The organism is Rathayibacter sp. SW19 (genome assembly GCF_030866825.1).
Taxonomy (GTDB): domain Bacteria; phylum Actinomycetota; class Actinomycetes; order Actinomycetales; family Microbacteriaceae; genus Rathayibacter_A; species Rathayibacter_A soli.
This window is the reverse complement of the sequence record NZ_CP133020.1, coordinates 4,529,922-4,587,592: the sequence shown is the minus strand read 5'-3', so window position 1 is coordinate 4,587,592 and position 57,671 is coordinate 4,529,922. Positions and strand designations below refer to the sequence as shown.

Below are 57,671 nucleotides of genomic sequence, written 5' to 3'. Positions count from 1 at the left end.
ACGGAGAGGCCGTCTGCGCTGGTGACGCCGAACATGCCAACGTCGGGGTGGATGAACCCGAAGTAGACGATCAGCAGTAGAACGATGCCGCCGATGTAACCCATGCCCCAGCCGAACCCGCTGACCTTGCCGATCGTGCGCGGCGTGGAGACCTGCGCGAGCATGGCGTTGTAGTTGACGCTGGCGAACTCGAAGAAGATCGTTCCCGCCGCGATCAGGATCAGGCCGAACAGGAGGAAGCTCGGCTTGGCCTCGACGAAGAACATGAGCGCAAGCGCGATGACCACGAGGTAGGTGTTCACAGCCAGCCAGAGTTTGCGGCGACCGCCACGATCCGAGCGCTGCCCTGTGATCGGGGCGAGCAAGGCGACGGCAACACCCGCGATTGCCAGCGCCCAGCCGAGCTGTGCGGACACAACGGCATCGCCGCCGAACGCCTTTCCGGTCAGATACACGGTGAAGACGAACGTGGTCGCGACGGCGTTGAACGATGCCGAACCCCAGTCCCACAGCCCCCAGGCGACGATGCGGCCGGTGGGGATGCGCTGCGCTGGCACGGTTGCGACGCCCGTGATGCAGGCCGCGCCGTTGTCGTCGGTCATGCACTCAGGCTAGTGCGCGTAGAGCCGGTTATCGTGGGATGGTGACGGATGAACCGGCAGGTCAGGATGCGGATGCGGACGCGGGCGTGCGTGCGGATGCTGACGCGGGCGAGCCTGCGGGCGAGGCCACCCGAGCACCGATGTCGGTGGCGCCCGGCATCCTGATTATGCTCGGCGGTCTGCTGGTGGCCGCATGGATCGGTGTGGGCCGCTTTCCGTTCGGCGTCGCAGGCAGCCTGACGCCGCTGTATGTCTTCATCGGGCTGATCATCGCCGGGTTGCAAGTGGCTACGGGCCGCGCACTGATCCGCGGTGCCCGCGCCGGCTATCAAGCGCATGGCTGGACAATCGCGATCGTTCTCTCGTCGTGGGCATTCGGCATCCTCTGCGGCCTGACGTTGCCGGATGCGACGCCAGCCGGCATGCAGACCATCCTTACCGGGGCGCAGGAGCCAGGCCTTGGCATCGCCATCGGCGTGACCAACCCGGCGGGTATGATCTGCGTCATCCTGTCGGTGGCTGCGGTCATTCTCGCCTACCGGGATGCCCGCGGCGGCCGCCCGATCTACGACCAGGACGGTGCCAACGACGCCTGGGAGCGGATGCACCGGTACTAGTGCACGGTGGGAGGGGTCCGGCTAATAGGGTGAGGAGTTCAGAACGATCGAGGTAAGCGGAAGGGCTGATGGTTATTCCGGAGCAGCGAAGCGGACAACCTGATTTCTCATCGGGACTCCTGGCATCCGACGAGGTGCACGCCTCCGATGGGACCGTGTCCACCGGTACTCTGCCTCCCGCGGAACGTGTCGAGGCGCTGCTTCGGGAGGCGTATCGCCGGTACCTCCCACTGGGGGAGGGCGTCGTTGCCGACCACATTCCTTCGTTGAGCCAGGCGGACCCGGCTCTGTTCGGCCTGAGCATCTGCGGTGTCGACGGGACGCTGACCAGCTCCGGAGACAGTGACTACCGGTTCTCCATCCAATCGATCTCGAAGGTGTTCGTGTTCGCTCTGGTCTGTCAGGAGCTGGGGCACGACGAGATCTCGCGGATCGTCGGGGTGAACAGCACGGGCCTGCCCTTCAACTCGGTGATGGCGATGGAACTCCACGATGGCGAACCGCGGAATCCGATGGTGAATGCCGGAGCGCTGGCCACGACAAGCCTGGTGCCGGGTGACACGTCGGCCGCGAAATGGGAATTCATCCAGGCCGGGCTGTCCCGGTTCGCCGGGCATCCGCTGGAGCTCGATATCGACGTGTACGAGTCTGAATCGGCAACGAACCAACGCAATCTGGCGATCGCCCGATTGCTGGAGAGCTACGGGCGACTGCGCTTCGACCCGAACCAGACGACGGATGTCTACACCAAGCAGTGTTCGCTTCTCGCGTCCGCGAAAGATTTGGCGGTGATGGCCGCAACACTCGCCGACGGCGGCGTCAACCCGATCACACACGAAAAGGTCGTCGATGCTGCCGTGTGTCGGGACGCCCTCGCCGTGATGGCGACCTCGGGACTCTACGAGTTCTCCGGAGATTGGCTCTTCGAGATCGGGGTGCCCGCGAAAAGCGGGATCTCCGGCGGAATTCTCACCGTCGCGCCCGGAAAAGGAGGCCTCGGCACCTTCTCGCCGCCGCTGGACCCCGCTGGCAACAGCGTTCGTGGTCAGCGAGCCGCACGATATCTTTCTGGCGCGCTGGGGCTTGACATCTTCGCGTCCAGGCCCTGGAGCGCGGCACCCTGAAGGCCAAACCGCAGGCGTAGGATCGGCTGACAATGGGCCATTCGAAAGCCCGAAAGGACTCCTATGTCGCACGACCTCCCCTTTGCTCTTCCGCCGACCTTCCTCTGGGGCGTGTCGACGGCCGCCTATCAGATCGAGGGTGCTGTGATGGAGGGCCGGCGGGGGCCATCCAGCTGGGATGCGTTCGTGCGCGAACCGGGCCGCGTGCACGGGGGAGACACAGGCGATGTCGCCTGTGATCACTATCATCGCTACCCGGAAGACGTGGCGCTGATGAAAGAGCTCGGCGTCGACGCCTACCGGTTCTCGTTCTCATGGACGCGCATCCAGCCATCGGGTCGCGGGCAGGTCAATCAGGAAGGTCTCGCTTTCTACGACCGGTTGGTCGATGCCCTGCTGACCGCGGGCATCCAGCCGACGCCGACGCTGTTCCACTGGGACACGCCGCTCGAACTGGAAGAAAAGGGCGGCTGGCTGAACCGGGACATCACCGAACGTTTCGCCGACTACGCACACCTGATGGGCGAGCACTTCGCCGACCGCATTCCGCGCTGGATCACCATCAACGAGCCGGTCGTGCTGACCATGCTCGGCTACGGGGCCGGCATTCAGGCGCCGGGTCTCACGCTTGGGCTCGACGCGCTTCCCGCCGCGCACAACCAACTGCTTGCACACGGTCGCGCGGTCACCGCACTGCGCGCGGCCGGTGTCGGCAACATCGGCATCGCCAACAACCATGCGCCGACCTGGCCGGCAAGTGATCACGAAGATGACCTGATCGCCGCAGGCCTCTACGACAACCTCGCCAACTGGCTGTTCGCTGACCCGATTCTGCTCGGGCGTTATCCGGCCGAGCTCGAGTCAGTGCTGCCGGATGGGGTCAGCGACGATCTGCGTGAGATTTCTGCACCCATCGACTGGTACGGAGTCAATTACTACAACCCGACGCGCGTTGGGGCGCCGAGCGCGGCATCCGCAGGTTTGGTCGACGGGCACGCACTGGATTCCGACCTGCCGTTCAGTCTGCGCGAGATCAAGGGCTACCCGCTCACCGACTTCGGCTGGCCGGTCGTGCCGAGCGCGTTCACCGAACTGCTCACCGGCTTCAAAGAGCGCTACGGTGACGCGCTGCCGCCGATCTACATCACCGAGAACGGCTGCGCGATCAACCTCGAACCGGGGCCGGATGGCGCGGTGCACGACAACCGGCGGATCTCCTACACCGAGTCGCACCTCGGTGCTGTTGCGGATGCGGTCGCCGCGCGAGTGGACGTGCGCGGCTATTTCCACTGGTCGCTGATCGACAACTTCGAATGGGCCGCGGGCTATTCGCAGCGGTTCGGGCTCGTGCACGTGGACTTCGACACGCAGAAGCGCACGCCGAAGGATTCGTTTGGCTGGTATCGCGACGTGATTCAGGCCTACAAGTAGGCGCGGCACTTCATGGCACCCCGACCGCCGAAAGGCGAGCCCGGCGATCGCGTCGCGATCCTGTCCCCGGCCTTCGCCGCGCCCGGTTCATAGTGCGCGAAGTGCTGGATTGCCCAGGCATTCCGACGTTTTGCGCACTATGAATACCGAGGCGGATGCGCCGACCGGGCGGACTGATTGCACGAGCGTGCGCAGAATCTGCAACGCTGGATGCGTGCACAGCGAATACAAGGTCCCCGGCGGCAAACTCGTGGTCGTCGACTTCGACGTGGCCGGCGACGTTATGGCGAACGTCCACGTGTCCGGGGACTTCTTTCTCGAACCGGACGACGCGCTCGACGCCATCAACGAGGCGCTGACCGGTCTGCCGACCGACACTGCGGCATCCGCTCTCGCTCAGGCGATCGACCGAGCACTGCCGAACGACGTGACGATGCTGGGCCTCACATCGGAGGGTGTCGCCGTCGCCGTTCGGCGGGCGCTGTCGCAGGCGAGTACCTGGGCCGATTACGACTGGCAGCTGATCCACGGCCCTGCCTACCCCGAGCAACTGCAGATGGCGCTCGATCAGGTGCTGACCGAAGAAGTCGCGGCCGGCCGGCGGCGGCCGACACTGCGATTCTGGGAGCGCACCGAGCCCGCGGTGATCATCGGCAGCTTCCAATCGGTGCGGAACGAAGTAGACCTGGATGCTGCCGCGCGCTACGGCGTGCAGGTCGCCCGGCGCATCACTGGCGGCGGCGCGATGTTCGTGGAGCCCGGTTCGTTCATCACCTATTCGCTGTATGTGCCGATCGCGTTAGTGGACGGAATGTCGTTTGCAGATTCATACGCGTTTCTCGACGACTGGGTTCTGACCGCGCTGCGATCGGTCGGCATCGACGCGTCGTACAAGCCGATCAACGACATCACGTCGCCGCTGGGCAAGATCGGCGGTGCCGCGCAGAAACGGCTTAGCAGCGGCGCGGTGCTGCACCACGTGACGATGAGCTATGACATGGATGCCGACAAGATGACGCACGTGCTGCGGATCGGTCGCGAGAAGCTGAGCGACAAGGGTACGACCAGCGCGAAAAAGCGGGTGGACCCGCTGCGCAGCCAGACCGGCATGTCGCGTGAGGCGATCATGACGCGGATGGAAGACACGTTCCGCGGACTGTACGGTTTGACGGCGAGTGAGGTGTCGAACGAAGAGTTGGCTCGCGCCGAGTGGTTGGTGACGGAGAAATTCGCGACCGACGAGTGGTTGTATCGCGTGCCGTAGGCCGGGGCGCCTTTGCGCAACTGGTGCGCAAAGCGCTGTGACGCCGAGGGGGAAGCAGCGTTTGGCGCACCGCGGAGTTGGTCGGGGTCTCGATACGCTCGTTGCGCTCGCGGGCTACTCGACGGAACGATGCAATTCGATTACTGGACGGCCCCGGCGAGAAGGCTGACAATCGCAACAGAGTTGACACAGCTAGACTCAAGTTTCCAAGGATCAACTTGACACAGCATCCGCGGTTGATAAACTTGAGCCTGTGAGACTCAACTCTCACTCTTAGTCTTCAATTTCGTCAGCGTAGAACAGGTCAGGGCGCAAGCCCGCAGAAAGGTAATAACTATGTCACGAGCAGTAGGAATCGACCTGGGAACCACCAACTCGGTGGTCTCGGTCCTCGAAGGTGGCGAGCCCACCGTCATCGCAAACGCTGAGGGCTTCCGCACGACCCCGTCGGTCGTCGCCTTCACGAAAGACGGTGAGGTGCTGGTCGGTGAAACCGCCAAACGCCAAGCCGTCACCAACGTCGACCACACGATCGCATCCGTCAAGCGCCACATGGGCACGGACTGGAAAGCAGACATCGACGGCAAGAAGTACACCGCGCAGGAGATCTCCGCACGCATCCTGAGCAAGCTCAAGCGCGACGCAGAGCAGTACCTCGGCGACACCGTGACGGATGCCGTCATCACCGTTCCCGCGTACTTCAACGATGCTGAGCGCCAAGCCACGAAGGAAGCCGGCGAGATCGCAGGCCTTAACGTGCTGCGCATCATCAACGAGCCGACTGCGGCCGCGCTCGCCTACGGCCTGGACAAGGGCAAGGAAGACGAGCTCATCCTGGTCTTCGACCTCGGTGGCGGAACGTTCGACGTCTCACTGCTCGAGGTGGGCAAGGACGACGACTTCTCGACCATTCAGGTGCGTTCGACCGCGGGCGACAACCGGCTCGGCGGCGACGACTGGGATCAGCGCATCGTCGAGTGGTTGATCAAGAAGTTCAAGGACACCACGGGTGTCGACGTCTCCAAGGACAAGATCGCCCTGCAGCGACTGAAGGAAGCCTCAGAGCAGGCGAAGAAGGAGCTCTCGTCGAGCATGTCGACGAGCATCCAGCTGCCGTATCTGTCGCTGACCGAGAATGGCCCCGCCAACCTCGACGAGACGCTCTCGCGTGCGCAGTTCGAGCAGATGACCAGCGACCTGATCGACCGCACCAAGAAGCCGTTCCAAGACGTGATCAAGCAGGCCGGCATCAAGGTCGGCGACATCGCCCACGTCGTGCTCGTCGGCGGTTCGACCCGTATGCCCGCCGTCTCGGAGCTCGTCAAGCAGGAGACCGGCGGCAAGGAGCCGAACAAGGGCGTGAACCCGGATGAGGTCGTCGCCGTCGGCGCCGCGCTGCAGGCCGGCGTTCTGCGTGGTGAGCGCAAGGACGTTCTGCTCATCGACGTGACCCCGCTGTCGCTCGGCATCGAGACCAAGGGCGGCATCATGACCCGCCTGATCGACCGCAACACGGCGATTCCGACCAAGCGAAGTGAGACCTTCACCACGGCGGATGACAACCAGCCGTCCGTCGCGATCCAGGTCTTCCAGGGCGAACGCGAGTTCACCCGCGACAACAAGCCGCTCGGCACGTTCGAGCTGACCGGCATCGCACCGGCTCCCCGCGGCATCCCGCAGGTCGAGGTTACCTTCGACATCGACGCGAACGGCATCGTGCACGTGTCTGCCAAGGACAAGGGAACCGGCAAGGAGCAGTCGATGACGATCACCGGTGGCTCTTCGCTGCCGAAGGAAGACATCGAGCGCATGGTGCGCGAGGCCGAAGAGAATGCCGCTGAGGACAAGAAGCGCCGCGAGTCCGCTGAGACACGCAACAGCGCCGAGCAGCTGGCCTACTCGATTGACAAGCTCATCAAGGACAACGCCGACAAGCTGCCCGAGGACGTCAAGAACGAGGTCCAGGGCGATGTCGACGGTCTGAAGAGCGCGCTCGCGGGCGATGACGACGACGCGGTCAAGACCGCGTTCGACAAGTTGACCGCCAGCCAGGGCAAGCTCGGCGAAGCGATCTATGCTTCTGCTCAAGCGGATGCCGCTGCCTCAGCCGGTGCTGAGGGCGCTGCACCCGAGGGCGAGGCATCCGGTGACGCGGCATCCGATGAGGATGTCGTCGACGCTGAGGTCGTGGACGATGAAGAGGGCGCGAAGTAACAATGGCAAAGCGAGACGAATCTCCTGAACACGAGGAACCGGTCGTGCACGACAAGCGACGCATCGACCCCGAAACGGGGAAGGTTCGTCCGACACCGGATGCGGTAGCTGCGGATAGTGCATCTGCGGATGCCGCATCCGGGGGCGCCGCGTCGGACCTCGAGCACGAGCAGGTCATTGACACTGGCGAGGGCGGCAGCCCAGATCTCGAGAGTTCGCTCTCGGATGCCGACCTCGACTTTCTCTCCGGCCAGGCGACCGCTGAGGAACTCGCCGCAGAACGGCTTGCCGATCTGCAGCGGGTAACCGCGGAATATGCGAACTATCGCAAGCGCACTGAGACCGGCCGGGAGGTCGAGCGGGAGCGCTCGGTTGCCGAGACTGCGAAGGCTTTGCTGCCGGTGCTCGACGACTTGGACCGCGCTGAAAAACACGGTGATCTCGAGGGTGAAAGCGCGTTCGCGACCATTGCGGCGAAGCTGCGCGGCGTAGCTGAGAAGTTGGGGCTCGCCTCTTTCGGCACCGTCGGTGAGCCGTTCGATCACAACGTGCACGAGGCGATCTTCCAGCAGCCGACTGCCGGTGTCGAGACCGACACGGTTGCCGATGTCGTCGAGACCGGGTACACACTGGGATCAACGCTGGTGCGTGCGGCGAAGGTCGTCGTGGCGGTTCCGGAGTAGGCAAGAACCTACGCTGGTCGAGGAGGCCGCGAGCGAAGCGAGCAGCCGTCTCGAGACCCCGCACCGATTCCGGGGTTTCGAGACGGGGTCTCGATACGGCCGCGGGCGGCCTACTCGACCACCATCTTTTCCTTGCTCCTCGACCACCAAAGACATCAGAAAGGAGGCGCCGTGGCCAGTCAAGACTGGTTCGACAAAGACTTCTACAAGGTGCTCGGCGTCTCCAAAGACGTGACGCCGGCAGAGCTGAAGAAGACTTATCGCAAGCTGGCGCGCAAATATCACCCCGATTCCAATCCGGGCGACGCGGCAGCCGAGAATAAGTTCAAGGAGATCAGCGAGGCGCACTCCGTGCTCTCCGATCCCGAGCAACGTAAAGAGTACGACCAGATTCGCGCGATGGGTTCCGGCGCCCGCTTCACAGCACCTGGTGCAGGCGGCGCCAATGGCGGATTCGAGGATGTCTTCGGTGGCATGTTCGGTGGCTCACGCGGTCAGAACTACACCTTCCAGCAGGGCGGTGGCGAGTATGACGATCTGCTCGGCGGGTTGTTCGGCAGTGGCCGCTTCGGGCAGACCTCCGGCGGCTTCCGCGGCTACGGCGGCCCGACCCGCGGGCAGGATGTCACCGCGACGACCACCATCGACTTCATCACCGCGACCAAGGGCGAGACCATCACCCTGCAAGCGCCGGACGGCAAACCGATCAAGGTGAAGATCCCCGCCGGTGTGGCGGACAAGCAGAAGATCAAGCTGCGCGGCAAAGGCCACCGCTCACTCGATGGCGGAACTCCCGGCGACATGGTGTTGACTGTCACGGTGCGCAAACATCCGGTGTTCGAGCGGGACGGGTTGAACCTGCGCGTCACCGTACCCGTGACCTTCGCAGAGGCAGCCCTCGGCGCGACAATCGAGGTGCCCACTCTCGGCGGCAACCCGGTCAAGCTGAAGGTCTCCGCGGGCACGCCGAGCGGCCGGATCCTGCGAGTCAAAGGTCGCGGAGTTGTCACAGACAAGGGCACAGGCGATCTACTCGCCATTGTTCAAGTGGCTGTTCCGTCGCATTTGTCAAAAGACGCGGAAGAGGCGCTCAAAGCGTTCGAAGCACAGGTTCCGGCCGAAAACCCGCGTGAGGAACTGCTCGCGAAAGCACGCGGTTAACAATGGACAGCGGGGTTAACGATGGATGAGTCGAGTCCATTGTTCGCGATCGCGATCGCTGCAGAGCTCGCGGCGATGCATCCGCAGACCCTTCGGCAGTACGACAGGCTCGGGCTCGTCGTGCCGCAACGCACCGCAGGCAAATCCCGCCGCTATTCGATGCGGGACGTGGTGCAGCTGCGGGAGATCGCACGGCTGAGTGCCGAAGGGGTGAGCTTGGAAGGCATCCATCGCATCATCAAGCTCGAAAATCAGGTGTCGCAATTGGCTGCCCGCGTGCGCGAACTCGAGGCGGCGCTCGCCGATGAGTTGCTGCATCGGCCCGGCGGCCGCGTATTCGCCTCCGACTCGGAGGGCGAGGTCATCTCGCTGAAGGCCGGCACCCGGATGCGCCGCAGCAATCAGATCGTCGTCTGGCGGCCGCTCGACCGCCGCTAGCCGCGCCGCGCGCGTCGTGTGTGGCGTGTCAGCGGGCGGGGGCGGGCACACGACCCGTCACGATTGGCTGCTGCCGGGGCGATCAGGCGACCAATTGTGACGGGTCGCGGCCGCCTACGCGAGAAGGAAGGCGGATGCCTGCGCGGGGCAGCGCTCGGCCACTGACGCTGTGTGACGCTGTGTTGCGACGCGAGTCGCGGCATCCGCAGGTCGGCTTCACCATAGTCGTATGCCTGAAACAACCCAGACGCGCCAGCAAGAACCCCGCCAGCAAGAACCCCGACAGATTCGCTTCAATGCGTTCGACATGAACTGTGTTGCGCACCAGTCCTCCGGACTGTGGCGGCACCCCGACGACCGTTCCGCGAGCTACACCGACCTGGAGTACTGGACCGAACTGGCCAAACTGCTGGAACGCGGCAAGTTCGACGGCATCTTCATCGCAGATGTGCTCGGCACCTACGACGTGTACGGCGGCAACAACGAGGCTGCGATCAAGCACGGAGCACAGGTGCCGGTCGGCGATCCGCTCATGCTGATCTCGGCGATGGCGCTCGTGACCAAGAATCTCGGGTTCGGGGTGACGGCGGGAACCGCGTACGAGCATCCGTACCCGTTCGCCCGGCGGATGTCCACGCTCGACCACCTGACGAAGGGTCGGATTGGCTGGAACGTCGTCACCGGCTACCTTCCGTCGGCGGCGCGCAACATGGGTCACGACGACCAGATGGAACACGACGACCGCTACGACTACGCGGATGAGTACCTCGAGGTGCTCTACAAGCTGTGGGAGGGCTCCTGGGAGGACGACGCGGTCGTGCGCGACCGCGAGACCGGCGTGTTCACCGACCCGAGCAAGGTGCACGAGATCGGGCACTATGGCAAGAACTTCACGGTGCCGGGCATCCACATTTCGGAGCCGAGCCCGCAGCGCTCGCCAGTGATCTATCAGGCGGGCGCATCCTCTCGTGGCATCGCGTTCGCCGCCGGCAACGCCGAGGCGATCTTCGTGGCGGCCTCGACGAAGGAGGGGCTGAAGGCGACGGTGACGAAGATTCGGGATGCCTTGGAGGCGGCCGGTCGCGGACGTTACTCGGCGCGTATCTACACTCTGCTCACGATCATCACCGATGCTACGCCCGAGAAAGCGCAGGCGAAGTACCGGGACTACCTGTCATACGCATCCGCGGAGGGCGCGCTGACCTTCATGTCGGGTTGGATGGGCGTCGACCTCTCCGGCTACGGCTTGGATGAGCCGATCGGCAACGTGAAGAGCAACGCGATCCAGTCTGTGGTGGCGAACTATCAGCGCGCGAACGAAGACGGCGGCGAGTGGACGGTCGGCGACATCGGCAGGCAGGGCGCGATCGGCGGCCTCGGCCCGTTCATCGTCGGCTCCGGCGCCGAGATCGCGGACCAACTGCAGGAGTGGGTGGCCGAGACGGATGTCGACGGCTTCAACCTCGCCTATGCAATCACGCCTGGGACGTTCGAAGACGTCGTGGAGTTCGTCATCCCCGAGCTGCAGAAGCGCGGCGCATACCCGACGGAGTATGTAGAGGGCACACTGCGGCAGAAGCTGCACGGCCGCGGCGACCGTCTGCCCGCAGAGCACAAGGGTGCGAGCTTCCGCTACGCGCCGTCGTTGGTCGAGTAGTCGGCGAGCGCCCCGCGCCTTGAACCCCTCCCGCGAGGTGCGGACTTTTGTCGCTTGCGAGTGGGACGAAGCGACAAAAGCCCGCACCTCACCTGGCGGGTTGGGGAACGGGCAGGACGCGTCGGGCGCATGGCGAACTGGGCGAGTAGCGTGGGCGAGTGACAAACCCGCAGACACCGGTACCGTTCGCGTTCGAGGCGTTGCGACGGCATCCGGATGTTGAAGCAGCGAATCTGTTCGCAACGGATGCCGCCGACCGGCTGATACTCGATGTCGCATCGGATTCGCTCACGACATCGCAACCGCGCGAGGTCGTTGTGATCGGCGACCAATACGGCGCACTGACCCTCGGCGCGGCCGCGTTGCATGGAGTGCGCGGTCTCCGCGTGCATCAAGATGCACTGACCGGGGAGCGCGCGCTGGCTGAGAACGCCCGACGCTTCGGGCTCCATGATGAATACGCGTCGCACGAGCTTGGCGCTGAACTCCTGGCCGGAGCGCGGATAGTGCTGCTTCGACTGCCGAAGAGCCTGACTGCGCTTGAGGAGATCACGCAGACCATCGCGAATGATGCCCGTGAGGATGTAACCGTCTATGCCGGTGGCATGCTCAAACACATGACGCGGTCGATGAACGATGTGTTCGCCGTGTGTTTCGCTGACGTGCAAGCGGGGCTCGCTCGCCAAAAAGCCCGAGTGCTCACGGCCTCGACTGGTCGAGTAGTACCCGCCGGTCGAGTGCTAGCCGCTGGTCGAGTAGCGAGCGCCAGCGAGCGTATCGAGACCCGGGACGCCGACCTCGATGCCGACCTCGATTCGGGTCTCGATACGCTCGTTCCTCGCTACTCGACCGCCGGAGCGGCTCGCTACTCGACCGCCGGAGCGGCTCGCTACTCGACCGCCGGAGCGGCTCGCTACTCGCCGAACGAAGTGTGGCCGCGGCGCGAGTACCACGCCGACCTCCAGCTCTGGGTGTGCGCCCACGGCGGGGCGTTCGCGGGCACGAGCATCGATATCGGCACACGCTTTCTGCTCGAATATCTGGATCAGGCGAAGCCGGCCGCGGCATCCGCCATCGATCTCGGCTGCGGCACCGGGGTGCTCGCAACTGCACTGGCGAAGGCGCGAAGCGACATCCGCGTGCTGGCGGTGGATCAGTCGACGGCGGCCGTCGCATCCGCTCGGGCGACCGCTGGGGCGAACGGCGTAGCCGACCGGGTTGAGGTGCTGCGCGACGACGCCTTGGCAAGCCGAGCGGATGCCCCTGCGGAGTTGATCCTGCTGAACCCGCCGTTTCATCTCGGCAGCTCCGTGCACGCCGGCGCTGGATTGAGGCTGATCGAAGACGCGGGGCGAGTGCTCGCGCCAGGTGGCGAACTGTGGACCGTCTTCAACTCGCACCTGGCATACCAACAGACCCTGCGTCGGCGGATCGGCCTGACCCGCGAGGTCGGCCGCAACGCGAAATTCACGGTGACGGTGTCGACTAAACGGTAAGACATCGTAGGCTCAACGCATGGAGGGTCTACCGTGAACGCGGCTGAAATCGCCGCGAGCGTGCTCGCAGGCGTGGTCGTGTCGATCGTGCTCATCGTGATTCTCGCGGCGGTGTCTCGCCGACTGCTCGGTGTGCAGATCGGGCTCGGCAGGGTGATTTTGGCCGGCATCATCGCGCTCGGTGCCGAGGTCGGCTTCGAGGCGCAGTTCGTCTGGAGGCAGCCGCACGACACGCTCGCGCTGATTCCGATTCAGGTCGGGATCATCGTGCTGGTCGCCATGGTCGTGCTGGTTGCTGCGGAATTGATCGTGCCGACCGGCAGCATCCCGCGCCCGAGCAAGTGGCTCGGCGCTCTGCGTGCCCAGCTGCAGCGCGCCCGACGTTACTCGCAGATCACCCGGATCCTCTTGAAGCACGGTCTGCTCCCGCCGCGTAGACCGAGCTCGGATCAGAGTGCTGAAGGCAGTCGGGCCCGGTCCGCGCAGGCGCGTTCGCTCCGGCTTGCGCTCGAAGAGGCTGGTGTGACATTCATCAAGCTCGGCCAAGTGCTCTCAACTCGCGCAGACATTCTCCCAGCGGAATATCTCAGGGAGCTGTCCGTCTTGCAACAGAACGTGCCACCGGCATCGTGGACCGACGTGAAAGCGCTACTCGAAAACGAACTGGGCGGTTCTCTTGATCAGGTCTTCGCCGCATTCGATCCTGTGCCGATCGCCGCAGCGTCCATCGGTCAGGTGCACAGGGCCACACTGCATTCAGGACAGGCGGTTGCGGTGAAAGTGCAGCGGCCCGGCATCCGCCCGGTTGTGGAGCGTGATCTGGACATCATGCGGCGCCTGGCGCGAACGCTCGAGCGCGCAACGGATGCGGGTGGTTCGATTGGCGCGGAGAAGCTTGCCGCTGGATTCATCGACGCGCTACGGGAAGAGCTCGATTATCGCATCGAGGCGCGGAACATGAGCGCGATGCAGGCGACTCAGGCGCAGCATCCCGAACCCGAGCGAGTGCGAATCCCGCATCACTACGAAGCACTCTGCACCGATCGGGTACTTGTCATGGAGCTCATCGACGGCGACACGCTGAGCGGTACGGATGCGCTTGCGAACCATTCTGCTGCGGAACGCGAAGCCCAAGCGCAACGTCTGTTCCGCTCACTGCTGCGTCAGATCATGTTCGACGGTGTCTTCCATGGTGATCTGCACCCGGGAAACGTCATGTTGATGGCCGGTGACGATCTCGCGCTCATCGACTTCGGGTCGGTCGGGCGGCTCGATTCGGAGCTGCGGCAGCAGATCGGTGAGATTCTGCTGGCGTTCTATCGTGGGGATGCTCGCGCCATGAGCGACAGCCTGCTCGGCCTGGTCGAACTGCCGGAGGACGTTGACGAAGCAGGGCTCCGTCGCGCAATCGGCGCGTTCATGGCCCGCTACCTAGGCCCAGGGGCCAGCGTATCGGTCACCATGTTCACGGAGCTGGTCGCGCTCCTCGCCGAGTTCCATCTGGAGATTCCGAGCGAGCTGGCATCCGCGTTTCGCGCGGTCGCGGTGGTTGAGGGAACACTGCGTGTTCTATCCCCCGGCTTCGACGTGCTCGCTGAGTCGAAGGAGTTCGCCCAGGCGCAGTTGTCCGCTGCCTTCACACCGTCATCGCTGAAGAAGTCGTTGACGGATGAGGCCGCCGAGCTGTTACCGCTGCTACGGCGCCTGCCCCGCCGCGTCGATCAGCTCATGACGTCGCTGGAGGCCGGTCGAATGAGCGTGAACGTGCGGCTGTTCGCGGACCGCCGCGACCGGGGCATGATCCGTAGCCTCGTGCATGAGGTCGTGCTGGCGTTCCTGGCCGGCGTCGCAGGCATCATGGCAACGTTGCTGCTGGTCAGCGCCGGCGGGCCGCAGGTGACGCCGACGCTGAGTCTGTACCAGATCTTCGGGTACACGCTGATCGTGCTCGCAGCGCTGCTCGTGCTGCGTGTTCTGTTCGACGTCTTCCGACTGCGCCAACGAGAATGACCCGCTTGTTGGTCGAGTAGCGCGCGAGCGCAGCGAGCACGCGTATCGAGACCCCGGTGGTGCGACTCATCGGGTCTCGACACGCTCGCCCTTCGGCATGCTCAGGGACAGGCGCTCGTCACTCGACCACCGAGCGCTCAGACAATCACGATTCGACCGAGTGTGTTGCCGGTCTTGTTCGTGAACCACAGAGTGCCGTCGGAGGCATCCGCGCTCGGCTTGATATCGAAGGGGCCGTCGATCGTCGGCGGCCTTCCGAAGAATCGCCACGCGTCTGCACCCTTGTCAATTGCCCGCGTACCGTCCGGTCGGTACGAGCCGACGGTGTTACCGGCGGTGTCAACGAACCAGACGGAACCGTCGATGCCGAACCATACGCCGTCCGGCTGTTCCAAGCCCGGATGCGTTACCCAGCGCACCGTGCTCGCCGGGTCATGCGCACCCGGGTCGAAGGTGAGCAGACCCGGTGCGTCCTGTGTCGTGAGCCACAGCCATCCGGAAGCGTCCATTGCCCACGCGCGTGGAATTCCGAACATCGGCCAAGGGCCGAGCGAGCTGATCGACGTCTGCGGCTCGGCGGCGCTCGGGTCCAGCGATCCGATCGTCGCGTCCCGCGCGTTGACCCACCAGATGCGCCCGTTGTCGTCGACGAACAGAGCCGAGGGGTCGCCGATCACGGCCGATCGGAACGTGCGAAGCGTCGCCAGCGGATCCGACGCGCGCGAGTCGATCGTGCCGATCGCGTTCGAACCGCGCAGGGAGAACCACAGCCAACCATCTGCGGCCAGCTTCAACGCGACAGGTGCGTTCAACTCCGGATGCGAAAACGTCATGATCGTCGATGCTGGGTCGCCCGCCCGCGGGTCGATGGTGCCGAGCCGGTTGCTGCCCAGACACGTGAACCAGACGAGCCCATCTGCTCCGGGATGGATGTTGGCCGGCAGTTGGACGTTTCCGGCTGGATCGGCGAAGGTCTCCACCAGCCCGGTCGCGGGGTGCACCCGCCCGACGCGCGAGTTGCCGATGCTCGTGAACCAGATGTCGTCTCCGACACCGATCAGACCGGTCGGCGCCTCGACGAGCCCGTTCGGATCGGCGAAGTCGTCGATGTCGCCGACCGGACGTTGGCAAGGATGACGTTGGCCGACCGGACGTTGGCCGGGCTGACGTTCGCGGGCCTGGGGCAATTCGCGGGCCGATTCGTCGGTCATTGCCGCGGTTCCGCTTGCGGTTGCGGCTCCTTGAGCGCGGTCAGCGACATCCGCACCAGCCAGTCCTCCGTTTCGGCGAGTGACCAGTGCCGCCCCTCGGTCAGATAGGTGAAAGTCTCAGGGCTGATCAGAGCCCAGATCGCGTCGATCACGGCATCCGGCGGCTCGGCTGCGAGAATCAACGCGAGGCCGGCGGCGGTTACGCGCCGACGATCCTCGTCGTATTGAGCCAGTCTGGCTCGAGCAGCGTCGTCGCTTGCCGCTGCTTCCCGCAAAGCGTTCAGCATCGGCACGGATCGCCGATAGACCGCCAGTGTGAATCGCACGCCGGCGCGCACGCGCTCCAGCGTTCGGCCCTTGCCGAGTAACGCGAAGTCGGGCCGGTCGACCATTGCGGCTTCCTCGTCGTCTCCGACGATGGCGACGTCGACGACGGCCATCAACAATCCCGACTTCGTTGCGAATCGGCTGTAGATCGCGTCGACGGATGTCCCGGCCGCCTCGGCGATCATCGGAATCGTCGTCGCCGCCCAGCCTCGATCACGGAACAGGGATGTCGCGGCGTCGAGAATCGCTCGCCGCGTCTGGGCGGCCTGCCTGGCTCGTAGCGGGGAGTGGTAGCGCCCGTTTCCAGACGGGCGATCTGCGGTCGCCATTGCAGAAGTCTACCCGTCGGACCAGATTGAACAAAGGACAACACGATTCAACCTTGTGAGCGCTCGACGCGAGTATTATGCTCACGCCATGACACAAGAACGCACCCTGAATCATCCGATCGGCGTGGTCGGCGCGGGGTACATCGGGCACCTGTTCGTGCAGCAATTCGCACTCGCCGGCACCGAAGTGCGGGTCTGGTCGCGCGGGGCATCCGCTCGAACGCTTCACGATCGCCTACGAGTGAGCTTGCATGCGCTGTCGGAAGCAGGGCAGGTTGAATCGTCTTCGATAGAGAGTGTGATGGCACGGGTGAGTGTGCACGACGACCTCGACGAAGCACTCACGCCGTGCGCGGCTGTGATGGAGTGCGTCGTGGAAGATGTTGCGATAAAGACGGCGTGCTATCACGACATTGAAGCAGCGATCGACCCAGGCGCACTCCTGTGGAGTTCGACGTCGAACTTTCCGATGACTCGTCTGGCCGCGGGGATGAGCCACCCGGAACGGGCACTGGTCGTGCATCCGGTGCAGACGCAACTGATCCTGTTCGCCGAGGTCGTCGCCGGTCAGAAGACCGGTGAAGAGGCGGTCGAGGCGACTCTGCGATTCTGCGCAGACATCGGTCTCAACACGATCCGGCTGCGCAAAGAAATCCCCGGCTTCCTGTGGAACCGGGTCTGGTTCGCCCTCTTGCGAGAGATGCTTCACCTGGTCGATGTGGGAGCGGTCGACGCGCTCGAGCTGGATGCGATGGTGCAGCAGACGTTGCAGGCCTTCATTCCCGCTTTCGGACCGCTGCAGATGACTGATCTGATCGGCCACGACACCTTGCGGGATATCTCCGATGCGCTGTACCCGGAACTTGCAACGGATACGGTCGCATCGCGCACCATCGAGCAGCACATCATCGATGGCCGCCTCGGCGCCAAGAGCGGGCGCGGTTTCTACGATGACAACAAGGCGAGGCTGGCCGAGCTCAGCGCGCAGCTCTATGGGCTCGCGGCCCGCACCGCACCGGTCGGGATGCCCGGCCAGCGCCAGATGTTCGCAGAGCAAGGGGAAGACGCGTGAAAAACAAGACGGTGAAATACAAGGCCGCGAAATACAAGACCCCGAAATACAAGACCGCGATCGCAGCGGTTGCGCTCAGTGCCGTTCTGGCCGTGTCCGGTTGCACGGCGGCAAGCGGCGGCACGCCGACGCGAACGCCCGCTACACCCCCGACATACGCGGCGAGCTTGCAGAAGCAGATTCCCGCGATCATGAAGGCGAACGCCATCCCGGGAGTCGTTGTGCTGATCACGTCGCCCAAGCAGGGCGACTGGTCGCAAACGTTCGGCACCGCAGTGCTCGGCAAGACGGTGCCGATGTCGCTGAACGACTACTTCCGCATCGGCAGCAACACCAAGACGATGACTTCGACGATCATCTTGCAGTTGGTGCAAGAGGGCAAGCTCGCCCTCGACGACCCGATCTCGAAGTTCCGACCCGACGTGCCGAACGGCCAGAACATCACCATTGCCCAGCTGTCGGAGATGCGCAGCGGGCTCTACAGTTACTCGTTCGACCCGGCGTTCAACGCGACGCTGGACAACGACCCCGGTAAGGCGTGGACACCGGATGAGCTGTTGTCCATCGCCTTCTCGCACCCGGCAGATTTCGCGCCGGGTGCGAAGTACGAGTACAGCAACACGAACATCGTGCTGCTCGGCACTGTCATCGAAAAACTCACCGGCATGTCGGCGGCCGAAGCGTTTCAGAAGCGCATCTTCGGCCCGCTCGGGCTGACCCACAGCTCATTGCCTGCGAACACGGATGCCTCGCTGCCGTCACCGCACGCGCAGGGATACCAGTTCGGAACGAACGTTGAGACGATCAACTCGTACGCCGTTCCCGCTGCCCAGTTGCCGAAGGCACTTGACGGCACCCTCAAGCCGATCAACAACACGGATGCGAATCCCTCCTGGGCGTGGACGGCCGGCGGGGCCATTTCCACACCCCACGATCTCGCCGTCTATGTCAAGGCGCTCGTCGGCGGCGGCCTGCTCGATGCGAAGATGCAGAAGATCAGGCTCGACAGTATCCAACCCGTCGTCGCAGGGCAGAAGAACGGCGTCGGTTACGGACTGGGGATCGCTCAGTTCGCCCCCGACATCCTCGGTCATGACGGGCAGATCCCCGGGTACTCGACGTTCATGGTCTACGACCTCAAGACCGGAGACACCATCATCGTCGGCTCCAACCTGGCAGCCTCGCCGGTCGACGGCCAGCCCGCCGCCGTGGATGTCGCCAAGGGGATCATCGCGACGCTATACGGCTCGGCTGCTGTACCCCAGGGGAACCCGGCCGGAGTGCCGACCACGCCACCAACCGCCGGCTAGGTCTGCCACGGAGCCCCCAAGAACTATTGGGCCAAATAACGCAGCACCGCGAGCACTCTGCGATGGTCGCTTGCGTCGGCCGGCATGCCCAGCGCGCTGTAGATGCGAGAGATGTGCTGCACGACTGCGCGTTCCGTCACCACGAGCTGTGCCGCTATCGAGGCGTTGCTGCGGCCTTCAGCCACCAGTGCGAGAACCTCCTGTTGTCTCGGCGTCAATCGTGCAACGTCGCCGTTGCCCAGTTTCGCACGGTTCATCATCACGGCGATGACATCTGGATCGATCGCGGTGCCGCCCGCCGTGACCTTCCGCAGATCGCCGAGAAATGTCTCGACGTCGGAAATGCGCTGTTTGAGCTGGTAACCGACCTTCGCCGAGCCGTCGGCCAACAGTTCTGCGACGTAACGACGTTGCACGTACTGTGAGAGCACGACCACTGCGATCTCCGGATGCTGGGAGCGAATCCGGAGCGCAGCGACCATTCCATCGTCTGTTCGGTTCGGCGGCATCTGAATATCGGTTACAACAAGGTCTGGATGATGCGCCTCGACTGCCTCCATCAGCTGGTCGGCATCCGGCGCGGCGGCGACCACGTCGAAGCCGCCGCGCTCCAGCAGGAGCTCGAGCCCTTGGCGTAAGAGCACCTCGTCTTCGCCGATGATTACGCGCATGGCAACTCTGCTGTCAATCGGGTTCCGTGACCGGGTTCACTGTGAAGCCTCAGCCGTCCGCCGGCGACATCCACGCGGTCGGCCAGACCCCTCAGCCCGCGCCCCGCGTCGAAAGAAGCGCCGCCGATCCCATCGTCGTGCACCTCGACCAGAAGGCGGTTGCCGTCGCGTTCGAGAAGCACGGCGAGTGAGCGTGCCTTGGAATGCTTCAGTGCGTTCACGAGTCCCTCTGCGATCAAGAAATAGGCCGTGCTTTCAATCGTCTCGGGCAGCGCGCCGTCGCTCAAGCGCAGGTGCAGTTTGGTGGGCACCGGCATCCGGTCGACCAGATCTTCAGTGGCGGCGGAGAGTCCTCGCTGGATCAGCGTGGCCGGCATCACATCGTGCACGAGGCGGCGTAACTCGCCGGCCGCGGCGTCAATGCCCTTGCGCAGTGTCGTCGCCCGCTGGGCGGTGTCAGCCGGCGATCCGGCCTCGGCGGCAATCTGCTGCGCCTCGATCGCGAGCAGCACAAGCTGAACCTGGAGGCCGTCATGCAGGTCTCGGGCGATTCGCCGCCGCTCTCGATCCGCCGCCGCGACCAGTCGTGCACGCGAGCTGAGCAGGGCAGCCTGACTGGCCAGGAGTTCTGCGAGAAGACGTTCCCGTTCGACAGCGATGGCGATCACCCGGCCCGCTGTGCGCACCAGCTCCGGGTCGGCGATGAGACCTGCGTCGTACACGATCGCACCGACCCGCTGGCCGGCGAGCAGCACCTCCACCGCCGAGCGCTCGCCAGGTCGATCGGGCACCTCGGCCAGTGCACCGGTGGCATCCACCCAGACAGAGCGTTCCGGCACCCAGAAGACGATTTCGATGGAGTTGTCACCGAGAGCGCGGGCCACTGCCTGCGCCAGTGCCGGTCGCGCTGTGTCCGTCTCGCCGAGCCAGGCGCTGAGCTCCTGCAGTTCGCCCGTGCGTGCGAATCCGCCGCGGAGCACCCCGAGTGTGAAGGCAATCGGAATACCGGCGAAAATGATGAATTGCAGCGTGGCGCCGGCGAGCGGAGAGAGGCCGAACAGTGGTTCCAGCACGCTGGAACGCAGTGGCAAGACCAGCACAGCCAGCATCCCGTAAGCGAAAAGCGGTGCAAGCACGCGGCGACGTGATGCGTCGACATGCGCGAGACGCCATCCGAGGATGATCATCGTGGAGGCGACGATTGCGATTCCGGCCGCACGCTGCACCCATCCCCCGATCAACACCAAGTCCGGCCGATCGGCGATGACGAGGATCGGAGGAGCGGTGCTGTCGAACAGGTAAAGGGGCGCCTGCAGCACCAGCGCCGTGACATACGCCGCTATCACTGTTGCGCGCGACAGGCGACCATGCACGCGTCCGGATGGAAACGCGTGGAGAAGATGAATGGTGACAGCGAGCACTATCGTGGCGCACACGGTGCCGACTGCCATCAGAGCGCCGATTCCTGTGTTCGCCAGGCTGCCCGCGAACACCGCGAGCCCGCCGATGACGATGAGCCTGCCCATGTTATTGCTCGGGCGCCTGTGCCAGGCGAGCGTGCCCGCTCCGACATACACCCAGAACACGATCATGAACAGGACATACACCCACCAGATCTGCCCGGAGGTCGGTAGTACGAGCGCCAGCTCGATCGCACCCAGCCCGAGCGAGCAGAGAAGCAGCAACATCAGCGCTTGGTCGAGTGATCGGAAGCGTGTCGATCGCCCGGCCGTCGGGGTAACCATGTCACCAGGGTACGGCCCTGCCGGATGCGGGCGTTGGCGAGGGCGCCGGTGTTCTGGCTACCTAGGTCTATCGCCGTGCGTCCAAGCTCGGCAGAAAATTGGGGGCGAGCGAGTCGGCGACACCCAGCCGGCAACGTCGAGACGGGAGAACTCATGGGGGCGACTGTCGTGCAGTCCGCCGCGACGAACGTGCCGGAGAGCCAAAACACCTACTGGAGCGTGTCCGGAAATGGTGCGGACAATCCCGAGCAGAACGTGACCTTCGTCGACCGGGGCAACTGGGAGGTCACTTTCACGATCGCAAAGCGCCCCATCCAGATGGTCACCGGGGTCTTCGAGCAGGTCACCCTGCTCACCGCCGAATCGGAGTCGCTCACGGGCGGCCCGGGATACGCTGACCGAGTTGTGAGAACCGAAGAATTGGAGGCACACCCGTGAGTCAGCTGTCCGAGCCGCGCGGCAGGCGTGAAGCACCGTCCGATCGACGAGACCCTGGAGTGAAGATGAGAATGTTCCGAAACCGTGCCCTGTCGACGCTCGCAGTGGCATCCGCAGTTCTTCTCCTGGCGTCCGGATGCGCAGCAACCGCACCTGCCAAGCCGCATGCTGCGACCACATCGGCTCCCACTCCGACACTCGACTCGTCGACGGCGGCAGCGTTGCAAAAGGCGCTGGATGGCACACGGACGCAGGCCGGTAGCCCGGGAGCTATCGCCGAGGTGACCTCCCCCGCCGGCACCTGGATCGGCAGCAGCGGCACTGCGGCGCAAGGCACAGACACGCCGGTGACGCCGGACGATCGCACGAGGATCGGCAGCCTGACCAAGACCATGACGGCGACGATTCTGCTTCAGCTGGTCGAAGAGCACAAGCTTTCGCTCGACGACACCATCGGCAAGTACGTGCCCGGGATGCCCAATGGCGACACGGCGACGCTGCGCCAACTCGCGGACATGACCAGCGGCATCCCCTCGTATACGGCCAGCACCGCGTGGCAGAACGCCGTGTTCGCCGACCCGCAGAAGCAGTGGACGCCGCAATCGCTCGTCGATTTCGAGAAGGGCCAGCCTGCGGACTTCGCGCCCGGTGCCGGCTGGGCGTACTCGAACACCAACTATGTACTCCTGGGCATGGTGATCGAGAAGGTCACGGGTGAGCCGATTGCCACCGTGTTCAACAAGCGGATCTTCGAGCCGTTGAAGATGACGCACTCAAGCTTTCCCGTTGGGACGAACACCATCGCGTCACCGTACCTGAGCGGCATCACCGAGCAGGGACAACCGGACGGCAAGACGGCGGATGCGACCGAGTTCAGTCCATCGATCGCATTCACGGCCGGTCAGGTGATTTCCACACTCAGCGATCTGGAGAAGTGGAGTGACGCTCTGTTCACCGGACACGGCATCCTGACTCCGGCCATGCAGAAGCTGCGCCGCGACTCGATCATCCGCAACATTCCGCCGAACACGGCGCAGGCCGGGTACGGACTGGGCATCGGCGACCGCAACGGCTGGTGGGGCCATGACGGCGAGATTCCCGGATACAACACGGTGCTTTTCCACAACTACGCGCTTGACACGACGATCATCGTGATCGTGAACAGCGACGTGCCGTTCGGGCCTGCTGATGCGCAGCAAAGCCCTGCACAGGCCGTCTTCGCAGCGTTGGTCAAAGTATTGAGCAAACCGTGACCGCGCCGATGCGGCGCGGGCGGTCGAAGGTCGGTGACCAGCGGCGTCTGATCGCCTTGGACGCTCTCGCGGGCCGATTCAAAACACGGGCACGCTGGATCCGGTCAGGTGACGGTGATTCTGGTCTTGAAGACCCCGGCCCATTCGTAGCCGTTCGGATTCCAGTCCACATTTCCGTCAAGTGGTTGAGTGCGGCCGAGGTCGTCGATGGCGCGGGACCAGATTTCGTACTCGCCCGGCTCGAACCGGGCTTGCATCGACCACGCGTACCAGGCGTACGGGCTTTCGGGCACGGTGAAGTCTGCGGACTGCCAGCTGAGCCCACGATCGACAGACACGAGTATTGATTCGAGCCGAGCTGCGCCATCGTTGTAGGCGACGCCGGAGACGGTCACTTCTCCGGTTGGAAGTGCGGCATCCGGTTGCGGGTCGAGAATGTAACTCATCAGCCGAATCGACCAGGTCGGTCGGCTGTTCTCAAGGGTGAACTGAAAGTCTTCCTCTGGATCGATGCGTTCCAACGGCACCCGGTATTCGGTGGCGTGGTAGAAAGACGTCGATTCGGCGACCTCGAACCGCAATCGGGCGAGCCACTTCAGTTGCATCGTTCCGAAAAACCCTGGCGTGACGAGGCGCAGCGGGCCGCCATGGATTGCAGGGAGCGGTTCTCCATTGAGTTGAAGCGCCAGGATGCTCGTGGACAGCACATCCGCAACCGGCAGGCTGTGCTCGAGGTCCGGGAACTCACCCCCGAGCGGACCGCGTCGACCCTCGGCCGTCACGAATCGCACTTGCGAGTCGACGGTCACACCGTGCTTCGCCAGCACAGCAGCCAGCGGCACGCCGGTGAAGCGAACGTTGCCGATGCCGCCCTGGGTCCAGGGCGTTCCGGGGATCCCCGGATAGAGTGCGCGGCCATTGCCGGAGCATTGGAGCACCATTTCATATTCGACCTGCTCCATGTCGAGTAGTTCTTCTGCGCTGATGACGACGCGAGACGGCGTGATGAGACCAGTGAGTTCCAGCCGCCAACCGTCGATCGGCAGAGGGTCGAGAGTCATCGCCTCATCGAGATCTTGGATATTGCGGACAAACAGCACTGACTTGTCCGTGACCGGGCCGTGTCCGAGCAGGTTGATCGGTGTCGCAAGCACGAGAGGCGCTTCGGACAGCACCTCCAGCCGTGAGTCGATTCCCTCGATCCCCATTGGGGCGTTGTGTTCCGCGTTCAGACTGCTCATCATCTCATCATCATCCTCCGAGCTCAGCCTCAGAGCGAGCGGCCGCAGTACGGAAGGTCGCGATTCAAACCTTTGAACGATGCGTATGCTGGTGCGCGCTGTCTAGTCTCTACAGTGGAGGCAATCGGGCGATGACAGACGGGCGCACGGACAAGACGATGCGGGAGCGCACCGCAATGGAACAGACTGCAGTCGCAGCTGCATCCTCAGCCGCGTCCGCAGCGCCGCAGGCACCGCCATCCGGTCGACGCCGCTGGATCGGCCTGGGTGTGCTGGCGGCCGCCCTCTCGATGATCGTTCTCGACGGCACCATCGTGGGTGTCGCGCTGCCGGTGCTGATCGATGACCTGAAACTCGATCTGAGCCAGGCACAGTGGGTCAACGGCATTTATTCAGTCGTCTTCGCAGCACTGTTGTTGACGGCCGGGCGGCTCGGCGACCGGCTCGGCCGGCGTCGGATGCTCGTGGTCGGCGTTCTCGTCTTCATGCTCGGCAGTCTCCTGGCCGCGCTTTCCGCCGGGGCGGGCGCGCTGATCCTTGCGCGAGTCGTGCAAGGCGTCGGTGGTGCGCTGATCCTGCCCACCACGCTGTCGACGGTGAACGCGACCTTCCGCGGCCGCGATCGCGCCGTGGCGTTCGGCGTCTGGGGCGCCGTGATCTCGGGTATGGCTGCGTTCGGCCCGCTTCTCGGCGGATGGCTGACCACCGCGTTCAGTTGGCAGTGGATCTTCATCGTCAACATTCCGTTCGGCATTCTCGTGCTGGTCGGCACCTACCTGACGGTCGCAGAAACGAAGACAGTCATCCGCGCACGCGGGCTGGACGTCGACGGCCTGTTGCTCAGCGCGATCGGCTTCGGGGCACTCGTCTTCGCCATGATCGAAGGGCGCACGCTCGGCTGGTGGGCACCGGTCGCCGACTTCCACATCTTCGGCTGGGTTTGGCCGCAAACCGCACCGATCTCACCGATCCCTGTGATCGGCGCGATCGGAATCGTCGCGATCGGGCTCTTCGTGCTGTGGGAGCGACACCGCGGACACAACGGGCGCTCCGCGATCCTCGACCTGGGGCTGTTCTCCGTGCCCACCTTCACCTGGGGCAATCTGACCGCGCTGTGCGTGGCAATCGGAGAGTTCGGCCTGCTGTTCGTCCTCCCGCTCTTCATCGTCAACGCGATGGGGCTCACGACGCTCGGCGCCGGCCTCGTTCTGGCGGCGATGGGCGTCGGCGCGTTCTTCTCCGGCTCGATGGCACGCCATCTTTCCGAGCGGATGGGGGCACCGAACGTCGTGCTTCTCGGCCTCGGCATTGAGGTGATCGGCATCATCGCGACCGCGCTCACCCTCGGCGCGCACGGCTCGCCCTGGCTGCTAGCCGCTCTCCTCGTGTTCTACGGGCTCGGCCTCGGCCTCGCCTCCGCCCAATTGACCGGAACGGTGTTGCGAGATATCCCGCCCGAGCAGTCCGGCCAGGGCTCCGCAACGCAGAGCACTGTGCGGCAGGTCGGCGCAGCGCTCGGAACCGCACTGATCGGGGCCGTTCTCGCGATCGGTTTGGCTCAGGCCGTGCCCGCACAACTGCACACGGTGCCGGGCCTGCCACCGGCAGTCTCGCAGCAGCTGTCCGACTCGACGCAACTTTCGGCCGGAGGAACGATCGCCCCGATCCGGGCGCAAGGCGAGACCGGCAAGCTAGGCGCATCTGGACCCGCCGTCGCGAGCGCCCTCTCGAACGGTATGGCGGATGCGTCGCGCGCGTCGCTCTTGGCGGCATCCGGATTCCTTGCACTCGGCTTCGTGTTTGCGCTTCGGCTGCGGGCGCGTTCACGGCGAGCACTAGTTCCGGTGGTCGAGTAGCGAGCGCCAGCACCCCCGGTGGTCGAGTAGCGAGCGTCCGCACCCCGGTGGTCGAGTAGCGAGCGCCCGCACCCCGGTGGTCGAGTAGCGAGCGCCAGCGAGCGTATCGAGACCTCGAGACCTAGAGACCAATGGACCAAGAGACCTCGTGCGCGGCCTAGATGCGGGCCTCGATGCGGGTCTCGATACGCCTGCTCGCTTCGCTCGCGGGCTACTCGACCAACGGATGCGCGGCGCCGTGCACTTTCCTTCGGGTCTGCTGAATTCGTCTTGACATGCAAAAGTCAACGATATATCTTTGACACATCGCAGAATTGCTGCGATAGCTCCCATGTGGGGAGCAATGAAAGGATACTGCGACCATGAAAGACGCACACAATTCAGAACACGGATCGCCGTTCGGGCGATTCAACCACGACCCTTCCGAGGGTCACCGCGGGCGCGGCTACGGGATGGGTGCCGGCGGTTTCGCCGGTTTCGGCCCAGGTTTCGCCGGTTTCGGCCCAGGCGGGTTCGGCCCTCGTGGCTTCGGCCCACGCGGCGGACGCCGCGCGAATCGCGGCGACATCCGTTCCGCCATCCTGTCACTCCTGGCAGAAGGACCTTCCAATGGTTATGGCCTGATCAAGGCCATCGCCGAGAAGACCGGCGGATCGTGGCGGCCCAGCCCCGGATCGGTCTACCCGACCCTGCAACAGCTCGTCGATGAGGAGCTGATCGTTGCCAACGGCGACAGCAAGCGCACCGAGTACGAGCTGTCCGACGCCGGCCGCGAGTATGTCGAGGAGAACTCGGACGAACTCGCGCGCGCCTGGCAGGCCAATCCCGGTCCGAGCGCAGCGGACGCTGCGTTCATCGAGAGCGTCGGCAAGCTGATGGGAGTGGTGCACCAAATGCGGCACTCCGCGACAGACGCACAACGCGCCGCCGCAATCGAGAAGCTCGATGAGGCACGCCGCGCCCTGTACCTGATCCTCGCCGACTAGTTCGCCGGATCTCTCGTGAGCCCGGAGCCCTTGTCGGCCCCGGGCTCATTCCGGCTTGAACGGTTCGGCGCGCTCGACCCAGTCGACTGCAGCGGCCAACTCGATCTCCCAACCTTCCGTGTTGCCGTCGATCGTCTTTCGCCGCTGCTCGTCGCTGACTGGCAGCAGGCCGAATCCGCTCTCCACAACACGGAGCGTGACACCGTCCGATCGTTCGTCGATCCAGAATTCGACGAGGGTGGATGTGCCGCCCTCCGGAGACAGCTCGTCGTCGCCCTCGCCGGCAAGCCAGCGAAACGCTGCGTGCCGTGGTTCATCGAGCGTGACGGTCTGCACGCGGAAACCACCGTACTGCGGATGCCAAATCACGTTGACGTCGCTCGTCGCGTCGTACACGACCTCGACGATCGAGCCTTCGTTGATCCACCAACCGGGCGTGCGAATCAGTTCCCACACTCGCTGGGCACTCGCTGCAATTGTGACGTCGCGTTCGATCCGATCGGCATCCGCTGTCATGGTCAGTCCCTTCGAGGTTTTTGCTCCACCGGGTGGTGTTCGCGGAATATCGTTCAGAGATTGCCACGCAGCCGCACCAGCCGCGCGTTGACCGCGTCGAGATCGAACGGGGCTGCGATAGCCCCACCGCGCACGTGCAGCGCCCATCCGCTCGGCCCGCCGGATTCCTCGTGAGGGGCAGCGCCGCGGCCATCGATGCAGGACGGGGCCCTCGCAAAGCCTGCAGGGTGGATCGCCTCGAGCCGGATCAGGTGTCGCCATTCATTGCCGGGGTTGTAGGTGTAAAACAGGTCATCGGCCGGCTCGCGCAGCAGTGCTCCAAGCTCCATCAGGTTCTCATCGTACAGACCGCGGTCGGTGCCGCCCAGAACCTCGTCCGGCACCGGCCCGAAGGCCGGACCGCCCGAGTAGTCGTTGTCCAATGTGAAGCGGTGCAGGTGGCGGTCATCCCAGAGAAACGATTGCTGAATGACATCATGCAGCTCGCCGAGCGTGGCATCCGCTTCGACGAGGATGCGGCGCCAGACGGCCGGTCGCGCGTCGACCAGTGCGATCTTCAGTTGGAGGAGCGTGCCGGCAGGGTGCGGATTGGCCAGCATGTCTTCGGCCAGCATGTCTTCGTCGATCAGATCGTCGTCGAGCAGATCGTCATCATCCGGCTTGAGCAGCGTCTCCCGCACCTCGCGCAGTGATTCGGCGACCACCGGACGCAGCGCGGCGGGCACGATGTAGCGAGCTGAGCCATCCGCCGTAGTGCTTTCCTCAAGGATTCCCACGCGCGCGAGGTGGCCCAGAGTGATCGAACTGCGTATTCCGGCGATGCCGCCGAAGTCTCTGAAGCCTTCGAAGGCGAATCCGGCGACGTTGGCGGATTCATCCAGGATCGCTGCCAACGCCGTGGCACTGAGCTCCCCGAGCGCGTCTGGGCTGACCGCTGCAGCAAGTTGTGCGATCAGGTGAACGAACACGAATGGACCGAGGATGCCAGCGCCGTCCGGCTCGGTGTGCGGCCAGAAGCTCACATAGAGTCGAACGAGCGTGCTCCGCAGGGCGAAGTGCTCGCGTGCGGCGCTGGAGCGCCATGCTGCGGCGGTTGGTCCGGGGCGCACCGTCGTGGGCGTGAGCTCGAGCACGCCGAGGCCGACGAGCCCCTGCCACCATGCGGTGAGCCCCGGAAGCTCCCACATGGTGCTGACCTCGACCGTCCGGTCAGCGGTGTTGTCAGACTCCGTGGCACCAGATTCCGTGGTGTCCGTGCGCTTGCGACCGACGGCGTTGATTCCGAGCAAAGCGGCAACAGGCTGGATGTCTCGAAGCCGGAGCGCGCCGGTTGACGTGATCGGATGGCTGCGCCCGATCCAGGTGAGCAGGCCGTCGACACCGGTGATCAGCGGCAGCGCGTTGATGGCGCGCAACTGATCGGGTACTGCAACATCGGGCACCTCGTCAAGCGCATCCATCAGAGTGCGCAGGATGCCGGGCTGCCCTGAATCGATCTCGTCGAGCACGTCGTCGAGCACCTCGTAGCTTGCATCGAACTCTTCGTCGGAGATGTTCCACGAATTGGTGTCGTCAAGGAACTCGAGGTAGTGGCCCAGGATGTCGACGGCGTCGCGTGCCAGCGTGAGCGCATCCTCGTCGGCATCGATGGCGTCCAGAAGCGCGGCGAGGGTAGCGTGGCGTGGGTCGGCGAGGGTGCGGCCGGGGCCGAGTTCGCGGGTCATCGCGAACAGGCGGGCGACCAGGGCGGAAGTCGCGGCGGTCGACAGATGCTCCTCGTCCATGCCGGAATGGTGCTCATACCAGCTGGTGAATCGTCGCTGCAGCGCGGTTTCAGCGGCAAGGGAAACCCCGGCAGAACGCCCAGGGCTGGCGTGCTTCGAACTGCCGCCGCCGCTGGCTCGTTTCTTCTTCTTCTTCGGCATCTCGCTCACAAAGGTCGGTCAGGTCGGCGCGTGTCCAGCGTGCAGGGTGCGCCGGATCAATTAACCGTAGTCGAGTGCGCGATGGAGTGCTCAGTTGCGTGCGCGGATGCGCGCGCGGATCTGCGCGCGGATCTGCGCAGTGTCTTCCGGCCGGACTGGAACTCACGGCGCGTCCCTAACCGCGCCGCGTTACGGTGGGCACACCGAATGGATTCGACAGCAAGGCAGCACATGAGCGAAAACGACCCGATTGCATACACGGCACTGACGAAAGGCACACGTGTTGACAGCGCGTCGGGTAGCAAGCTGGGCACCGTCGAGCACGTGCTTGCGGACGCAGAGCTCGACCTCTTCGATGGCATCGTGCTCAGGACCGGTTCTGGCCTGCGTTTCGTGGACGCCAGGCAGATCGAAACGATCACCACGGCGGTCGTGCACACCACGATCACGGATGACCGCGCCGCCGACTTGCCAAAACCCGACGGCGATGCCGTGTTCGAGGCCGATCCCGAAGAATTCACTGGTTCCCGGTTGACAGAACGCTTCGGCAGAATGTTCCTGCGCGAACACTGGATGCGCGACCGCGACTGACCGCGGTACGGCCGCGACTGTGCCGCGCGACCGGGCGACGAGTCTGTGCCGGGTTCGAGGCCGCTCAGACTGCGCAGAATTCAGGTTGGACAGGGGGTCCATCACGTGGACCGCGGCGTGTCGCGCCGTCAGACCTGAATGCTGACCCGCGGCGATCCCGACTCCCGCGCAGGCGTCGTCGCAACAACGTCTGCGACGTCGGCGGCTAGCCTGAGACCGTGACGATCGACACGCGCTCGAGAACTCAGGCCTTCGTGGATGCTCTGACCGAGTGGATGCCCGCGGCAGCCGAGCAGCGCGAGTTGCGGCTCGAGTATCTCGACTTTCTCGACGCGCGCGGCGCATCCGCTCTGGATCGCGACGGCGGACCCGAACATCTGACCGCGAGTTGCTTCGTTTTCACTCCGGATTTCACGCACACCCTGCTGTGCTTTCACAAGAAGGGGCAGTTCTGGGTGCAGCTGGGCGGGCACATCGAGGCAAGCGACGCATCGGTCGCGTCCGCCGCTGTGCGCGAAGCGCACGAGGAAAGCGGGCTGAGTGCGTTGGAACTCGTCGATGCCGCGCCGTACGACCTGAACCGGCACGCGCTCGCCGCCGCGTTCGGCCGCTGCACAACCCACTGGGATATCGGCTTCGTCGCCTTTGCCGAACCCGACGCGGCGCCCGTCGTCAGCGCGGAGAGCGAGGCGGTCGCGTGGTGGCCGGTCGATGCGCTGCCGCCGCAGGTTCCCGACTGTTTCGATGCTCGCCTGCGCACTGTGCTGCGCGAATTGCGGTCACGTGACTAGTCGAGGCTCCGCTGGGCGAGTTTTTTCCCGCGACGTGCGGCAACCCGTGGCATCTCGCCCTTGCGTCCGGTGGTGGCCGGCGCGAGAGTGCCTGAATTGGACGAGCGATGCTGCCTAGGCAGCATCGCTCGTCCAATTCAGCAACGCTCGTCCGTTAGACCATCGCTCGCGCCGCGAGCCAGCAGGCCACCGCTGGCAACTTTCCACCGGCCTGCGGTTCAGCGTCGGCCTGCGACTCAGCCGGCGACCGCGGCGGACTCGCCGAGTCGTTGCTCGCCCAGTACCGCAACGTCCCCGTAGCCGTCGGGCAGCACGGATGACGGCACGTCGTACACGCGCACGTCCCGGTCGGGGGTGGCGTATGCGGGCCAGCCTGGATTGCTGGTCGTGATGAAGCGCACGGCTGCACCATGGACATCCGCTGCGAGCGATGTCGGTGGCGTCGGCCCGGCGATCACGTCGACCCGTTCGGCGCCGAGGCAGTCGAAGAAGAACGGCACGTCAGTGCAATGCACCGCGCCGCCCATCGAGGGTGACGGCCACGAGAAGCGGTAGAGCCAGGCAGGCGCGCCAGCCGCGGCACGTGCTTCAGCAAGAGCGCGGTTGAAGCGCCGGAACATCAGGTCCGTCACCGCTTGGCCAAGGATACCGGCGGTGCCGATACCCGAATGCGCCTCGACGTAGGCGGTCGCGACCTCGGGCGGCAACCGAAACGCGCCGAGCGCTGCAACTGGGTCGACCTCGGCCAAGGCGTCGGCCCCGCCCATCATCATCATGTTGAATTCGTTGTCGACCGTGCCGAGCATGAGCGCCTTGTCCGCACCGACTCCATGTTCCAACGCAGAGGCCGCTGATTCGGGCAGCAGCTCGCCGTCGACCACCGGCGCCAGGGTCAGGCCCCCGGAGATGAAATCGGCGATGCCGGCGAGCGGGTTCGCATCCGCAGCAGTGTCGCCAGCGTTGTCGTCAGCATCGGCGCCGGTGCCGGCATCGTCATCGGATGCCGCGGCGCCGATCGACGAGACCTGCCCCTGCAACTCGAGAATCCGCGCCTCATCGAGCGTCGCTAGTCCGGCACGCGTCGGTGCGACGCCGCCGAGCTGTGCCAAGCGACGGCCGAGCGTTTCTGCGGACTCGAGGGGGACATCCGATGCCGGCCCGGAAAGGGAGATCGCACCGTGGAATAGGCCGGCCGCGCGCGGCACGGCCAGCAGGGTGAGCACGGCACCGCCGCCGGCAGACTGACCGGCGATCGTGACGCGTGAGGGGTCGCCGCCGAACGCACCGATGTTGTCGCGCACCCACTCCAGCGCCAAGATCCAGTCGAGGATGCCGCGGTTGTGCGGGGCATCCTCGATCCAGCCGAAGCCGTCGAAGCCGAGCCGGTACGACACGGACACGGTGACGACACCGTCACGGTTGAATGCGGCGCCGTCGTACCACGGGCTGGCGGGCGAGCCGGCGACGAAGCCGCCACCGTGGATGTAGACCAAGACCGGCAGCTTCGCATCCGTTTCGCCGGGCCGTGGCGTGAATACGTTGACGTTCAACGTGGAATCACCCGGGATCGACGGCTCGGGAATGAGCGTCACCTCAGAAAGCGCCTTGCGCTGAGGCGTCGCCCCGTACTCGGTCGCGTCGCGCACACCTTCCCACGCATGGTGCGGCACCGGAGCGGCAAAACGCAGCTCGCCCACCGGCGGCTCGGCGAACGGAATGCCGAGGAACGCGGCCGATGCATCCCGCTGGATGCCGCGGACCGTGCCGGCCGTCGTGGTGACTTCGGGCGCTTGACTGTTGCTCATGATGCTTCTTTCTGATGGTTCAACGCGCTACCGCACGCTCTTGATCGGGATGATGACGAATGCCGCGACCGCGACGCACACCATCGCGAAGATGAACAGCGCCGGGTAACCGCCGAGCGCGCCGATCAGCACGGCGGCAAGCGCGGGGCTGAGGGCCTGCGGAATGTTGGTGGCGACGTTCAGGATGCCGAGATCCTTGCCCGCTGCCGTGCCCCCACCGGGCAGCACCTCGGTCATCAGCGCCGAATCCGATGCCATGTAGAGGCCGAATCCGAAGCCGTTGATCGCCGACATGGCGATCATGCCTGTCATCGTCGGCATCAGCAGCGGCATCAGCAGGCCGACTACCATCAGAGCGGATGCGATATAGATGAAGACCTTGCGTCGGCCGAGCTTGTCACTGAGCCAGCCTGCGAACGAAACGGACACAAGCGTGGTGATCAGTGATGCAATGCTGAGGACCGCGATCTGGCCGTTCGCGGCCTTCAGGCTCAGGTGGATGTAATCAGTGAGGATGAACAGCTGGTAGGTGAACGCGACGAAATAGCCCAGGATGAACAGGAATCGCGCGGTGAACGCCCAGAAGAAATCGGGGTGTTTGCGCGGGTTGATCCAGAAACCGGATGCCAGCGCTTTCCAGCTGAACGCGGGGCGCTCCATCGTTTTCGACGAGAAGTCGCGGTTGAAGATGACGAACAGCAGTGTAATGACCAGCACGACGATGCCGAATCCGGTGTATGCAATACCGAACTGCGCTGCCAACTGACTGGCGACGATCACACCGACCGTGCCGCCGGCCATGGTTCCGATGCCGATCATCGCGGATGCGATGCCGCGCTTGCTGCGCGGGAAGCGGTCGGGCAGGATCGCCGAAAGCGGGCCCTGCATTGCATTCAGCGCCACCTGGATGACGACCCAGAAGATCGTGATCCAGATGATCGACTGGAGGGTGCCGAGCCCGATCAGGAAGACGGCGGCAACGGCCGTGCCGATCACCATCCACGGAGCACGCCGGCCCATCCTGGAGCGCGTGCGGTCGCTGAAAGCCCCGACGATCGGCTGGGCGAAGAGCGTGAAAATGAACGAGGTGGTCGAAACGATCGCGAGGTTCTGCACCTTGTGCACCGGATCGATCCCATAGACCTGGTTCGGCAGCAGCACGGAGATCAGCCCGGAGTACGTCGCGAACAGCACCATCGAGGTGATCAGCAGTGACGGTGCGAGTCGGCGGTTTGCCGGTGGGCTCAGTGTGCCGCTGACGTCAGCGGCATCGGCCGATGTGTCGGGTGTGGGGTTGTCTGAGGCGGTGTCGGGCGCGGGGGTGGACATGGCTCTCCTCTTCATCGAGTGGGATGCGTTCGGCCTTGTGGTCTTGCTCGCGTCACCCGAAACCCGAACAACGCTTGGGAATGATTATGCACGGCGGGCATCAATAATTCAAGGGTTGAATGTATTGGGCTTACGGTCGCTGAGCGAAGCCGAAGTGCGGTACAAGGCGGCCCTTCGGCTGCGCTCAGGGACCGAGAGGCTGCGCTCAGGGACCGGGAGGCTGCGCTCAGGGACCGGGAGGCTGCGCTCAGGGACCGAGAGGCTGCGCTCAGGGACCGAGAGACTGTGCTCAGGGACCGAGCGGCTGCGCTCAGGGAACGGCGAGCGTAAGGAGATCGTCGAGCAGGCGATCGCGCGCACTCCACACCGCGCCGAGCAGGGCTGCGTCCGAGCCAAGCCGACCGGGCACGATCGCGGGACCGGCCCACGGGTCGGCATCCGCGATCGACGGGTGGTTACCGGCGAATTCGCGCGCAACCGGCTCGACAAGCTCAGCCCAGTAACCGCCGAGCACGATCGCCTGCGGGTCGAGTGACATGGTCAGAACCTGCAGCACACGCCCGATCCAGACCGCTGCTGCATCCCACGCCGCGACAGCTGCGCGATCCCCGGCGTGGATGCGCCGGATCAGTTCAGCCAGTGCCGAGCTCAGCCCATCCCGCTGCAGCATCGCGCCGAGTCCGGCAGCCTCGAGAACGGCATCGGGGCCCGCGACAGTGACGAGGCATCCGCGTTGGCCGCACTCACAGCGAACCCCGTCGAAAACGATCGGAAGGTGGCCGAGGGCACCCGCAAGACGGTGCACGCCCTGCACCAGCCGGCCGTCTACGATCAGTGCACCACCGATGCCGGAGTTGCTCTTCAGATAGATCATGTCATTGATGTCGGCGAGCAAACTGTGCTCGGCGCGGGCCGCGACGGTCGAATCGGCGACCAAGCGTGCGCCGTTGAGCGCATTGCGGGCTGCGTCGGCGGAGACTCGGGCACGTAACCCGCCGAGCACGTCGACGGCGCCCCAGCCGAGATCGGTGTCGGCCAGCACCCGAGCCGGCGCACCGCCGACCGGTGCGAACACGACGACGGTGAGCTCGGCAACGCGCCGCCCCAGCTTCGCCGCGGCATCCAGTGCCCGCTCGGCGACCCGTGCCAGCACGTCGAGCACGGCGCCCGGGTCGCCCATCGGTCGACCGTGCTGTTCCGCGGTGCGGTACAGGGTCTCGCCCGCCAGATTCGCGACGACGGCGGTCGCCTCGTCGGCATCCAGTTGCACCGCCACCAGCGCGATGTCGTCCGCTGCGAGAGTCAGCAGCGTGACAGGACGACCCTTACCGGTGCGTGAAACGGGCGCGGATTCGTGAAGTATTGCGGCGTTCGTCAGCACGTTCGTCAGAGCGGTGACGGCTCCGCGGGTCAGTCCGGTACCCGCGGCGATCCGGCTGCGCGAACTCGGGCCGTTGTCGACGAGATAGCGCGCGACGACCGACAGATTGTGTCGTCGCACGTCTGCGCTGACAAGGGTACTGGCGACGGAGTTGCCGGGAGTGCCGCCGAGAGTACTTTCTGGCGCGCTCATCGGGTGCTCACCTCACTCGCGCGTTCGGTCGGTCGGTCGCCGGCCGGAGCGCCGATGCCCGACAGCAATGACAACAGGTATTCCAGGTGCTCCGACATGTTCTGGTCAGGGTCGAGCATCCACTGCACCTGCATCCCGTCGGCAGCGGCGATCAGGAGCGTGGCGATCATCTCGGCATCCAGCTGTGCACTGAACTGTCCAGCAGCTTGTTGTGTGCGGATGCTGTCTGCGAGCATCCGTCGCAGCTCGTCATAACGACGCACGAAATAGTCGTGTGCTGGATGGTCCTCTTCCGCCGCAGCGGCGGAGACATTCGCGTAAAGCTGCACCAGGCCCGGCACTTCGGCGTTATGCCGCATGACTGCGATCATCGCATGCGCGCCGTCGTCGGTGCCTGCGTATTCTGTGCCGTCGAACTCATCGCGCTTACGAAGAATTTCCGCGAACAACTGCTCTTTCGAGTCGAAGTAGTGCAGGATGCCGGCCTGGCTGAGGTTTACCGCCTCGGCGAGTTCCCGCAGCGACGTACCGCGGTAGCCCTCACGGGAGAACACCTCGAGGGCGCTGCGCAGAATCTCTTCGCGCTTGGCGAGACCCTTCGCGTAGCTTCCCCGGCGTGCCATGGCTTCGATGTTAGGCCATCGGGTGCGGTCAGAACGGCATACGCGAAGGAAAACCTAGCACTGGTCGGTATCGTGTGAGCATCGCCAGGGCCACCAAGGCAGGTGGCCGCGCCGTGCGCAAGATTGTGTGTGCTGCGCCACTTCAGCTGGCGCACGACACCCAATCTGGCGCACGGGCGCACTGACGGGTCAGCGTGCGCATAGCGTCATTGCGCGCCGGCCGAAGTGGCGTCAGACTCAGTAACGGAAGGGAGCAGACATGGACGACCTCACCGGAGCGGCCGACGAACGAACTCGGCAATTGGCGCGCTTCGAGTCGGAAGGGCCGCTGACGAGCGACTGGCTGCGCCGCCAGCTCGAGCTCGTTCTCGAAGCCTGGGCGGCCGACGAGAAGACTCTCGACATCGACGCTGAGGGACGCGAAGACTTCTGAGCCATTGCGTCGACGAGACCACGTCGGCCGTTGCGATTGCGGCGAAGATTGAGGCGGAGGCAGTCGGTCGTCAGCGGCCCTTGTGGTTGTGGCCCGTGCTCTGTATGCACGTGAGCTGGACGCACGTGAGCCGGACGACGCACGTGAGCTCGACGATGCGGCCCCGAATGCCAGTAGACCTTTGCACGCCTTCGCGAAGCTCACAGCACCTGGAGGAGTCAACCGCAATCTGTGTCGCTCGCCGTGGTAAGGGTGTACAGCTGATCTCGACAATCGCGGTGGTCGAGTAGCCCGCGAGCTTTCGGTCCCTGCGCGCAGTCGTCGAGCAGGCGCATCGAGAGCCCCGAAGATCGACTTGCGGGGTCTCGATACACTCGCTTGCGCTCGCTACTCGACCAACGACTGTAGGCGCTCGTCGCTTGACCAACGACTGCTTGCGCTCGCTACTCGACCAACGACTGTAGGTGCTCGCTACTCGACCAACGACTGTAGGTGCTCGTCGCTTGACCAACAATCACGTTCGAATCCAGCGGTGTTTCGAATCGACAGGCACTGAACCGACGGGACGCACATGCGACTTGTTCCTGCCTGCACCGGCCTTCTCTCTGCGCCACTTCGTGTGCAATGCGCCACCTCAACTGGCGCATGGCGCGCAAGGCGGCGCACGCACGCACCGCATGAGTTCGCGCCGCCGTGCCGCGCCAACGGCACGCCCGCGGGAGGTCGGACAGAGCGCGCGGTAGACAGGAGCGCGGGGCACGCGCATGATGGCTGACGAAGGGATGCGCGCAGCATCCGCTCGTTTCGATCGGGGAAGGGCAGCGTGCGGGTACTCGTCTTCGGCGCCGGGGTGATCGGTCGCGTCTTCGCCGCCCGCCTGCTGTCGGCGGGGCACGACGTGCAGATCGTTGCCCGTGGTGAGACCGCCCAACTGCTGCGCTCCCGCGGTATCACGCTGGTGCGCGATGGTGTTCGGCCCGAGACGGGTCGGGCCGAGACCGTCTTCCCGGTGGTCGTGACCAGTCTCTCTGATGCCGTCGCCACCGATGTCGCGCTCATTGCGATTCGTCGCGATCAGGTCGACGCTGCGCTACCGCAGCTCGCAGACATCCGGGCAGACGTGGTCGCAAGTCTGATCAACCTGGCCGGCGGATCCGTCGCGACTGGAGGGGCGGATGCGGCCGGTGGCCTGTCTGCACTTGAGGCGGCGATCGGACCCGCTCGCTTCGTGCCGGCGTTTCCGGGTGTCGCCGGTGAGCTCGGGGAAGACGGCGTTGTGCGCTATCTTCAGGTGGCGCAGCAGCCGACGACCATCGGAGTCAGCTCCGGTCGGGCTGCGCAAGATGCGAGTGCCCCGCACGCACGACTGCGGGCACTGTTGCGCACGGCCAACCTACCCGTGGCGCTCGCCGGAGACATGAATGCCTGGCTGCAGACTCATTTGATCTTCATCAGCGCGTTCGAGTCGGCGATTGCTGCACGGGATGGTGATGTCGTCGGGCTTGCGGGCGATCGTGCCTCCGTGCGCGACATCGTCCTCGCCGTGCGTGAGGGATTCACCGCGCTGCAGCAGCCGGGCAGACGACCCTCCGGCGCGTATCGACCCGGTGTGACCGTCACTCCGGCTGCGCTGCGCATCATTTTCTTGCGGATGCCCGCCTGGTTCGCCGCTCGCTACTGGCAGCGGCAACTGGCCGGCGACCTCGGTCGATTGGGCCTCGCCCCGCACGCCATGTCCGCGCGCTTCACAGAACTGCCAGCCCTGCAGCGCGACGTGCGAGCGCTGCTTGCTCCGACCATCCTGCCGCGGTTGGAGCGCCTGTTCACTGCCGCCGGCGCCGGCATCCGCTAATCAGGAGCGAACAATGGACTATCCGACAGACGCATATCCGACAGATGAGCAGATGCGCGAGCGTCTGCAGGGCGCCAAGCAGTACACCGCGGTGATTCTGCACAAGACGGCGCAGGCCTCCGAGAGCGGAGCGGATGCGATCATCTGGGAACACGGTCGCCGCAACTTTGCCTTGCGTGAAGAGGGCCATTTGGCGATCGTGTGCCCGATCGGCGACGAGTCCGACGTGTCAGGCATCGGCATCTTCACCGGAACGCCCGACGAGGTGCAGGCGATCATGGACGGCGATCCCGGCGTGCGCGCCGGCATCTTCACTTATGAGGTTCACGCAACTCGTGGGTTCCCGGGGGATGCTCTCCCCGGCTGACCCGCGGGCATTGCGGAAGTCTTGATGCAGCTATTGCGTCCCCTGTCTGCCCGCGATAATGACTGCTCAGATGAGAGGGATCTCATCTGGCCTGTCCGAACGTCGGCACAGCTCTGTAGATAATGGTCGAATGGGCGTCGGCATGAGATCTCGGCGGCACACGGCTGTTCGCGACGAGAGACGCGTGCTCTCGGTGCGGTCGCGCATCGTCGTCACCATCCTCCTAGTCGCTGCGCTCGGTCTCCTTGCATCCGGCGTTGCCACCTTCTTCGTTCAGCGTCAACGTGCGCTTTCCCAGGTGGACACCGACCTCGTTCGCAGCGTCACCGATCTCAAGGCGGTGGCGTCGCGAGAGTCCCCGCAGGCGAAGACTGTCGATCAACTCCTGCGGGACGCCATCCAGCAGAACGCACCCGCCCAGAACGAGAGTGTGCTCGGAATCATCGACGGCAAGGCCGCTCTCATGCCGGCTGGAAGCCTTCCGTTCCGCATGGACGAAGACAAGGCGCTCGTGCAGCGCTTTGTGTCTGAAGCCCACCCGCCGAATGTCGTGATGGGCACGGCGAAGACGCCGACGGCCACGATCCGCTACATCATCGTTCCTGTCTCCGTTGCAGGAGACACCAGCACCGGGCTGTACATTGCAGCGTACGATCTCGATGCCATCCTCCAGGCGATCGCAGAGTCGTTTCAGATCTACGCATTCGTCGCGGCGGGTGCCTTGATCGTTATCGGCGTCGTGGCCTGGTTCGTGGCAGGACGATTGTTGCGTCCGCTTCGATTGCTCGGCGAGGCCGCCGCCCGCAATTCCGCCCGCGATCTGACCCAACGGATACCGGTCACCGGCAATGATGACATCTCGCGGTTGACGGCCACGATCAATCTGATGTTCGATCGTCTGGAACAGTCCTTCACCGCACAACGCCGATTGCTCGATGACGTCGGGCACGAGCTAAAAACCCCGATCACGATCGTGCGAGGTCACCTCGAACTCATGGATGCGACGCAGCAGCGCGACGTCGAAGCGACGCGAGAACTCGCGATCGATGAACTCGACAGGATGAACGAGCTCGTCGCGCAGATCTCCCTGCTTGCAGAGTCTCGCGGCCCAGGCTTCGTGGTACGGCGGCCGGTCGACCTCGAGGAGTTGACAACCCTGACCCTCGCCAAAGCGAGCGTTCTGGCGCCCGCTCGTCCGTGGTCGATCGAGGGGACCGCGACGGGCGAAGCAGAATTGGACATCCATCGCGTCACGCAGGCCTGGCTTCAGTTGGCAGAGAATGCCGTCAAATACTCGACGCCCGGCGGCGCGATCAGGCTGGGCAGCGGTCGGGCGAAGGGCAGACTCCAGGACGAGCTTCGCTTCTGGGTTCGAGACGAAGGCCCCGGAATCGCAGCCGACGAACGCGCACGGGTGTTCGAGCGATTCGTTCGTCTCGACGCTTCGCGCGACGCGAACGGTTCAGGGCTGGGTCTCGCGATCGTGTCTGCAATCGTCAGTGCGCACGGAGGAGGCGTCGAGCTGTCCACTTCTCCTCACGGTTCCACATTCACGATGCGCATTCCCGTGTCCCCTGGAATCGAGCCAGCGCACGAGAATGACCGGCGGGAAGAGAGTGAATGAGCAGGATACTGATCGCGGAGGATGAACAGCGCATCACGGCATTTGTCGAGAAGGGCCTACGAGCGGCCGGCTTCTCGGTTGCGACCACGGCAGACGGCCGGCACGCCCTTGACGAAGCGCGAACGGGCGCGCATGATCTTCTGATTCTGGACATCGGGCTGCCCGGTATCGATGGTTTCACCGTGATGGAGACGCTGAGGGGCGAGGGAAACCCGATTGCGATCATCGTGCTGACGGCTCGCGCATCCAGTCAGGATGTCGTCGCCAGCCTGGAGAACGGCGCGGACGACTATTTGGCCAAACCGTTCAGATTCGACGAACTGCTTGCCCGCGTGCGGTTGCGACTTAAGGATGCGCGACCGGCGCAGGACACTACGCTCAGCGTGCCAGGGCTGGAACTCGACCTGCGAAGCCGGCGCATTCGCGTCGACGGCTCACTGGTCGACCTTTCGGCACGCGAGTTCGCTCTTGCAGAGGAATTTCTGTTACATCCGGGTCAGGTGCTGAGTCGTGAACAGCTTCTCAGCCGAGTCTGGGGAATCGACTTCGACCCGGGTTCGAATGTCGTCGAGGTCTACGTCAGATATCTGCGCGCCAAGATCGGGACCGAGCACATCGACACGGTGCGCGGAATGGGGTACCGACTGCATTAATATCGGCAGCCTGAGCAGATGCCCGCAAATTGAGGCAAAAGCTCGAGCGGGGAGACATCACCCGAACACCTCCCCGCTCAGCGCCGCACGAGTGGTTCGGGTAACGAACTCGTGCGGCGGTCTACCGGCCTATCGGCCTAGCTTCACGTCCGCGCGGCCCTGAATATCAACCGCGGCCGGGGGTGCCACGACCTGCGCGCCACCATTGGACTTCGCCCAGGTGCTGATTTCGCTGCCGGTTTGGCTGCCTTTCACTGTGGATGCATCCTGCGCTGCGGTCCTCGGAACGACGCCATTACTCGGCGTCGTGGCCTTTACGGTGGTGCTGGTGTCCGCGGTAGCCTCACCCGAGGTGGGTGCCGTCACGCTGGGCGCTTCCGTGGGAGTCGGAACGGCCGTCGAGGTGCCGAATAGACCCTTCGCGTGTTTGCTCGCGTGCGACAGCGCCTGCTGGTTCGCGTGATTCGCCGCCGGGCCGACACCGTCGAGCTTGAGAACTTGGCCGGGAGCGTCGGTGACAGAGAGAGACCCCGTCGCCGCAAATGCGCCAGCCGTGGCTAGACCCACACTGAGAACTCCCGTCGCGGTGGCCACGACAACCTTCGTCAGCATCTTCATCTTCTGGTTGTTACCTTTCTCTCGCAGGCCAACTGCGGCCCGTGTTTCGAGTTTGGTTGCGGTTGATGAGACGCGCAGGAGACGGATATGAGACATTTCTCATCAGCGCCGCCAGCCGGTCTGTCGGGTGAAGACGGGGCCTAGGTCTATGGCGCCCGGCACACCGTGCTGGCACGCTGGCAGCAGCAGGGGCTCGCGCTTATCACCGCACGCAACGGTGGGTCTCGGCGCGAGAGGGTGACATGAACGAGACCGCCTAGAACCGCGAACCGCAACCAGGGCTCACGAAACGGGCACGCGTCGCCGGCCATCGACACCACTTGGGCGTGCTCGGTTTGGGCGTAGCGGTGCTGCTTGCGGTTGGCGGGTGCACGACCGGCACCGCAGCATCCACCCCGGCATCGTCGGGCGACTCGAGTTCATCAAGCGTGATACCAGTCGCCGGTTCCGCCGCGGCGTGCGTGCCGAATCCGAAGAAAGTCGTAACCGCCAAGAACACCCAGTCGACCAAACCGGTGCCGGCCGCTCTCGCTACCGAGTACGAAGCCGCGGCAACGGCCGCCTATGCCCCGCTGAAAGCGTCTGCGCCCGCGGCGATCGTCAGCGTGCGCGGCCCGAAGGGAACCTGGTCGAAAACCTACGGCGTCGCAGATGCCGCGACCGGGGCACCGGTGACCACCGACATGTATCAGCGCATCGGGTCGATCACGAAGACGTTCGTCGGCACGGCACTGCTGCAGTTGGCCGACCAGGGCAAGCTGTCGCTGGACGATCCGATCGACGACTACGTGCCGAACGTGCCCAACGGATCGCACATCAGCCTGCGGGAGCTGGTCACCATGACCAGCGGGCTGGGCGGTTACGACACGAATCCGGCGTGGCTGAAGGCGTTTTTCAGCGCCCCGGACACGCAGTGGACACCGGACCAGTTGCTGGCCGCGTCATGGGCGATGCCCACCCAGTTCCCGCCGGGAACGAACATGCGCTACGCCAACATCAACACGATCCTGCTCGGGCTGGCGATCGAGCAGGCCACGGGCAAGACTCTGACCGAGGTGATCAAGACGCAGATTCTCGATCCGCTCCACCTGAACTCGACGACGCTGCCCACCGATGCATCATTCCCGAGCCCTCACGCGACCGGCTACACCGACCAACTCAATGATTTTCTGGCCGAGGGCGGAATCCCCGGTCGGTCAGCGACCGGCACCTGGGCGGATGCGACGAACTGGAACTCGTCGTGGGGCTGGGCAGCAGGTGCCATGACCAGCCGCCTGGACGATGTTCTCGCCTGGGGCCGGGTTCTGGCCACCGGGCAGGGTGTTCTGCCGGCAGCTGAACAGGTGAAACGCCTGGAATCCCTGAAGACGTCCACTCTCGGGGCCGGCACGTTCTACGGTGACACGATCGCGTGCAAGGACGGCTGGATCGGCCACCCCGGTGACATCTTCGGTTACAGCACCATCGTCATGTACAACCCGGCCATCGACACCACCATCGTCGTCGAAGCCACCGGCGCGAGTTTCAGCTTTGCTCAGCCGCATCTGTCCGTGACCGATTCGCTGACGTCCGCGCTCGCGCAGGTGACTGGTCATCCGTATGCCGCGCGCTCCGCTGCCCCCAATTCGCCGGACAATCCGGTTCTGAAGTTCTGAGCGGCGGCCCGCGCACCGTGCGCGACGGTGTGATGATGGTGAGCATGACCGATTCACCGGAAGACGCAGGCGAGCCACCGGCCGTAGACTTCACTCTCGAGCGCGCACATCCGCACCGTCGGTTCCACATCGACGCGGGCGGTGATGCGTCGGGCGACCCGGTTGCGGTCGAGGCGGGAGCGATCGCGGCCGAGTCCGACGGCTACGACGGCGCCCTCGCCACCGAAACTCAGCACGATCCGTTCGTCGGGCTCACGCTCGCCGCCCGTCGCACGGAACGGATTCGATTGGGCAGTGCCATCGCCGTCGCGTTCGCACGCAACCCGATGACGGTGGCGGTGACCGCGAACGACCTCGCCACCGTCTCGCACGGACGGTTCATGCTCGGGCTCGGCTCGCAGGTGCGCCCGCACATCGAACGCCGGTTCTCGATGACCTGGTCTCAGCCGGCCAAACGAATGGCCGAATTCGTGGAAGCGGTCCGCGCGATCTGGCACAGTTGGGCGAGCGGTGACCGGCTTAACTTCCGCGGTGAGTTCTATCAGCACACGCTCATGACGCCGTTCTTCGACCCCGGTCCGAATCCGAACGGAACGCCACCGATCCTGATCGCGGGCGTCGGCGAGCGGATGACCGAGGTCGCCGGGCGCGTGGCTGACGGATTTCTCAGCCACAGCTTCACGACCAAGCGTTATCTGGAGGAAGTAAGCATCCCGGCGTTGCAGCGCGGCCGCGCGGCCGCAGGCCGTGATCCGCACATGCTCGGCATCGGCGTGCCCGCCTTCGTGGTGATCGGTGAGACGCAGGCGCAACAGGATGCCGCGGCGCTTGCCACGAAGAAGCAGATCGCCTTCTACGGTTCGACCCCGGCGTACCGGGGGGTACTCGATCTGCACGGCTGGGCGGGCCTGCACGAGCGCTTGCATCCGGCATCCCAGCGGGGCGAATGGGATGCGATGGGCGCCATGATCGACGACGAGGTGCTGGCCGAGTTCGCGGTCACGGGCACTCCGCGTGAGGTTGCCGCCCAACTGGTCGAGCGCTTCGGCGAGATCGCCTCGCGGGTGTCGTTCAATGCGCCGTATCCGGTCGAGCCCGGGCTGTGGTGGGAATTGCTCGCCGAATTGGACTCGATCGGCTGACGACACGTTCCGCTGAACGACCGGCGCGCAACGAGTGCAATACCACCGGCGACGAGCAATCCGAGCCCGACCAGGGGCCAGTCAGCAGTGTTCGAACCTGTACTGGCCAGCGCCGTGCCGTCGGATCCGCTCGAGGGAGACACAGATACCGGTGCTACGCCGGCGCCGCCTTGCGAACCACCTGGTGTTCCTGGTTCTGGAGACCCGATCGCCCCGTTCCTACTCCACCGGGCGAACAGGGTGAGACTCTGCGGGCCGTCGACGCCCAGGTCGGTGGTCTCGACCACCCGCGTGCCGCCGACCGCGGCGGTGTACCAGCTGTCGAACGTGTACCCCCACCTCGTTGCGGCCGCCGGGAACGGTACTTGTCCGATCTCGAAGGATGCCGCGAACACCGGCCCGGCGTTCGCCTGCGGTGGAGTGCCCCCGTTACCGTCGCCGCTGATGCCGGCTCCACCGTCACCGATTGCGGTCACCACGCTGCCGCGGATCTGAACCCAGTCGTTCCCTTGCTCTGCCTTGCCTCCCCCGATTCCCGCACTGCGGAAGCCGCCGGTCGCCGTCACCACGCTACCGCCGATGTCGACAGCCGCACCCTGTCCGTCGGGGGCGCTGCCGATCCCGGTACCGCTGCCCGTATCGCTTCCGCCAGTGGCCCTCACAGAGCTGCCGTAGCCGATCGAGATTTGCAGAAAGGAACCATTGGTCCCCCCGCCGATTGCGGAAGCCGCCGGTCGCAGGGCCGCTCGCGATGACCGTGCTTTCGTGGATGGTGATCGTCCCGCTGGATCCAGCGAAACCTTCGCCTATCCCGGCACCGCCGCCTCTGGCCTTTACAGTGAGCGAGCCGCCGCAGACGGTATCTTCGATCGTCAGCGCAGTCCCGACCGGCACGCCCAATGCGGGTAGCTGGCTGTTGTCGGGAGTGTTGAGTTCAAGTTTGTTCCCGTGCAGTTCGAGGGTGACCGACGCGCCGGCGCGGACAGCGATCAGGGGGTCCTGCGTTGTCCCCACCAGGTTCTGGCTCAACGTGATCACCGGGCCGGTGCTGGCACTGCTGAATGCGGCGGCCATCGTGACGCACTGAACGCCTTCTTCTTTTTCATTTCGCAGTCCTCTTGCCCCGGCAGAGCCTCGGGTCACACCCACAGTGCTACTTCTCACTGTCGTCGCCGGGCCTATGCGGCTGCAATAGACCTAGGTCCATGCGTGAGGAAGCCTCAGCGTCAGCCGGCCCGTGTTCGAATCACGGACCGGCTTTCCCCTTGTTCGCTCGACGTGGCGTCAGCCGCGACGCGCGCGCCGTCTGTTGCGGCTTGCCTTCCCTGTGATTATGAGACCGGCTCCGAGGAGCAGAGCGATGATGCCGACCAGGAATGGCGTGCCGTCCACAGACGAACCGGTGGATGCCAATGAACTTGACCTGGTCGACGTGGGCGTGAGCGACTGGGTGGGAGCAGCGGGAATGACTGGGGCCGCCCCACCTCCGGGCGTGGCATCCCCTGGCTCGCCCGGTGTGCTTGCGTCGCCGCGTCGTGACACCGTGTATGTCGCGTTGACGAGCCCACTGGCATCGGCCGCGCTGATACTGGCCGCGCACTGATAGGGCGCGTCCGGCCCGGCGGCAACGCCGCCGAGGTTCGGGGCGCCGTCGAAGATGGCGCAGGTGGCGGACGGGGCGCCGCCCGGGTTCCACGTCATGCCTGTTCCGGTGACCCAGTAGTTTGTGGGCACGCCGGCCTGGACAATCTGGTATTGGAATGAGCCATGCGCGATGGCCCCGCCGGTTTTGGCCAGATCGGTGACCTCATCCGTCGTGGACCAGACGGTCGAACCGCTCGCCTGAACGGCCGCGTCGCCCGGGGCGGAGGTATCGTGGACCAACTCGGTGCTGGCGGTTAGCGGCAGAGAGTATGTGCCACTGGCCAGACTCACCGCATCGGTGGAGCCCGTGCCGTTTTTCGTCGACACGGTGCCCTGCAGCGTGATCTTCTTGCGGTCGGTGGTCGGCAGATCGACCGTCATGGGCGTGAGTCCCCACTGGTTGTGCTTGATCGTTGTGTTGGGAAAGTCGGTAACGACGTTCGTCACGTCGAAGTACCGGTCTCCGTCGTGCACGATGATTTCACCCACGGTGTGCAGCATCGGCGGTGTCCCCTCGATCCACCCGCGTTTTCCAGGGTGGATCGTCATCCCGACCGTCTGACTGGTCGTGGTTGTCTCCGTGACTGACCGCTCGTAGTGCACCTTCAGCGTGGTCTCGAACTTATAGCCGAGAGGCGACGCGGCCCCGGCAGTGATGTCGATTTCGAAGCCGCCCGAGTTGGTGACACTCTGCGCACCTGTTGTTGTGAGCGACTCGGTCACGTCACTACTTGTGGCATTGTTGATGACGCTGGTGACCGGAAAACCTGTGCCATACGTGTCCTGAACGGTTGCCAGCGACAGGCCGCATTCGTCGATGTGTGCAGTGCAAACCCGATTGACCAATTCTTTCTGTGCCAGCGGTTGGCTGACAACGGTCATCGCCCTCCTGGTCACCGCGAACGTTGCTTCGTAGTCGCCGCGACCGCCGCCCACGAACCTGTCCGACGTCTTCTGGCAGTCATATGGAGAGACCGCTACCGGCTTGAGAGACTTCAGGCCGACGCTCGCCTTGACGGGGTCCTGGTCATAAATGAAGCACTTGGCTTCTGGGGCATACCGTGTGCCGCGATAGTTCTGTGACCAGCCCGCGACCCAGAAGGGGCTGGCCACTCCGGCGTCGACGATGCGATAGACGAAGGTCGTCAAAGCAAGTTTCGGCTCGATCGGGGCGTCCCCATCACGCAGCACAACGTCGAAGCTGGTGCTGCTGTTCACGCCGACCGTGGCGCTTCCATCGACGTGGTAGGGAATGTTATTCGACTCGAACTCCCCATCCTTGAGGGCGATCGGGCCCTGCGTGTTGATGATTCCTTGTGCCTCAGCCGCCTTGTTGAGGCCGATCCGGTAGCTGATCTGACCTTCCGGCAACGCATTCCGTACGGACGTGTCACAGGTAAACGGCGCCGGGTTCGCCGGCGTGCCTCCCGCGCCGGGATCCCCTTGGAATACGTAACAGGAACCTCTCGGGTTCCAATTGACCGACGGCCCGTAGAAGGTGGCCTGAATCCAGTATCCGGTTGGCTGCCCGAGCATGTCGATCTGATAGGTGAACGAACCTTTCGGCCAATCTCCGGATCCGTAGTCGCCGGAGACGGTGAGAACGTCAGCTGCCGTGGTCACGGTGGTCGGCATCTGGCTCGGCGATCCGTTAGGTGCCGGTGCCAGAAGATGGCCGTTCGACAACGTTACCTGGGACAGTGTGACTGACGCGGTGGTGTCCGAATGGACCGTGCCTGCCTCTGCCACTGGCATGTTGGGTGCCGGTGGTGCCTGTAGCGCATCCAGGCCCGGCGTTTGCGCTGCCGGCGGCTCACTGGGTGGTTCACTGGGTGACGGCGTGGGCGTCGCGCTCGGTGTTGTCGTGGGTGTGGGCACCGCCAGGCTCCGGTCGCTCGTGCTCGGGGCGGGTGTGGCGGTGTCTGATGGTGTGGCGGTGTCTGACGGCGTGGCGGATGTCGTGATCGCCGGAGGGGGCGGGTCACCGGGTGTGGCCGTGTCGGCCTGCGCGGCCAGCGGCAGCAGCAGCGCGCCGAACAGGCTCAGAGATGCCGCCATGGTGACGGCGCCGAATACTCTCTTGCTCTTCATCTACGTGACTCTTTTCGATGTTGTGGGTTGCGTGCGGCAATGAGTAGTCCGGCACCCAGCAGCAGGGCGAGTAGCCCGGCCAGATAAGGTGCCGGGTCTAGGGACGAGCCGGTGGATGCAAGACCGCTGATCCGACTGGATGCTGGCGCCGACGGTGACAGCATGTCCGTCGTCGAACCCACTGGTGCGATCTCGGCCGGCGGCGTCGTTGTGCCGTCCGGCGTCACCGAAGCCGACCGTGGCGAGACGGTGAAGGTCGCGTTGACGGTGCCGTTCTCATCCGCTGGGCCGATCGTGGTCAGGCACTGGTACGGCGCATCAGCGGCCGCCGCACCACCGTCGGCCGGGTTGCCATGGTAGATCACGCATGCCGCGGCGGGATTTCCATCTGCAGCCCAGGTGTCGCCTGTGCCGGTCACCCAGTATGCAGTCGGAGCGCCGTCTGCGGCGATCTGATAGGTGAAGGAGCCCTCGGCTTCTGCGCCGCCGGTGTCGTGCGGATCGACGATCGTTTCTACCGTGGACCAGGTGGTGGAGCTGTTCTCGCCGACCGACGGGGCTCCGGCAGTCGAAACGTCGCGAACCGGCGAGGCGATATCGGTGAGCGGCAGTGCGTACGCCCCGTTGATCAGGCTCAGCGGCGTCGACAGAGTCGTACCAGTGTTCGTGCGCACCGACCCGCTCAGCATCGCCTTCTTCTGCGGGTTCGGCACATAGCCGTCGGTGTGGAACGTCACAGAACTGGCGCCGTTCTTGATCGGAAAGACCGCACCGGCATTGATGACCTTGTACACAACACCGTTGTCTCGAATGTAGAGATCTCCGACGGCGGTTGCCACCTCGGTCGACGCCTCGAACCAGGCCGTTGTGAGCGGCGGAACATCGAAGTTCTTGTCGTCGGTGACCGTTGTGGAATCGGTGAGCGTGTACGAATAACTCGCCTCGATGCTGGCCTCGAAGAGGCCCATGAACTTCGCCGACACGCCGACCTTGACACCGACTGTGTTGGTTGTGCCGATCGTCTTCGATATTGCCGTGTGCTCGTGCAGCGTCACATCGGCACTGGCGTTTTGATAGAGGGCGCTGGCCATGACCGGGTCGCTTTGCGCCCGTGTCACTTTGGCGAGCACCAGCCCGCAGTCACTCAGGTCTTCTGTCGTACAGTGCGCTTGAACCAGGCTGTTTCTCAGCGACCGGTTCTGCCCGTTGTCGGGGAGAACACGGACAACCGTCGGAGCGATGACGAAGTCGACCACCCAATGCCCGCGATCGGGACGGTTGAAGCCTTGCGCCGTGCAGGTGAACGGCGCAACGGTGAGTGGCTTCATCGACGAGGGGTTGTCGAGGTAGCCGAGCGGGTTCTGAGCGAAGATGTAACATTCGGCATCGTGCCGGAATGTGGACTGGCGGTCGTTTGATGCCCAGCCCAATACCCAGTAGTTCTGCTTCAGGCCGTTGGTGCTGATCTGGTAGATGAATGTCCCCTTGGCCATGTGCGGATGGACTGGGAGAACGTCTCCGTCGCGATATACCGAGTCGAAAGACGTCGAGCCGTTCGCCGCAACGGAGGGCGCGCCCAAGTCGGCGTACGGTGTGCTGATCTCCCAGTAACCGGATTCGAGCGAGACCCCGCCTTTGGTCTGGACGGAACCTTGCACTTCCGCTTGATTGTTGAGAGCGACTGAGAAATTGACGCTGCCGTGGTAGTACTCGAAATACGGTGAAAAGTCTTGCACCACCGTGCTGTCGCACGTGAAGGGTGCGGGGTCGGCCGCGGGCACATCCGCGTCGCCGGGGTCCCCGGCGTAGACGTAACAGCTGCCACCGAGTCCGAGCAGGTCGGTCGTGGTGGTGTGCGCCCTAATCCAGTAGCCGGTCCGAACACCCATCATGACGATCTGGTAGGTGAAATCGCCGAAAAGCGGATTGTTGGAGCTGAAGCGGCTGCGTGCATCATAGACGGTTGTCGATCCGGCGATCTCGATGGGAACGCTCTTGCTGAACGTTCCGATCGATGATTTCTTGACATAGTGACCGTCGGTCAGGCCTACCTTGTTGACGCTGGCGGTCACCGTGAATATCCCGTCTGCGGTGAAGTCGATCGGCGACGAAGACACCGCATTCGGTGCCGTGGCGAGCAGACTACTCACTGCTGGCGGTGCTGGCGAGTCGATCGGCGCGGAATTGGTGTCGCCGGGCGTCGGAGCGCCGGTCTGGGGAGCGGCGCCGTCGACATGTGGCGCTGGTGGAGTACTCGGCGTGGGTGTGGACGTCGGTGTCGCCGGTGCCTCAGGTGCTGCGGTTGACGAGGGGTGCGTCGTGCCCGGTATCGACGGTGTGGTGGGCCCTGCGGTCGTGCTTGCGGTCGACGTCGATGGTGGCGAGCTGGCGGCGGGAGTGTCCGCCTGCGCGGCCAGCGGCATCAACAAGGCCCCCAACAGGCTCAGGGACGCCGCCATCGTGACAGCACCGAATGCTTTCTTCATTTTCATTTCGCAGTCCTCTTGCGCCCACAGCGTCTCGGGTGACACCCACAGCGCTCCTTGTTCACTGTCGTCACCCGGCATCCCCGCTGCAATAGACCTAGGTCTATGTGTGAGGAAAGTTCAGCGTCAGCCGGCGAGGTAGCGGATTACGGCGAACACGCGTTGCTGGTGATCGTCCCCAGCCGGCAGGCCGAGCGCCTCGCAGATGTCCGCCGTGTGCTGTTCGACGGCGTGCTCGCCCAACCGCAGTTGAGAGGCGATCCACGCGATGCCTCTGCCCTCAGCCATCAGGCTGAGAACCTCGCGCTGACGGGGGGCGAGGCGGCCGACCCCGCCATCCGTCAGGCGGGACCGCGCGACCATGACGGCAACGACCACCGGGTCCAGAGCCGTTCCGCCTGCCGCGACCCGGCTCACGTCGGCACAGAACGTGTCAACGTCTGCGATGCGCTGTTGCAACAGATAGCCAACTCCGCCGGGGTGGCCGTCGAGCAACTCCCGCGCGTCACGCCGTTGCACGTCCTGGGAGAGCACCATGACGGCCGTCTGCGGATACGCGGCGCGAATGTGCAACGCCTCCCTCAGCCCTTCGTCGGTGTGCGTCGGCGGCATCCGGATGTCCGAGATGACGATATTCGGATGGTGCCGATTCACTGCCCTCTCGACCTGTTCGGTATCGGTGACCGCCGCATCGACGTCGAAGCCGAATTGCTGCATGATCTGCTGCAGCCCCTGCCTCAGTAGCGTCTCTTCTTCTGCGATCACGACGTGCATGGCAACTCCACACGAAGGTGGGTTCCCCTGCCCGGTTCGCTTTCGATCTGCAGGCGACCGCCGACCACGTCAACGCGGTCGCTCAACCCGCGCAGGCCCGTTCCTCGAGTGGGGGTCGCTCCGCCGACGCCATCGTCCCGGATCTCGATGAGCAACAGGTCGTTCACGCGCTCGAGGTGAACGGCGAAGGCCGTCGCTTCGGAGTGTTTGAGTGCGTTCGTGAGGCCTTCCGCGATGACGAAGTATGCGGTGCTCTCAACGGAGGCCGACAGCGCCCCGTCATCCAGTTCGATGTCGAGTTTCGTCGGCACGGGCATCTGGTCGACGAGATCTTCTGCCGCGGCCGACAGTCCCTGCTCGATCAGCGCAGCAGGCATGACGGCGTGCACGATACGGCGCAGGTCTGCGGCGGCGCCGTCGATGCCCACGCGCAACGTCGTTGCACCCTCACGCACCAGGCGTGAAGCTTCAGCTGCGCGAGCGAGTTGCCCGGCCTGCAAAGCGAGCAGTACCAGTTGCACCTGCAGCCCGTCGTGAAGGTCTTGTGCGATCCGGCGACGTTCCCGATCGGCTGCTTCGACCAGCCGTGAACGCGATTTCAGCAGTGCCTGCTGGCTCGCGAGGAGTTCAACCGTAAGTCTTTCCCGGTCGACGGCGATCGCGACGACCCGACCCGCCGTGCGCACCAAAGCCGGGTCGCCGATCAGCATGGAATCGTATTCGATCGCGCCGACCAATCGCCCATCTAGTTCGATTTCGACCAATTCACGATCGGGGCTATCCGCGGGCAGCGTTGCGGCGTGGCCGTCTGCGTCGACGAACGCTCCGCGCTCTGCGACCCAGAACACGACTCGCAATGTGTCGTCGCCGAGCGTTCGGGCCACGGCACTGGTCAGCTGCGGCCGTGCATCGCTGGCCGTGCCAAGCCAGGCGCCGAGCTCCTGGAGTTCACCGGTGCGCGCGAAACCGCCCCGCAGCACACAGAGCGCAAACGCGATCGGTATCCCGCCCAACACGACCACCTGTGCGGCCGGCCGCAGATAGGGCACCGGGCCGAAAAGTGCGTCGAGCACATTCGAGCCGAACGAGACGAACAGCACGGCGAAGATCGCGTAGCCGAATAGTGGGATCAAGACCCGTCGATGCGTTCGGTCGCTGCGCCGCAGGCGTTCGATCAGAATCACGGCGGTTGCCATGGTGACGATGGCGCCAGCCCCGCGCTGCACCCAGGTCCCAAGCGTGACGAGGTCTGGCCTGCCAGCGATCGTCATGGCTCCGACATCCCCGGTGCCGTCGAAAAGGTACAAGGGCGCCTGTAAGACCAGCGCGACCACGTACCCGGCGATCACCGTTGCCCGCTCGAACCAGCCATGTAACCGACCCGACGGAAAGGCGATCAGCAGATGCAGGGTCACCGCGAACACCAGGGTCGTGCACGCCTCGCCGACGACGTCGAGCCCCGCGGTCTCCGTGTTGCCCAAGCCGCCGAGGAACAGTGCGTAACCACACAGGATGATCAGCGGCCCCATACCATTGCTCGGACGTAGCCGCCAGGCAAGCAATCCGCCTGCCAGATACACAAAGAATGCAAGGGTGAACAGCAGAATCAGCCACGCGATCGGAGTGATCGGGAGCACTAAGGCGAGGAAGATACCGGCAAGCAGCACGCCGGACGCGGCGATCAGCACGAGCCCGCGGTCCAACGACCGCGCCAGCGGCGATCGCGTGCGCTCGCGATGCATCATATGCACAGCCTAAGGTCACCGTTTCCCCCAATCGCCTCTTTGCCCGGCAGAAATCATCCATCATCAGGTGATTTGCTGAATACCTGCTTACTGGCTGTGCTGACAATGCGGATGGCTGCGCTTGGCTTCCGGGTCGCCGCACGCCGCGTGCTCTGCTGCTGTCCACCTTCCGCGATGCGAGCCGCTGTGCGCAATAGACCTAGGTCCACTTGCCGAGCAGTATCCGGCTGTGCTGGGCCGCGGCGTACGTCGAGCTGAACGATCCGCAAGATGGATGAGCCGGCCCGGGCGAACCCAAAAGGGGACCTGGGTCTATGGCATGCGCTGCGCCTGCGGCGCAGACTCGGTCACGGTAGGCGCCCGTTGCGGCGTGCGGGCTGAACTCGGTGCCCGAGTCAGCCAGGAAGTAGACATGCACGAGAAGTCCGCCCGGAGACACAGGCTATTGGGTGCGCTCGGTTGGGGAACCGCCGTGCTGCTTGCAGTCAGCGGATGCGCGACGGGCGCCTCCCCCGCCGCTTCGCCGGCACCCCCACACGGCGACAGCGCGCACAGCAACAGCGCGCACAGTGACAGCGAAGAGAGGGCAGGGCATGGACACGATTGCTCCATCCACACGACACGACGCCACAGCGCGCGGCAGGTTCGGTCGGCATCGCGCGCGCTGGGGCATTCTGGGGCTGGGCACGGCAGTGCTACTCGCGGTCGCCGGATGCACGGCTGGCACAGCGGATGCGGCATCCGGCACGTCTTCCGCGTTTGCGCAGGCGTCGACGACCATACCCGTGGCCGGGTCGGCTGCAGCATGTGTGCCGGACGCGAAAAAGGTCGCGACCGCGAAGAACACGCAGTCGACCAAACCGGTCTCTGCGGCGCTGGCCGCGCAATACGACGCCGCGTTGTCCGCGGTGTTCGCGAAGGTGAAGAAGTCGGCACCGTCGGTCATCGTCGGCGTGCGCGGGCCGAAGGGCACCTGGACGCACGCGTACGGGGTGGCCGACCTCGCTACGAAGACGCCGACGACCACCGACATGTATCAGCGGATCGGGTCGATCACCAAGACGTTCGTCGCCACCGCCGTGCTGCAGTTGGCCGAGCAGAAGAAGTTGTCTCTGGATGATCCGATCGACAACTACGTGACAGGCGTACCCAACGGAACCCACATCACCCTGCGCGAACTGGTCACGATGACCAGCGGGCTGGCCAACTATTCAGCTGACCCGCAATGGAACAGCGACCAGTTGAGCGACCCCACAGCTCCGTGGACTCCGCAGCAGTTGCTGGCCGTGGCATATGGCGAGTCCACCGCTTTCCCACCGGGAACGGCCATGCAGTATTCGAACACCAACTACATTCTGCTGGGCCTGGTGATCGAAAGGGTCACGGGCAAGTCGCTGCCGGAGGTGATCAAAGGCCAGATTCTGAAGCCGCTGAAGATGAAGTCGACGGCGTTCCCGCTGGATGCCGCATTCCCGAGCCCGCACCCGAACGGTTACACGCACGCGCTGAATGAGATCCTCGGTAGCAGTCCATCGAACGCGTGGGGCGATGCAACGAATTGGAATCCGTCGTGGGGCTGGGCTGCGGGAGCGATGACCAGCAATATCACCGACCTGTTCACCTGGGGTCGCGCGCTGGCCACCGGACAAGGGGTGCTGCCGGTCTCCGCTCAGGTGCAACGCCTCGACTCGTTCGGCAGTTCGAACCTCGGCGCAGACGAGTATTACAGCGATGGACTGATGTGCAAGAACGGCTGGATCGGCCACGGCGGCAACATCATGGGCTACAACTCGATGCTGCGCTATAACCCGGCTATCGACAGCACCATCGTCGTTGAGGCGACCGGAGACTCCGCGACGGCGACCCCGCCGCGCCTTGTGGTGGATGACGAGTTGGCCTCGGCGCTTGCGAAGGTTGCCGGGCATGATTACCCGGCCGCGATCATCCCGCCCGCCGGGCAGAAGCAGGCTGCGGAGGCTCCCGATCCCGATACGGAAGGCTGACGCGGCGGCTGCTATTGGTCACTGCAAGAGACCTGGGTCCGGGGCTGCCACCATGGGAGGGCGTGCTGGCCAATCCGGGTGAGACTGCGAAAGTCACGAACCGAGCAGAAGCTCCCCGACCGAGGACTCTTCGAATGAGCGAGTATCCGCCGCTCGGGCGAACAGATCGGAGTCTCCGGCGCCGACGGGGCAGCTTCCGAGGCCCATCGCGGTGGCGGCGAGTTGCATTGTCGCGAAGAGTACACCGGCGTTCTTCAGCGTGAGGGCATAGGCGATGCCCTCGTATTTCCAGCTGAGTCGGCGAAAGTCCGCTGCCAGGATCACCAGCACGGGCGGGGGAGCCGTCAGCGCCGCCGCCCAACCGCCCTCCGCGAGTAGCCGATCCACGTCCGGCGTGCGTGAGGCGACGCGGCTCAGCCCGTGTTCGACGGGGTCGTACCGGTAGAGCCCTGCGTCAAGTCCGTGGCAGTTGTCGATCGCGAGGTAGGCAGTGAATTCGTACATGCCGCCGGCCGACGGATGTGGCCGGGATGTCGTCGGATACGCGTGAGGATCGTCGGTGGTACCTCGCTGGCCGCGCACCCGCATCGTCCGATAGAGGAATTCGCTCAGACTGCCGAGGGTGAGTGGTCCCAGGTCTCGTCTGGACGCGCGTTCCTCCATCACCCGGGCGAACGGAGGATCCGTGCTCATCAGAACAGACAGGTCGGGGCGTTCGAGTGTGATGAGGGCAGGTTCGTCTGGGTCGACGTTCGCCGGAAGAGGGTGCGCCACGGCAGGAGGCGCAGACCGCAGCTCGGCAAACGGATACGTACCTCCGCGTGGCTCGTCCGGCCTGTTCGTCCGCGTTCGGGCGTGCAGGAGCAGGTCCTGAAACTCCCATTGCGACAGGGTGGCATCGCGGTCTTCATCGAGTAGCCCGTCGTCGCCCACTCCGGCAAGGAGTCCGGCCTGCAGTAGGGCGGAGAGCACAAGGTCGACCTCGCCACTGACGCTGACGCTGACCGGCACTGTGAACGCAGCGAGCGTCGCGGCAGAGCACGTGGACAGCTCCGCCCGCATCGTTGCGCGCGGTGACTCCAGGATCATCCTGCTGCCCCCACGGTGCAGCACCGCAAAGCGGGATAGCTGCACGCGACCGGCCGGGGGCGAGGCGGGAGGCGCGAGCATGAAATTCGGCGCCTCGGGTGATGTCGGTATGAGATCCGCAAGCAGTGCGCCATCAGCCGTCTGAAGGCGATAGCAAATGAGGCTACGGTCGCGGGCGTACGTTGCCCACAGCATCCATCGCGCCAATCCCGACGGCCCCCCTGCAGCGGCCAGCTCGTCGAGCTCGTCGGGTGACGCCGGGCCGGCGAGCAGACGATCGACAGGTGCCCGCTCCGGTGTGCCGACGTGAGGCAGCGGAAGTGCGCCCCAGCGGGCGGCCAACATCTCCGATTCCCTCCCGTCCGCGCGCTGCGCCGTCGTGCGAATGACTTCGGTGCGCACGGCGATCAGCAGGAGGGCGCTCATAGGAACATCGGGATCGGGTTCAGATCGGCTTCGGCGATGGGGGCGTCGAGCCAGCCGAGCTTCACCGGCACGTCGTACAGGCGCCCAGGGGCCAGACGTGACCAGAATGGCCGGATCCCGGGCACGACGACCCGAACGACCGGCAGACCGATGTCGGGGCGGGTCTGGTCGAGCACGTGCATCGCCAGACCGGCTCGCTCGAGTCGCTCACGGCAGGTGAGCACGCTTGCAGCGAGATCGTCGCCAGCCATACTCGAGTGATCATCCAGGCGCCAGAGCGGCGCGAGCGGATCGGGAAGCAGGTAGGGCTGGTTCGCCACGGTCGCCGTGGTCATCCAGGTTTCCATGTCCCTGTCCAAGCCGGCATCGGCGCCGGCCGGATCGTCGCCGGTCGTCGCCATCTGATTGAGTTCGGTGAGCGCACGCAGCACCGCGAGACGAGGGTCGAGATGCGCCCCGAATGCCATGAGTATCCGCTCGGTGGGATGGTCGATCCGGCGTGAGATCGCCGCGATCGTCGGTATCCCCAGATCCGAGGTCAGATCCAGAGCCCACACCTCACGTCCGCGCGCGGTGTAGTTCGCGATCAGTTCATCAACCCACGGGTCGTGCATTCCCTGGAGGTCCACTCCGGGTCTCCGTAGTCGGTTGTACCACCACAGCGCTACCGAGTCGCGCTCGATCAACTCGAGAGTCCCTTGCAAAATCGCTTCGGTCAGCGTGTTGCCGGCCGCGCAGCCGTTCGAATCGGCGAATACACCTGAATGCGGCTCACGGGCG

The 57,671-nt window shown here is 64.8% G+C and carries 47 protein-coding genes and 2 pseudogenes (2 of these 49 cut by a window edge); 29 read left to right on the top strand and 20 right to left on the bottom strand.

Going from position 1 to position 57,671, the window contains the following annotated elements; genetic code table 11:
- A protein-coding gene (locus QU604_RS21320; RefSeq protein ID WP_308466611.1) for an MFS transporter crosses the window boundary here: on the bottom strand, positions 1-602 show its 5' portion. 739 nt of this gene lie to the left of the window's left edge; the window shows 602 of its 1,341 coding nt (coding positions 1-602); its start codon is at positions 600-602; the stop codon falls past the left edge of the window.
- Between the two features lie 38 nt (positions 603-640).
- On the opposite strand from QU604_RS21320, the gene QU604_RS21315 reads away from it, so the two are divergent.
- The 11 genes from QU604_RS21315 to QU604_RS21265 all read left to right on the top strand — a co-directional run bounded on the left by QU604_RS21315 (position 641) and on the right by QU604_RS21265 (position 14,697).
- Positions 641-1,219, top strand: a complete 579-nt coding sequence (locus tag QU604_RS21315) for a hypothetical protein (protein ID WP_308466610.1) — start codon at positions 641-643, stop codon at positions 1,217-1,219.
- A 68-nt stretch (positions 1,220-1,287) separates the two neighbouring features.
- A complete protein-coding gene (gene glsA, locus QU604_RS21310; protein WP_308466609.1) occupies positions 1,288-2,343 on the top strand; it encodes a glutaminase A in 1,056 nt (351 codons plus the stop codon).
- Between the two features lie 63 nt (positions 2,344-2,406).
- Positions 2,407-3,774 (top strand): GH1 family beta-glucosidase, encoded by a 1,368-nt coding sequence (locus QU604_RS21305; protein WP_308466608.1) that lies wholly within the window; start codon positions 2,407-2,409, stop codon positions 3,772-3,774.
- 214 nt (positions 3,775-3,988) lie between these two features.
- Entirely contained in the window at positions 3,989-5,038 is a 1,050-nt protein-coding gene (locus QU604_RS21300) for a lipoate-protein ligase LplAB (RefSeq protein WP_308466607.1), read from the top strand.
- Positions 5,039-5,374: 336 nt separating this feature from the next.
- Positions 5,375-7,252: a molecular chaperone DnaK gene (gene dnaK / locus QU604_RS21295; RefSeq protein ID WP_308466606.1), complete on the top strand. Its 1,878-nt coding sequence runs from the start codon at positions 5,375-5,377 to the stop codon at positions 7,250-7,252.
- A gap of 2 nt (positions 7,253-7,254) precedes the next feature.
- Positions 7,255-7,935, top strand: a complete 681-nt coding sequence (locus QU604_RS21290; RefSeq protein WP_308466605.1) for a nucleotide exchange factor GrpE — start codon at positions 7,255-7,257, stop codon at positions 7,933-7,935.
- A 171-nt stretch (positions 7,936-8,106) separates the two neighbouring features.
- Positions 8,107-9,096 (top strand): DnaJ C-terminal domain-containing protein, encoded by a 990-nt coding sequence (locus tag QU604_RS21285; protein ID WP_308466604.1) that lies wholly within the window; start codon positions 8,107-8,109, stop codon positions 9,094-9,096.
- A gap of 21 nt (positions 9,097-9,117) precedes the next feature.
- Positions 9,118-9,534, top strand: coding sequence for a heat shock protein transcriptional repressor HspR (locus QU604_RS21280; protein WP_308466603.1), 417 nt, complete (start codon positions 9,118-9,120; stop codon positions 9,532-9,534).
- Positions 9,535-9,763: 229 nt separating this feature from the next.
- The gene (locus QU604_RS21275) at positions 9,764-11,191 is read left to right on the top strand and encodes an LLM class flavin-dependent oxidoreductase (RefSeq protein WP_308466602.1); all 1,428 of its coding nucleotides are present in this window, start codon (positions 9,764-9,766) and stop codon (positions 11,189-11,191) included.
- Positions 11,192-11,349: 158 nt separating this feature from the next.
- Positions 11,350-12,687: a class I SAM-dependent methyltransferase gene (locus tag QU604_RS21270; protein ID WP_308466601.1), complete on the top strand. Its 1,338-nt coding sequence runs from the start codon at positions 11,350-11,352 to the stop codon at positions 12,685-12,687.
- 33 nt (positions 12,688-12,720) lie between these two features.
- Positions 12,721-14,697, top strand: coding sequence for an ABC1 kinase family protein (locus QU604_RS21265; RefSeq protein WP_308466600.1), 1,977 nt, complete (start codon positions 12,721-12,723; stop codon positions 14,695-14,697).
- Between the two features lie 137 nt (positions 14,698-14,834).
- Here the strand turns inward: QU604_RS21265 and QU604_RS21260 are convergent, their stop codons facing one another.
- Together QU604_RS21260 and QU604_RS21255 are read right to left on the bottom strand one after the other, a co-directional pair.
- Positions 14,835-15,908: a Vgb family protein gene (locus QU604_RS21260; protein WP_308466599.1), complete on the bottom strand. Its 1,074-nt coding sequence runs from the start codon at positions 15,906-15,908 to the stop codon at positions 14,835-14,837.
- Complete coding sequence (locus QU604_RS21255; protein ID WP_308466598.1) at positions 15,905-16,564, bottom strand: TetR/AcrR family transcriptional regulator; 660 nt, start codon at positions 16,562-16,564, stop codon at positions 15,905-15,907. Before QU604_RS21255 ends, QU604_RS21260 begins: the two co-directional genes overlap by 4 nt.
- A gap of 88 nt (positions 16,565-16,652) precedes the next feature.
- Between QU604_RS21255 and QU604_RS21250 the strand changes: the two genes are divergently transcribed.
- Positions 16,653-17,636, top strand: a complete 984-nt coding sequence (locus QU604_RS21250) for a 3-hydroxyacyl-CoA dehydrogenase family protein (RefSeq protein WP_308466597.1) — start codon at positions 16,653-16,655, stop codon at positions 17,634-17,636.
- Positions 17,633-18,946 carry a serine hydrolase domain-containing protein gene (locus tag QU604_RS21245; protein WP_308466596.1) on the top strand — a complete coding sequence of 438 codons (1,314 nt, stop codon included), beginning with the start codon at positions 17,633-17,635 and terminating at the stop codon, positions 18,944-18,946. Before QU604_RS21250 ends, QU604_RS21245 begins: the two co-directional genes overlap by 4 nt.
- Before the next feature lie 23 nt (positions 18,947-18,969).
- Here the strand turns inward: QU604_RS21245 and QU604_RS21240 are convergent, their stop codons facing one another.
- Together QU604_RS21240 and QU604_RS21235 are read right to left on the bottom strand one after the other, a co-directional pair.
- Positions 18,970-19,617 carry a response regulator gene (locus QU604_RS21240; protein ID WP_308466595.1) on the bottom strand — a complete coding sequence of 216 codons (648 nt, stop codon included), beginning with the start codon at positions 19,615-19,617 and terminating at the stop codon, positions 18,970-18,972.
- A complete protein-coding gene (locus QU604_RS21235) occupies positions 19,608-21,362 on the bottom strand; it encodes a sensor histidine kinase (protein ID WP_308466594.1) in 1,755 nt (584 codons plus the stop codon). The genes QU604_RS21240 and QU604_RS21235 overlap by 10 nt, the downstream gene beginning before the upstream one ends.
- Positions 21,363-21,515: 153 nt before the next feature.
- On the opposite strand from QU604_RS21235, the gene QU604_RS21230 reads away from it, so the two are divergent.
- Entirely contained in the window at positions 21,516-21,800 is a 285-nt protein-coding gene (locus QU604_RS21230; protein ID WP_308466593.1) for a hypothetical protein, read from the top strand.
- A gap of 65 nt (positions 21,801-21,865) precedes the next feature.
- Positions 21,866-23,053 (top strand): serine hydrolase domain-containing protein, encoded by a 1,188-nt coding sequence (locus tag QU604_RS21225; protein ID WP_308466592.1) that lies wholly within the window; start codon positions 21,866-21,868, stop codon positions 23,051-23,053.
- A gap of 104 nt (positions 23,054-23,157) precedes the next feature.
- Here QU604_RS21225 and QU604_RS21220 read toward each other — a convergent pair whose 3' ends face one another.
- Entirely contained in the window at positions 23,158-24,297 is a 1,140-nt protein-coding gene (locus QU604_RS21220) for a molybdopterin-dependent oxidoreductase (protein WP_308466591.1), read from the bottom strand.
- A gap of 128 nt (positions 24,298-24,425) precedes the next feature.
- Here QU604_RS21220 and QU604_RS21215 point away from each other — a divergent pair, with 128 nt between their 5' ends.
- Both QU604_RS21215 and QU604_RS21210 read left to right on the top strand, forming a co-directional pair.
- A complete protein-coding gene (locus tag QU604_RS21215) occupies positions 24,426-26,150 on the top strand; it encodes an MFS transporter (RefSeq protein WP_308466590.1) in 1,725 nt (574 codons plus the stop codon).
- A gap of 362 nt (positions 26,151-26,512) precedes the next feature.
- Positions 26,513-27,136, top strand: a complete 624-nt coding sequence (locus tag QU604_RS21210; RefSeq protein WP_308466589.1) for a PadR family transcriptional regulator — start codon at positions 26,513-26,515, stop codon at positions 27,134-27,136.
- A 45-nt stretch (positions 27,137-27,181) separates the two neighbouring features.
- Here the strand turns inward: QU604_RS21210 and QU604_RS21205 are convergent, their stop codons facing one another.
- Positions 27,182-27,652 carry an SRPBCC family protein gene (locus tag QU604_RS21205; RefSeq protein ID WP_308466588.1) on the bottom strand — a complete coding sequence of 157 codons (471 nt, stop codon included), beginning with the start codon at positions 27,650-27,652 and terminating at the stop codon, positions 27,182-27,184.
- Between the two features lie 53 nt (positions 27,653-27,705).
- On the bottom strand, positions 27,706-29,577 hold the full coding sequence (locus QU604_RS21200) for a plasmid pRiA4b ORF-3 family protein (RefSeq protein ID WP_308466587.1): 1,872 nt from the start codon (positions 29,575-29,577) through the stop codon (positions 27,706-27,708).
- Positions 29,578-29,808: 231 nt separating this feature from the next.
- Between QU604_RS21200 and QU604_RS21195 the strand changes: the two genes are divergently transcribed.
- Both QU604_RS21195 and QU604_RS21190 read left to right on the top strand, forming a co-directional pair.
- Positions 29,809-30,168 carry a hypothetical protein gene (locus QU604_RS21195; RefSeq protein WP_308466586.1) on the top strand — a complete coding sequence of 120 codons (360 nt, stop codon included), beginning with the start codon at positions 29,809-29,811 and terminating at the stop codon, positions 30,166-30,168.
- Between the two features lie 218 nt (positions 30,169-30,386).
- The gene (locus QU604_RS21190; RefSeq protein WP_308466585.1) at positions 30,387-30,959 is read left to right on the top strand and encodes an NUDIX hydrolase; all 573 of its coding nucleotides are present in this window, start codon (positions 30,387-30,389) and stop codon (positions 30,957-30,959) included.
- Positions 30,960-31,195: 236 nt separating this feature from the next.
- On the opposite strand, the gene QU604_RS21185 is transcribed toward QU604_RS21190, so the two are convergent.
- Both QU604_RS21185 and QU604_RS21180 read right to left on the bottom strand, forming a co-directional pair.
- Complete coding sequence (locus QU604_RS21185) at positions 31,196-32,764, bottom strand: carboxylesterase/lipase family protein (RefSeq protein ID WP_308466584.1); 1,569 nt, start codon at positions 32,762-32,764, stop codon at positions 31,196-31,198.
- A 27-nt stretch (positions 32,765-32,791) separates the two neighbouring features.
- The gene (locus tag QU604_RS21180; protein ID WP_308466583.1) at positions 32,792-34,093 is read right to left on the bottom strand and encodes an MFS transporter; all 1,302 of its coding nucleotides are present in this window, start codon (positions 34,091-34,093) and stop codon (positions 32,792-32,794) included.
- Between QU604_RS21180 and QU604_RS22300 the strand changes: the two are divergent.
- Positions 34,092-34,337 (top strand): annotated as a pseudogene (locus tag QU604_RS22300) (hypothetical protein); the annotation flags it as partial. The gene QU604_RS21180 and the pseudogene QU604_RS22300 overlap by 2 nt on opposite strands.
- 66 nt (positions 34,338-34,403) lie before the next feature.
- Here the strand turns inward: QU604_RS22300 and QU604_RS21175 are convergent.
- Positions 34,404-35,666 carry an ROK family protein gene (locus QU604_RS21175; protein ID WP_308466582.1) on the bottom strand — a complete coding sequence of 421 codons (1,263 nt, stop codon included), beginning with the start codon at positions 35,664-35,666 and terminating at the stop codon, positions 34,404-34,406.
- Positions 35,663-36,289, bottom strand: a complete 627-nt coding sequence (locus QU604_RS21170) for a TetR/AcrR family transcriptional regulator (protein ID WP_308466581.1) — start codon at positions 36,287-36,289, stop codon at positions 35,663-35,665. The genes QU604_RS21175 and QU604_RS21170 overlap by 4 nt, the downstream gene beginning before the upstream one ends.
- Before the next feature lie 259 nt (positions 36,290-36,548).
- Between QU604_RS21170 and QU604_RS21165 the strand changes: the two genes are divergently transcribed.
- The 5 genes from QU604_RS21165 to QU604_RS21145 all read left to right on the top strand — a co-directional run bounded on the left by QU604_RS21165 (position 36,549) and on the right by QU604_RS21145 (position 41,218).
- Entirely contained in the window at positions 36,549-36,722 is a 174-nt protein-coding gene (locus QU604_RS21165; RefSeq protein ID WP_308466580.1) for a hypothetical protein, read from the top strand.
- Between the two features lie 823 nt (positions 36,723-37,545).
- Entirely contained in the window at positions 37,546-38,574 is a 1,029-nt protein-coding gene (locus QU604_RS21160; protein ID WP_308466579.1) for a ketopantoate reductase family protein, read from the top strand.
- A gap of 13 nt (positions 38,575-38,587) precedes the next feature.
- Positions 38,588-38,941, top strand: a complete 354-nt coding sequence (locus QU604_RS21155) for a YciI family protein (RefSeq protein WP_308466578.1) — start codon at positions 38,588-38,590, stop codon at positions 38,939-38,941.
- 130 nt (positions 38,942-39,071) lie between these two features.
- The gene (locus QU604_RS21150; protein ID WP_308466577.1) at positions 39,072-40,565 is read left to right on the top strand and encodes a sensor histidine kinase; all 1,494 of its coding nucleotides are present in this window, start codon (positions 39,072-39,074) and stop codon (positions 40,563-40,565) included.
- Complete coding sequence (locus QU604_RS21145; protein WP_308466576.1) at positions 40,562-41,218, top strand: response regulator transcription factor; 657 nt, start codon at positions 40,562-40,564, stop codon at positions 41,216-41,218. Before QU604_RS21150 ends, QU604_RS21145 begins: the two co-directional genes overlap by 4 nt.
- 129 nt (positions 41,219-41,347) lie before the next feature.
- On the opposite strand, the gene QU604_RS21140 is transcribed toward QU604_RS21145, so the two are convergent.
- The gene (locus QU604_RS21140) at positions 41,348-41,836 is read right to left on the bottom strand and encodes a hypothetical protein (protein ID WP_308466575.1); all 489 of its coding nucleotides are present in this window, start codon (positions 41,834-41,836) and stop codon (positions 41,348-41,350) included.
- 326 nt (positions 41,837-42,162) lie between these two features.
- Between QU604_RS21140 and QU604_RS21135 the strand changes: the two genes are divergently transcribed.
- Positions 42,163-43,491, top strand: coding sequence for a serine hydrolase domain-containing protein (locus QU604_RS21135; RefSeq protein ID WP_308466574.1), 1,329 nt, complete (start codon positions 42,163-42,165; stop codon positions 43,489-43,491).
- Between the two features lie 44 nt (positions 43,492-43,535).
- Positions 43,536-44,633: a TIGR03617 family F420-dependent LLM class oxidoreductase gene (locus QU604_RS21130; RefSeq protein ID WP_308466573.1), complete on the top strand. Its 1,098-nt coding sequence runs from the start codon at positions 43,536-43,538 to the stop codon at positions 44,631-44,633.
- A gap of 275 nt (positions 44,634-44,908) precedes the next feature.
- Here QU604_RS21130 and QU604_RS22295 read toward each other — a convergent pair.
- Positions 44,909-45,028, bottom strand: a pseudogene (locus tag QU604_RS22295) (hypothetical protein); the annotation flags it as partial.
- Positions 45,029-45,594: 566 nt separating this feature from the next.
- Between QU604_RS22295 and QU604_RS21120 the strand changes: the two are divergent.
- Positions 45,595-45,720: a hypothetical protein gene (locus QU604_RS21120; protein WP_308466571.1), complete on the top strand. Its 126-nt coding sequence runs from the start codon at positions 45,595-45,597 to the stop codon at positions 45,718-45,720.
- Positions 45,721-45,917: 197 nt separating this feature from the next.
- Here QU604_RS21120 and QU604_RS21115 read toward each other — a convergent pair whose 3' ends face one another.
- From QU604_RS21115 to QU604_RS21100, 4 genes are all read right to left on the bottom strand, one after another.
- Entirely contained in the window at positions 45,918-48,368 is a 2,451-nt protein-coding gene (locus tag QU604_RS21115; protein WP_308466570.1) for a hypothetical protein, read from the bottom strand.
- Positions 48,365-50,860, bottom strand: a complete 2,496-nt coding sequence (locus tag QU604_RS21110; RefSeq protein WP_308466569.1) for a hypothetical protein — start codon at positions 50,858-50,860, stop codon at positions 48,365-48,367. The genes QU604_RS21115 and QU604_RS21110 overlap by 4 nt, the downstream gene beginning before the upstream one ends.
- 120 nt (positions 50,861-50,980) lie before the next feature.
- Entirely contained in the window at positions 50,981-51,628 is a 648-nt protein-coding gene (locus QU604_RS21105) for a response regulator (RefSeq protein ID WP_308466568.1), read from the bottom strand.
- Positions 51,616-53,373: a sensor histidine kinase gene (locus QU604_RS21100; RefSeq protein WP_308466567.1), complete on the bottom strand. Its 1,758-nt coding sequence runs from the start codon at positions 53,371-53,373 to the stop codon at positions 51,616-51,618. Before QU604_RS21100 ends, QU604_RS21105 begins: the two co-directional genes overlap by 13 nt.
- A 569-nt stretch (positions 53,374-53,942) precedes the next feature.
- Between QU604_RS21100 and QU604_RS21095 the strand changes: the two genes are divergently transcribed.
- Positions 53,943-55,376 (top strand): serine hydrolase domain-containing protein, encoded by a 1,434-nt coding sequence (locus QU604_RS21095; protein WP_308466566.1) that lies wholly within the window; start codon positions 53,943-53,945, stop codon positions 55,374-55,376.
- 93 nt (positions 55,377-55,469) lie between these two features.
- On the opposite strand, the gene QU604_RS21090 is transcribed toward QU604_RS21095, so the two are convergent.
- Together QU604_RS21090 and QU604_RS21085 are read right to left on the bottom strand one after the other, a co-directional pair.
- The gene (locus QU604_RS21090) at positions 55,470-56,891 is read right to left on the bottom strand and encodes a SagB family peptide dehydrogenase (protein ID WP_308466565.1); all 1,422 of its coding nucleotides are present in this window, start codon (positions 56,889-56,891) and stop codon (positions 55,470-55,472) included.
- Positions 56,888-57,671, bottom strand: partial view of a TOMM precursor leader peptide-binding protein gene (locus tag QU604_RS21085; protein ID WP_308466564.1) — the 3' portion only. Its footprint extends 1,580 nt past the window's final position; the window shows 784 of its 2,364 coding nt (coding positions 1,581-2,364); its start codon lies beyond the right edge, outside the window; the stop codon is at positions 56,888-56,890. The genes QU604_RS21090 and QU604_RS21085 overlap by 4 nt, the downstream gene beginning before the upstream one ends.

Bases quoted from the DNA above. Each gene is read 5' to 3' on its own strand.
- QU604_RS21225 (WP_308466592.1), top strand. From the start codon at position 21,866: ATGAGAATGTTCCGAAACCGTGCCCTGTCGACGCTCGCAGTGGCATCC.
- QU604_RS21145 (WP_308466576.1), top strand. From the start codon at position 40,562: ATGAGCAGGATACTGATCGCGGAGGATGAACAGCGCATCACGGCATTT.
- QU604_RS21110 (WP_308466569.1), bottom strand. From the start codon at position 50,860: ATGAAAATGAAGAAAGCATTCGGTGCTGTCACGATGGCGGCGTCCCTG.
- QU604_RS21215 (WP_308466590.1), top strand. From the start codon at position 24,426: ATGACAGACGGGCGCACGGACAAGACGATGCGGGAGCGCACCGCAATG.
- QU604_RS21185 (WP_308466584.1), bottom strand. From the start codon at position 32,764: ATGAGCAACAGTCAAGCGCCCGAAGTCACCACGACGGCCGGCACGGTC.
- QU604_RS21240 (WP_308466595.1), bottom strand. From the start codon at position 19,617: ATGCGCGTAATCATCGGCGAAGACGAGGTGCTCTTACGCCAAGGGCTC.
- QU604_RS21235 (WP_308466594.1), bottom strand. From the start codon at position 21,362: ATGGTTACCCCGACGGCCGGGCGATCGACACGCTTCCGATCACTCGAC.
- QU604_RS21255 (WP_308466598.1), bottom strand. From the start codon at position 16,564: ATGGCGACCGCAGATCGCCCGTCTGGAAACGGGCGCTACCACTCCCCG.
- QU604_RS21150 (WP_308466577.1), top strand. From the start codon at position 39,072: ATGGGCGTCGGCATGAGATCTCGGCGGCACACGGCTGTTCGCGACGAG.
- QU604_RS21205 (WP_308466588.1), bottom strand. From the start codon at position 27,652: ATGACAGCGGATGCCGATCGGATCGAACGCGACGTCACAATTGCAGCG.
- QU604_RS21175 (WP_308466582.1), bottom strand. From the start codon at position 35,666: ATGAGCGCGCCAGAAAGTACTCTCGGCGGCACTCCCGGCAACTCCGTC.
- QU604_RS21090 (WP_308466565.1), bottom strand. From the start codon at position 56,891: ATGAGCGCCCTCCTGCTGATCGCCGTGCGCACCGAAGTCATTCGCACG.
- QU604_RS21290 (WP_308466605.1), top strand. From the start codon at position 7,255: ATGGCAAAGCGAGACGAATCTCCTGAACACGAGGAACCGGTCGTGCAC.
- QU604_RS21275 (WP_308466602.1), top strand. From the start codon at position 9,764: ATGCCTGAAACAACCCAGACGCGCCAGCAAGAACCCCGCCAGCAAGAA.
- QU604_RS21210 (WP_308466589.1), top strand. From the start codon at position 26,513: ATGAAAGACGCACACAATTCAGAACACGGATCGCCGTTCGGGCGATTC.
- glsA (WP_308466609.1), top strand. From the start codon at position 1,288: ATGGTTATTCCGGAGCAGCGAAGCGGACAACCTGATTTCTCATCGGGA.
- QU604_RS21165 (WP_308466580.1), top strand. From the start codon at position 36,549: ATGGACGACCTCACCGGAGCGGCCGACGAACGAACTCGGCAATTGGCG.
- QU604_RS21200 (WP_308466587.1), bottom strand. From the start codon at position 29,577: ATGCCGAAGAAGAAGAAGAAACGAGCCAGCGGCGGCGGCAGTTCGAAG.
- QU604_RS21180 (WP_308466583.1), bottom strand. From the start codon at position 34,093: ATGTCCACCCCCGCGCCCGACACCGCCTCAGACAACCCCACACCCGAC.
- QU604_RS21140 (WP_308466575.1), bottom strand. From the start codon at position 41,836: ATGAAGATGCTGACGAAGGTTGTCGTGGCCACCGCGACGGGAGTTCTC.
- QU604_RS21280 (WP_308466603.1), top strand. From the start codon at position 9,118: ATGGATGAGTCGAGTCCATTGTTCGCGATCGCGATCGCTGCAGAGCTC.
- QU604_RS21195 (WP_308466586.1), top strand. From the start codon at position 29,809: ATGAGCGAAAACGACCCGATTGCATACACGGCACTGACGAAAGGCACA.
- QU604_RS21260 (WP_308466599.1), bottom strand. From the start codon at position 15,908: ATGACCGACGAATCGGCCCGCGAATTGCCCCAGGCCCGCGAACGTCAG.
- QU604_RS21230 (WP_308466593.1), top strand. From the start codon at position 21,516: ATGGGGGCGACTGTCGTGCAGTCCGCCGCGACGAACGTGCCGGAGAGC.
- QU604_RS21220 (WP_308466591.1), bottom strand. From the start codon at position 24,297: ATGATGAGCAGTCTGAACGCGGAACACAACGCCCCAATGGGGATCGAG.
- dnaK (WP_308466606.1), top strand. From the start codon at position 5,375: ATGTCACGAGCAGTAGGAATCGACCTGGGAACCACCAACTCGGTGGTC.
- QU604_RS21315 (WP_308466610.1), top strand. From the start codon at position 641: ATGGTGACGGATGAACCGGCAGGTCAGGATGCGGATGCGGACGCGGGC.
- QU604_RS21100 (WP_308466567.1), bottom strand. From the start codon at position 53,373: ATGATGCATCGCGAGCGCACGCGATCGCCGCTGGCGCGGTCGTTGGAC.
- QU604_RS21105 (WP_308466568.1), bottom strand. From the start codon at position 51,628: ATGCACGTCGTGATCGCAGAAGAAGAGACGCTACTGAGGCAGGGGCTG.
- QU604_RS21170 (WP_308466581.1), bottom strand. From the start codon at position 36,289: ATGGCACGCCGGGGAAGCTACGCGAAGGGTCTCGCCAAGCGCGAAGAG.
- QU604_RS21155 (WP_308466578.1), top strand. From the start codon at position 38,588: ATGGACTATCCGACAGACGCATATCCGACAGATGAGCAGATGCGCGAG.
- QU604_RS21305 (WP_308466608.1), top strand. From the start codon at position 2,407: ATGTCGCACGACCTCCCCTTTGCTCTTCCGCCGACCTTCCTCTGGGGC.
- QU604_RS21250 (WP_308466597.1), top strand. From the start codon at position 16,653: ATGACACAAGAACGCACCCTGAATCATCCGATCGGCGTGGTCGGCGCG.
- QU604_RS21130 (WP_308466573.1), top strand. From the start codon at position 43,536: ATGACCGATTCACCGGAAGACGCAGGCGAGCCACCGGCCGTAGACTTC.
- QU604_RS21115 (WP_308466570.1), bottom strand. From the start codon at position 48,368: ATGAAGAGCAAGAGAGTATTCGGCGCCGTCACCATGGCGGCATCTCTG.